General features: G+C 58.5%; 58 protein-coding genes and 2 pseudogenes (1 of these 60 only partly in view). 20 read left to right on the top strand and 40 right to left on the bottom strand.

The genetic code is table 11. From position 1 onward, the window contains the following. The 3 genes in view from NKI10_RS27990 to NKI10_RS27980 are tightly spaced (at most 2 nt apart) and all read left to right on the top strand, a layout consistent with a single transcriptional unit that may run on beyond the window. On the top strand, positions 1 to 678 hold the final stretch of the coding sequence (locus tag NKI10_RS27990; protein ID WP_023817026.1) for a YaiO family outer membrane beta-barrel protein. Its footprint begins 1,065 nt before the window's first position; 678 of the gene's 1,743 nt are visible here — the last part of the coding sequence; its start codon lies beyond the left edge, outside the window; the stop codon is at positions 676 to 678. Between the two features lie 2 nt (positions 679 to 680). Further along, on the top strand, positions 681 to 1,718 hold the full coding sequence (locus NKI10_RS27985) for a HEAT repeat domain-containing protein (protein ID WP_023817027.1): 1,038 nt from the start codon (positions 681 to 683) through the stop codon (positions 1,716 to 1,718). Then, the gene (locus NKI10_RS27980) at positions 1,718 to 3,142 is read left to right on the top strand and encodes a glycosyltransferase family 2 protein (RefSeq protein WP_023817028.1); all 1,425 of its coding nucleotides are present in this window, start codon (positions 1,718 to 1,720) and stop codon (positions 3,140 to 3,142) included. Before NKI10_RS27985 ends, NKI10_RS27980 begins: the two co-directional genes overlap by 1 nt. Positions 3,143 to 3,157: 15 nt before the next feature. Here NKI10_RS27980 and NKI10_RS27975 read toward each other — a convergent pair whose 3' ends face one another. The 9 genes from NKI10_RS27975 to NKI10_RS27935 form a co-directional block, all read right to left on the bottom strand. Then, positions 3,158 to 3,442 (bottom strand): Hpt domain-containing protein, encoded by a 285-nt coding sequence (locus tag NKI10_RS27975; RefSeq protein WP_023806859.1) that lies wholly within the window; start codon positions 3,440 to 3,442, stop codon positions 3,158 to 3,160. 211 nt (positions 3,443 to 3,653) lie between these two features. Continuing rightward, positions 3,654 to 4,262, bottom strand: a complete 609-nt coding sequence (locus NKI10_RS27970; RefSeq protein ID WP_352799922.1) for an ATP-dependent DNA ligase — start codon at positions 4,260 to 4,262, stop codon at positions 3,654 to 3,656. Positions 4,263 to 4,568: 306 nt separating this feature from the next. Then, positions 4,569 to 4,907 (bottom strand): slr1659 superfamily regulator, encoded by a 339-nt coding sequence (locus NKI10_RS27965; RefSeq protein WP_352514377.1) that lies wholly within the window; start codon positions 4,905 to 4,907, stop codon positions 4,569 to 4,571. Positions 4,908 to 4,925: 18 nt separating this feature from the next. Beyond that, a complete protein-coding gene (locus NKI10_RS27960; protein ID WP_352514376.1) occupies positions 4,926 to 5,486 on the bottom strand; it encodes a slr1658 superfamily regulator in 561 nt (186 codons plus the stop codon). A 2-nt stretch (positions 5,487 to 5,488) separates the two neighbouring features. Further along, positions 5,489 to 7,855, bottom strand: coding sequence for a SpoIIE family protein phosphatase (locus NKI10_RS27955; RefSeq protein ID WP_352799918.1), 2,367 nt, complete (start codon positions 7,853 to 7,855; stop codon positions 5,489 to 5,491). Further along, complete coding sequence (locus NKI10_RS27950; RefSeq protein ID WP_352799915.1) at positions 7,852 to 9,030, bottom strand: methyltransferase domain-containing protein; 1,179 nt, start codon at positions 9,028 to 9,030, stop codon at positions 7,852 to 7,854. The genes NKI10_RS27955 and NKI10_RS27950 overlap by 4 nt, the downstream gene beginning before the upstream one ends. Continuing rightward, positions 9,027 to 9,551, bottom strand: a complete 525-nt coding sequence (locus NKI10_RS27945; RefSeq protein ID WP_352799997.1) for a ubiquinone biosynthesis methyltransferase UbiE — start codon at positions 9,549 to 9,551, stop codon at positions 9,027 to 9,029. Before NKI10_RS27945 ends, NKI10_RS27950 begins: the two co-directional genes overlap by 4 nt. Before the next feature lie 169 nt (positions 9,552 to 9,720). Further along, positions 9,721 to 11,322 (bottom strand): putative bifunctional diguanylate cyclase/phosphodiesterase, encoded by a 1,602-nt coding sequence (locus tag NKI10_RS27940; protein ID WP_502897586.1) that lies wholly within the window; start codon positions 11,320 to 11,322, stop codon positions 9,721 to 9,723. 398 nt (positions 11,323 to 11,720) lie between these two features. Next, positions 11,721 to 12,863 carry a helix-turn-helix domain-containing protein gene (locus NKI10_RS27935; protein ID WP_502897584.1) on the bottom strand — a complete coding sequence of 381 codons (1,143 nt, stop codon included), beginning with the start codon at positions 12,861 to 12,863 and terminating at the stop codon, positions 11,721 to 11,723. Between the two features lie 301 nt (positions 12,864 to 13,164). Here NKI10_RS27935 and NKI10_RS27930 point away from each other — a divergent pair, with 301 nt between their 5' ends. Together NKI10_RS27930 and NKI10_RS27925 are read left to right on the top strand one after the other, a co-directional pair. Beyond that, the gene (locus tag NKI10_RS27930; protein ID WP_352799906.1) at positions 13,165 to 13,467 is read left to right on the top strand and encodes a hypothetical protein; all 303 of its coding nucleotides are present in this window, start codon (positions 13,165 to 13,167) and stop codon (positions 13,465 to 13,467) included. Between the two features lie 93 nt (positions 13,468 to 13,560). Next, complete coding sequence (locus NKI10_RS27925; protein WP_352862408.1) at positions 13,561 to 13,773, top strand: hypothetical protein; 213 nt, start codon at positions 13,561 to 13,563, stop codon at positions 13,771 to 13,773. A gap of 923 nt (positions 13,774 to 14,696) precedes the next feature. On the opposite strand, the gene NKI10_RS27920 is transcribed toward NKI10_RS27925, so the two are convergent. Then, a complete protein-coding gene (locus tag NKI10_RS27920; protein ID WP_352799900.1) occupies positions 14,697 to 16,529 on the bottom strand; it encodes an OmpA family protein in 1,833 nt (610 codons plus the stop codon). 947 nt (positions 16,530 to 17,476) lie between these two features. Between NKI10_RS27920 and NKI10_RS27915 the strand changes: the two genes are divergently transcribed. The 3 genes from NKI10_RS27915 to NKI10_RS27905 are packed head-to-tail and all read left to right on the top strand — an operon-like array spanning position 17,477 to position 19,638. After that, entirely contained in the window at positions 17,477 to 18,544 is a 1,068-nt protein-coding gene (locus tag NKI10_RS27915; RefSeq protein ID WP_352656103.1) for a glycosyltransferase family 2 protein, read from the top strand. Continuing rightward, the gene (locus tag NKI10_RS27910; protein WP_352799898.1) at positions 18,519 to 19,211 is read left to right on the top strand and encodes a class I SAM-dependent methyltransferase; all 693 of its coding nucleotides are present in this window, start codon (positions 18,519 to 18,521) and stop codon (positions 19,209 to 19,211) included. The genes NKI10_RS27915 and NKI10_RS27910 overlap by 26 nt, the downstream gene beginning before the upstream one ends. Further along, positions 19,189 to 19,638, top strand: a complete 450-nt coding sequence (locus tag NKI10_RS27905; RefSeq protein ID WP_352799895.1) for a GtrA family protein — start codon at positions 19,189 to 19,191, stop codon at positions 19,636 to 19,638. The genes NKI10_RS27910 and NKI10_RS27905 overlap by 23 nt, the downstream gene beginning before the upstream one ends. Before the next feature lie 562 nt (positions 19,639 to 20,200). Here NKI10_RS27905 and NKI10_RS27900 read toward each other — a convergent pair. From NKI10_RS27900 to NKI10_RS27890, 3 genes are all read right to left on the bottom strand, one after another. Further along, entirely contained in the window at positions 20,201 to 20,824 is a 624-nt protein-coding gene (locus NKI10_RS27900) for a hypothetical protein (protein ID WP_352862407.1), read from the bottom strand. Continuing rightward, positions 20,811 to 22,049 (bottom strand): putative hexosyltransferase, encoded by a 1,239-nt coding sequence (locus tag NKI10_RS27895; protein WP_352799889.1) that lies wholly within the window; start codon positions 22,047 to 22,049, stop codon positions 20,811 to 20,813. The genes NKI10_RS27900 and NKI10_RS27895 overlap by 14 nt, the downstream gene beginning before the upstream one ends. A gap of 1,086 nt (positions 22,050 to 23,135) precedes the next feature. Next, positions 23,136 to 23,357, bottom strand: a complete 222-nt coding sequence (locus tag NKI10_RS27890) for a DUF768 domain-containing protein (RefSeq protein WP_352799887.1) — start codon at positions 23,355 to 23,357, stop codon at positions 23,136 to 23,138. A 215-nt stretch (positions 23,358 to 23,572) separates the two neighbouring features. On the opposite strand from NKI10_RS27890, the gene NKI10_RS27885 reads away from it, so the two are divergent. After that, positions 23,573 to 23,734 (top strand): hypothetical protein, encoded by a 162-nt coding sequence (locus NKI10_RS27885; protein ID WP_352799884.1) that lies wholly within the window; start codon positions 23,573 to 23,575, stop codon positions 23,732 to 23,734. Positions 23,735 to 24,014: 280 nt separating this feature from the next. Here the strand turns inward: NKI10_RS27885 and NKI10_RS27880 are convergent, their stop codons facing one another. Beyond that, positions 24,015 to 24,563 (bottom strand): hypothetical protein, encoded by a 549-nt coding sequence (locus tag NKI10_RS27880; protein WP_023692331.1) that lies wholly within the window; start codon positions 24,561 to 24,563, stop codon positions 24,015 to 24,017. A 621-nt stretch (positions 24,564 to 25,184) separates the two neighbouring features. Here NKI10_RS27880 and NKI10_RS27875 point away from each other — a divergent pair. The 3 genes from NKI10_RS27875 (at position 25,185) to NKI10_RS27865 (ending at position 26,101) form a co-directional block, all read left to right on the top strand. Further along, positions 25,185 to 25,415 (top strand): hypothetical protein, encoded by a 231-nt coding sequence (locus tag NKI10_RS27875; protein ID WP_023832316.1) that lies wholly within the window; start codon positions 25,185 to 25,187, stop codon positions 25,413 to 25,415. After that, positions 25,415 to 25,657, top strand: coding sequence for a DUF982 domain-containing protein (locus NKI10_RS27870; RefSeq protein ID WP_023669677.1), 243 nt, complete (start codon positions 25,415 to 25,417; stop codon positions 25,655 to 25,657). Before NKI10_RS27875 ends, NKI10_RS27870 begins: the two co-directional genes overlap by 1 nt. 159 nt (positions 25,658 to 25,816) lie before the next feature. Then, on the top strand, positions 25,817 to 26,101 hold the full coding sequence (locus tag NKI10_RS27865; RefSeq protein WP_023716427.1) for a PilZ domain-containing protein: 285 nt from the start codon (positions 25,817 to 25,819) through the stop codon (positions 26,099 to 26,101). Between the two features lie 361 nt (positions 26,102 to 26,462). Here NKI10_RS27865 and NKI10_RS27860 read toward each other — a convergent pair whose 3' ends face one another. After that, on the bottom strand, positions 26,463 to 27,263 hold the full coding sequence (locus NKI10_RS27860; RefSeq protein WP_352800996.1) for a Crp/Fnr family transcriptional regulator: 801 nt from the start codon (positions 27,261 to 27,263) through the stop codon (positions 26,463 to 26,465). A gap of 374 nt (positions 27,264 to 27,637) precedes the next feature. Between NKI10_RS27860 and NKI10_RS27855 the strand changes: the two genes are divergently transcribed. After that, positions 27,638 to 28,036 (top strand): response regulator, encoded by a 399-nt coding sequence (locus tag NKI10_RS27855; RefSeq protein ID WP_352800994.1) that lies wholly within the window; start codon positions 27,638 to 27,640, stop codon positions 28,034 to 28,036. 796 nt (positions 28,037 to 28,832) lie between these two features. Here NKI10_RS27855 and istB read toward each other — a convergent pair. The 15 genes and pseudogenes from istB to NKI10_RS27780 all read right to left on the bottom strand — a co-directional run bounded on the left by istB (position 28,833) and on the right by NKI10_RS27780 (position 44,665). Next, positions 28,833 to 29,567: an IS21-like element helper ATPase IstB gene (istB, locus tag NKI10_RS27850; RefSeq protein ID WP_352800992.1), complete on the bottom strand. Its 735-nt coding sequence runs from the start codon at positions 29,565 to 29,567 to the stop codon at positions 28,833 to 28,835. Continuing rightward, a pseudogene (gene istA / locus NKI10_RS27845) lies at positions 29,557 to 31,083 on the bottom strand (IS21 family transposase). The gene istB and the pseudogene istA overlap by 11 nt, the downstream one beginning before the upstream one ends. A 353-nt stretch (positions 31,084 to 31,436) precedes the next feature. After that, complete coding sequence (locus NKI10_RS27840) at positions 31,437 to 31,571, bottom strand: KTSC domain-containing protein (protein WP_352800990.1); 135 nt, start codon at positions 31,569 to 31,571, stop codon at positions 31,437 to 31,439. 193 nt (positions 31,572 to 31,764) lie between these two features. Continuing rightward, positions 31,765 to 34,059 carry a PAS domain-containing hybrid sensor histidine kinase/response regulator gene (locus NKI10_RS27835; protein WP_352800988.1) on the bottom strand — a complete coding sequence of 765 codons (2,295 nt, stop codon included), beginning with the start codon at positions 34,057 to 34,059 and terminating at the stop codon, positions 31,765 to 31,767. Positions 34,060 to 34,063: 4 nt separating this feature from the next. Beyond that, positions 34,064 to 34,705: a chemotaxis protein CheX gene (locus NKI10_RS27830; protein ID WP_352514562.1), complete on the bottom strand. Its 642-nt coding sequence runs from the start codon at positions 34,703 to 34,705 to the stop codon at positions 34,064 to 34,066. Beyond that, positions 34,702 to 35,079, bottom strand: a complete 378-nt coding sequence (locus NKI10_RS27825; RefSeq protein ID WP_352514563.1) for a response regulator transcription factor — start codon at positions 35,077 to 35,079, stop codon at positions 34,702 to 34,704. Before NKI10_RS27825 ends, NKI10_RS27830 begins: the two co-directional genes overlap by 4 nt. A gap of 57 nt (positions 35,080 to 35,136) precedes the next feature. Beyond that, entirely contained in the window at positions 35,137 to 35,391 is a 255-nt protein-coding gene (locus NKI10_RS27820; RefSeq protein ID WP_352800986.1) for a hypothetical protein, read from the bottom strand. Further along, positions 35,388 to 37,613: a chemotaxis protein CheA gene (locus NKI10_RS27815; RefSeq protein ID WP_352800984.1), complete on the bottom strand. Its 2,226-nt coding sequence runs from the start codon at positions 37,611 to 37,613 to the stop codon at positions 35,388 to 35,390. The genes NKI10_RS27820 and NKI10_RS27815 overlap by 4 nt, the downstream gene beginning before the upstream one ends. After that, complete coding sequence (locus tag NKI10_RS27810; RefSeq protein WP_352653368.1) at positions 37,606 to 38,001, bottom strand: response regulator; 396 nt, start codon at positions 37,999 to 38,001, stop codon at positions 37,606 to 37,608. The genes NKI10_RS27815 and NKI10_RS27810 overlap by 8 nt, the downstream gene beginning before the upstream one ends. Further along, on the bottom strand, positions 37,998 to 38,834 hold the full coding sequence (locus NKI10_RS27805; protein ID WP_352500583.1) for a CheR family methyltransferase: 837 nt from the start codon (positions 38,832 to 38,834) through the stop codon (positions 37,998 to 38,000). Before NKI10_RS27805 ends, NKI10_RS27810 begins: the two co-directional genes overlap by 4 nt. Continuing rightward, the gene (locus tag NKI10_RS27800) at positions 38,831 to 39,454 is read right to left on the bottom strand and encodes a HEAT repeat domain-containing protein (RefSeq protein ID WP_352800982.1); all 624 of its coding nucleotides are present in this window, start codon (positions 39,452 to 39,454) and stop codon (positions 38,831 to 38,833) included. Before NKI10_RS27800 ends, NKI10_RS27805 begins: the two co-directional genes overlap by 4 nt. After that, positions 39,445 to 40,530 carry a chemotaxis-specific protein-glutamate methyltransferase CheB gene (cheB, locus tag NKI10_RS27795; RefSeq protein ID WP_352800981.1) on the bottom strand — a complete coding sequence of 362 codons (1,086 nt, stop codon included), beginning with the start codon at positions 40,528 to 40,530 and terminating at the stop codon, positions 39,445 to 39,447. The genes NKI10_RS27800 and cheB overlap by 10 nt, the downstream gene beginning before the upstream one ends. Then, on the bottom strand, positions 40,527 to 42,023 hold the full coding sequence (locus tag NKI10_RS27790; protein ID WP_352800979.1) for a chemotaxis protein CheW: 1,497 nt from the start codon (positions 42,021 to 42,023) through the stop codon (positions 40,527 to 40,529). The genes cheB and NKI10_RS27790 overlap by 4 nt, the downstream gene beginning before the upstream one ends. After that, complete coding sequence (locus NKI10_RS27785; RefSeq protein ID WP_352862406.1) at positions 42,016 to 43,932, bottom strand: methyl-accepting chemotaxis protein; 1,917 nt, start codon at positions 43,930 to 43,932, stop codon at positions 42,016 to 42,018. The genes NKI10_RS27790 and NKI10_RS27785 overlap by 8 nt, the downstream gene beginning before the upstream one ends. 544 nt (positions 43,933 to 44,476) lie before the next feature. Continuing rightward, complete coding sequence (locus NKI10_RS27780) at positions 44,477 to 44,665, bottom strand: DUF3606 domain-containing protein (protein WP_023807131.1); 189 nt, start codon at positions 44,663 to 44,665, stop codon at positions 44,477 to 44,479. Positions 44,666 to 44,969: 304 nt separating this feature from the next. Here NKI10_RS27780 and NKI10_RS27775 point away from each other — a divergent pair, with 304 nt between their 5' ends. The 4 genes from NKI10_RS27775 to NKI10_RS27760 all read left to right on the top strand — a co-directional run bounded on the left by NKI10_RS27775 (position 44,970) and on the right by NKI10_RS27760 (position 46,903). Continuing rightward, a complete protein-coding gene (locus NKI10_RS27775) occupies positions 44,970 to 45,128 on the top strand; it encodes a hypothetical protein (RefSeq protein ID WP_023807132.1) in 159 nt (52 codons plus the stop codon). Positions 45,129 to 45,265: 137 nt separating this feature from the next. Further along, a complete protein-coding gene (locus NKI10_RS27770) occupies positions 45,266 to 46,000 on the top strand; it encodes a Crp/Fnr family transcriptional regulator (RefSeq protein WP_023807133.1) in 735 nt (244 codons plus the stop codon). A 31-nt stretch (positions 46,001 to 46,031) separates the two neighbouring features. After that, positions 46,032 to 46,304: a DUF6894 family protein gene (locus NKI10_RS27765; protein WP_023807134.1), complete on the top strand. Its 273-nt coding sequence runs from the start codon at positions 46,032 to 46,034 to the stop codon at positions 46,302 to 46,304. 407 nt (positions 46,305 to 46,711) lie between these two features. Continuing rightward, positions 46,712 to 46,903: a hypothetical protein gene (locus tag NKI10_RS27760; protein ID WP_023807135.1), complete on the top strand. Its 192-nt coding sequence runs from the start codon at positions 46,712 to 46,714 to the stop codon at positions 46,901 to 46,903. A gap of 696 nt (positions 46,904 to 47,599) precedes the next feature. Here NKI10_RS27760 and NKI10_RS27750 read toward each other — a convergent pair. The 4 genes and pseudogenes from NKI10_RS27750 to NKI10_RS27735 form a co-directional block, all read right to left on the bottom strand. Further along, a pseudogene (locus NKI10_RS27750) lies at positions 47,600 to 47,830 on the bottom strand (integrase core domain-containing protein); the annotation flags it as partial. Then, the gene (locus NKI10_RS27745; protein ID WP_023806370.1) at positions 47,800 to 47,982 is read right to left on the bottom strand and encodes a hypothetical protein; all 183 of its coding nucleotides are present in this window, start codon (positions 47,980 to 47,982) and stop codon (positions 47,800 to 47,802) included. The pseudogene NKI10_RS27750 and the gene NKI10_RS27745, both read right to left, overlap by 31 nt. Positions 47,983 to 48,294: 312 nt before the next feature. Next, positions 48,295 to 48,468 (bottom strand): hypothetical protein, encoded by a 174-nt coding sequence (locus NKI10_RS27740; RefSeq protein ID WP_023816936.1) that lies wholly within the window; start codon positions 48,466 to 48,468, stop codon positions 48,295 to 48,297. Positions 48,469 to 48,835: 367 nt separating this feature from the next. After that, positions 48,836 to 49,876 (bottom strand): IS110 family RNA-guided transposase, encoded by a 1,041-nt coding sequence (locus NKI10_RS27735; protein WP_023806369.1) that lies wholly within the window; start codon positions 49,874 to 49,876, stop codon positions 48,836 to 48,838. A 126-nt stretch (positions 49,877 to 50,002) separates the two neighbouring features. Here NKI10_RS27735 and NKI10_RS27730 point away from each other — a divergent pair, with 126 nt between their 5' ends. Both NKI10_RS27730 and NKI10_RS27725 read left to right on the top strand, forming a co-directional pair. After that, positions 50,003 to 50,344 carry a helix-turn-helix domain-containing protein gene (locus NKI10_RS27730; RefSeq protein WP_081727491.1) on the top strand — a complete coding sequence of 114 codons (342 nt, stop codon included), beginning with the start codon at positions 50,003 to 50,005 and terminating at the stop codon, positions 50,342 to 50,344. Between the two features lie 34 nt (positions 50,345 to 50,378). After that, positions 50,379 to 50,600: a hypothetical protein gene (locus NKI10_RS27725; RefSeq protein WP_023806368.1), complete on the top strand. Its 222-nt coding sequence runs from the start codon at positions 50,379 to 50,381 to the stop codon at positions 50,598 to 50,600. Positions 50,601 to 51,481: 881 nt separating this feature from the next. Here NKI10_RS27725 and NKI10_RS27720 read toward each other — a convergent pair. Beyond that, positions 51,482 to 51,682: a hypothetical protein gene (locus NKI10_RS27720; RefSeq protein ID WP_031198881.1), complete on the bottom strand. Its 201-nt coding sequence runs from the start codon at positions 51,680 to 51,682 to the stop codon at positions 51,482 to 51,484. A 31-nt stretch (positions 51,683 to 51,713) separates the two neighbouring features. Then, complete coding sequence (hxsD, locus tag NKI10_RS27715; protein ID WP_023806365.1) at positions 51,714 to 52,046, bottom strand: His-Xaa-Ser system protein HxsD; 333 nt, start codon at positions 52,044 to 52,046, stop codon at positions 51,714 to 51,716. Between the two features lie 50 nt (positions 52,047 to 52,096). Between hxsD and NKI10_RS27710 the strand changes: the two genes are divergently transcribed. Then, positions 52,097 to 52,429 (top strand): sunset domain-containing protein, encoded by a 333-nt coding sequence (locus NKI10_RS27710; protein WP_031198880.1) that lies wholly within the window; start codon positions 52,097 to 52,099, stop codon positions 52,427 to 52,429. Positions 52,430 to 52,443: 14 nt separating this feature from the next. Here NKI10_RS27710 and NKI10_RS27705 read toward each other — a convergent pair whose 3' ends face one another. The 4 genes from NKI10_RS27705 to NKI10_RS27690 form a co-directional block, all read right to left on the bottom strand. Further along, positions 52,444 to 52,842 (bottom strand): PIN-like domain-containing protein, encoded by a 399-nt coding sequence (locus NKI10_RS27705; protein ID WP_352800973.1) that lies wholly within the window; start codon positions 52,840 to 52,842, stop codon positions 52,444 to 52,446. Beyond that, a complete protein-coding gene (locus tag NKI10_RS27700; protein ID WP_352862405.1) occupies positions 52,839 to 53,438 on the bottom strand; it encodes a hypothetical protein in 600 nt (199 codons plus the stop codon). The genes NKI10_RS27705 and NKI10_RS27700 overlap by 4 nt, the downstream gene beginning before the upstream one ends. Before the next feature lie 172 nt (positions 53,439 to 53,610). Continuing rightward, positions 53,611 to 54,924 carry an HlyD family type I secretion periplasmic adaptor subunit gene (locus NKI10_RS27695; protein ID WP_023806359.1) on the bottom strand — a complete coding sequence of 438 codons (1,314 nt, stop codon included), beginning with the start codon at positions 54,922 to 54,924 and terminating at the stop codon, positions 53,611 to 53,613. Beyond that, positions 54,911 to 55,992 (bottom strand): type I secretion system permease/ATPase (locus NKI10_RS27690; protein ID WP_352862404.1); only part of this gene is annotated, 1,082 nt, incomplete at its 5' end. The genes NKI10_RS27690 and NKI10_RS27695, both read right to left, overlap by 14 nt.

Here is a 55,992-nt window from a genome sequence, read left to right as displayed (position 1 = left end):
CTGGGCAGCGAAGTGAGCGATCTCACCGAGGGGCTTGGTGGCTGGACCGACAGTTCGGCTGGCCTAGCATATCGGCTCAGCGCGCAAACGACAATTTCGGGCCGCACCCGGGTGGCGACCCGCTTCGGCCACACCGACTTCCAGATCGAGGGCCGCATCGACCAGGCTTTCTCGCCCACTGTTTCAGCGCATGCGCTGGTGGCTGCGACGCCGGATGCCGATTTCCTCGCGCGCTACTCGATCGGAGCCGGCGCTTCATGGCAGATCCTCGCGCCCGCCAAAGCGTTTGGCCCGTTCTCGCTTAACGTCGATACCCGTTATGACCATTTTGCCAACACCGAGATCACCACCATCTCGCCCTGGGTGCAGGCCTATGTCCTGGATGGCCGGCTCGGGCTTTCGGCACGTTGGGTCCACGCAGCCGACGACATTGGCACGCGCGCCGATGGTTATGTCCTGCGAGTCGATCTTGCAGTTACCCCTAGCGTCAATGTTTTTGGTGGTTTTGGGGATGCCCCCGAGATCTCCGACGGCACGCTGGTGCCTACGCGTACCGTCTTTGGGGGCATCTCCTGGGACGTTTCCGACCCGCTGACGCTGCGCAGTAGCCTCGCCCATGAGCAGCGCCCGACATTCGACCTAACCACATTCGGGCTCGGCCTGACTGCGCGGTTCTGATCATGTTGTACGTCTGGTACCTGTCCATCCTGCTCAGTGCCCTTTCCCTGGTGATCATGCTTCTGCTGATCGGGCGCCGGGTGCTGCACGAGCGCCGGGGGACGGAGGGCGCCGATCAGCGGCGCCTTCTTCTAACGGCGCTGATCGCCTTCACCGAAAATCGCGATCGCGAGGCATTGAAGACAGCGCTGCTTGCGGTGCCGGCAAGGGTGGCGATCGATGCCGGCTTCGAGTTTATCTCGCTGCTGCGCGGCGAGGAGCACGACGAGCTGCTTTCAGCCTTCAACGAATGTGGCCTGCCGACCCTTGTGGGCACCCAGCTTGAAAAAGGCAACGGCGCCGAACGCATCCACGCGGCCGAGATGCTGGCCGCGCTGCGTTCGGAGGACGCGGTGGCAAACCTGCTTTCGGCGCTCGATCGCGACCGGTCGCGCGAGGTCAGGATCGCCGTCGCGATTGCGCTGTGCGATATCGGCGCCCTGCCGCCGCTGGTCATAACGCTACGCAAGATCGGCGTGGCGGGGCAGCGCTCACGGCGCGTGATCGAGCTTTTCAGGCGCTTTCCGTCAAAGCGGTTCGACGAGCTTGAGGATTACGGCAGCCGTGAGGACGCGGTGCCTTTTATCAGGGCGGCGGCAATCGATGCGCTTGCTCGCAACGGCGGCTTCCGGTTTGGTGAGTTCTTTGCTCGCGCGGCTGGCGATCCGTCACCGGAGGTCGCCGCAGCCGCATTGCGGGCACTCGGCCTGACGGGACATGCCAATGCGCCGGCCATCCTGGCCAAGGCGATGGAAAATGGCGGCTGGGATGTGCGTGCCGACGCTGCCGATGCAGCGGGCCGCCTCGGCCTGTTTGAACTCGCCGCGCCGCTCGCTCAGCTGATGGACGACGAGGCATGGACCGTGCGTTATGCCGCCGCTAACGCATTGCGCTCGCTCGGCCAGCAGGGAGAACAGGTGCTGCGCGAGATCGCCGCCAGCGAGGTCTCGCGCCGCCAGCGCACGGCCTCACTGATCCTTGCCGAGGGGCCGGCCGCGTGATGTTCGACTGGAGCCAAGAGATCATCCTGGGTGCCTCTATCCTGTCTTGGTTCATCATTGGGGCAGGGCTGGCGCAGACGGCGGTATACCTCCTGCAACTCATCATTGCCGCCTACGCGCTGTCCAAGCGCCCGCCAGTCGCGCGATCGGCGCTGCTGTGGCACCGTTATGGCGACGTCGCGCCGCCGATCGCGCTGCTGGTGCCCGCCTACAATGAGGAAGTTAACGTAGTCGAGAGCGTGCACTCGATGCTGGCGCTCGAATATCCGAATTTCGAGGTGCTCGTCATCAATGACGGCTCGAAGGATCAGACTCTGCAGCGCCTTATCGAAGGCTTCAAGCTGGTGAAATTCCACCGGCCTTATGAGGACGCCCTGGCGCACAAGCCGATTCGCGGGCTCTATTCCTCGTTGATTACCGAACGGCTGTTCGTGGTCGACAAGGAAAATGGCGGCAAGGCAGATGCCCAGAATGCCGGTATCAATGTCTGCCGCGCGCCGCTGTTTTGCGTGATCGACGGCGATTCCATCCTCGAGCCCGATGCGCTGATGCGTGCCGCGCAGCCCTTCATCGACGATCCAGAGCGCACCATTGCCGTGGGCGGCACGATTCGGATTGCCAACGGCTCCAGGATCGAAGGTGGCAGGGTGCGCGAGGTCCGGCTGCCGCGCCGGCTATTGCCGCTGCTGCAGGTGGTCGAATATTTGCGGGCCTTTCTCATGGCGCGGCTTGCATGGAGCCGCATCAACTCGCTGATGCTGGTGTCCGGCGCCTTTGGTCTGTTTCGCCGCACGGAAGTTGTGGCAGTTGGCGGCTTCACCAGTGGGTCGATGGGTGAAGATTTGGACCTCGTGATCAAGCTGCATCGCCACATGATGGACACCAAGCGAAGATACAGCATCCAGTTCATTCCTGAGCCGGTGTGCTGGACCGAAGCGCCGGAGTCACTTCGCGTTCTGGCAAGGCAGCGTACGCGCTGGCAGCGCGGTGCGCTCGAATGCTTCTTCCGTTACCGCTCCATGCTCTTCAACCCCCGCTATGGGCGCGTTGGCTTCCTCGGGTTTGGCCACATACTGATTGTCGATGTGCTAGGGCCGATATCGGAGGTGCTGGGCTATGTGCTGATCCCGACCTTCTGGCTGCTCGGCATCCTTTCGACCGAATATCTCTTGGCATTCACGTCGCTGGTTTTCACCTACGGGGTTTGCGTGAGCGTGTGTTCGCTGGTCCTCGAAGAGGCCGAGCTTCAACGTTTTCCGCGCGCGCGGGATCTCGCCTTGCTCACGGCCGTGGCTGTGATCGAGAATTTCGGTTACCGCCAGCTCAACAATCTCTGGCGCGTGAAGGGATGGTGGCAATATCTGCGCGCCGACCAAAGCTGGGGCGAGATGACCAGGACCGGCCTGACTGGCCCCAAGAAGTGAGTCCAGCCAGTTGAATCACCGCAGCGTCCGCTCGATTTCAGTTATAAGCGCATCGATCGCGGCATGCACGGCTCCGTCATCCGCCTGCTCGATCAGCGATGTTTCCAGTGCCGATGCCTGCAGGCTGACCTCCGCAAACCCGAAGGTTCCCGCGGCTCCAGCGAGCGAGTGCGCCGTCCCAATCAGCGGGTCGTTGGAGCCCTTCAAAAGGACTGTGTGACGCGCCGCCTTCAACTCCGCTAGTTGAGCGGCGCACCGGGCCAGGAAACGTTGCCGTAGGGGGGCGAAGGGATCTTCCAAAATGGGAGGCGCTCCACGGCCAGGTTTCAGAGGTATTCAAGCAGAAAATTCGGTGGAGTGAAACGAGCTGCTTGGCACGTCAGAGCGGACTAGAGTGGGCCGTGCCCCAACAAACGGCAGCTTCGCGCCTCATCTCGGTCATTCCGGCCGACTTGACCGCCTACCAAAAGCGGACAATGCTGGTGCCGACGCCAGAAGTGGTCATCGATGCTCAGAAATCGGCTTCCTTGAGATATTTGGCCTCCAGCCATGTGTTCGACGGTCCGCTCCTGTAGCGGCTGCTGGCGCGCTTCGAGATGACGCCCTCGAGTCCCATCTCCCCGATGGCGCGGAAGATCGCTGGCGCACTGCCCTCGAAATGCTCGCTGTACCGGATCTTGCCGGCGCCAGGCTCAACCAGTTGCCACAGCGTGTGCTTGCGCTGCAGCAGGGGCAAGAGGGCAAGATTGCGACCATCGAGATGGAGGATGTCGAACGCCACGAACACCAGCCGGCTCGGCTCATTCCAGATCGCGGCTTCCAGCGCAGGGTAATCGGGAGCGCCCTGCTCACCGGCTACAATGACCTCGCCGTCGAGAATGGCAGCCCTGCATGGCAGCTCGACTGCCAGCGCGATGGGCCAGTATTTTGCGGTCCAGTCATGGCCGTTCTTACTGAAAAGACGCACGCCGCCTTGATCGACAATGAGCTGCGTCCTGTAGCCGTCGAACTTGACCTCGTGAACCCATCCCCCATCTTCGGGCGGTTGCTTGACCAGAGTCGGGATCTGCGGCGGAATGAACTCCAGCCGGCCGCCGCTGACCTTGGCACGCTTACTCAATGACGGACACCTTTGACCGCCTAGCGGGGGGCGTTGTCGGCACAGGCAGCGACACCCCAGCTATCTGGACGCCTGCCGCCTGTGCCGAGCCCCCGCCGGACTATCGCGAACATCTACGGACGAGGCCGGAATGTCGTTAGCTTCGTATCCAGATACTTATCCTGGCGTACATATCTCACCTCTGTGCGGCGCTCTTGCACCGAGTGGCCGATGCTGCCCAGGATTGCCGCTGGCTCACGCATTTCCTTGGCCATTTAGGCGACCAGTTAAGGCCTGTTGGTCTTCAGGCCTGAAGACCAACAGGCCTTAGTCCATCAAAAGCACCAGGGCGGGATGCAGCTTCTTCAGGTTCGGCAATGATTTCGATTGCCAAGGTATGTCGGGCGTTCCACGCACGACGAGTCGAACATCGGGATGCCTGCGTACCTCGATGGTAAATTTCGCCAGCAGGTTGATGCCGGAAGAGTTAAGGAAGTGAAGGTCCTTCAGATCGAGCGTAATAGAGGCGGGATTCGAGGCGAGAACATTCGCCGCCAACGCCGCGATAGGCGCACCAGCGTCGGAATTGGCAAGCCGCATTGCGCCATAAAAGAAAATCTCGCTTTCTTCAGTCCACACGCGGTAGTCGTCTGTCTTGATTTCCATAGCTTGGCATCGTTTCATTTAGTTGTGAATTTGCGAGATCGGAATAGAGGCGTATGTCTCCACGCAAATCCGATCGCTTTCGTCGGCGGCGCTGAATATCCAAGCCAGGCGCGCGCCGTAGTCGCTCATCAACGTCAGCAATCCTAGTCCGGAGCCTCCCACGTCGGGGTTGGCGGCATTGGCTTCAATTCGCTGTATTAGCAGGTCCATAGGGTCGCCAACCGTGATGTCCGCCAGGAGGCTTTGGAACTCAGACGCATCTTCACCATCGACGTCATTCGACACCTTGAGCTTGAAGCACTCCGAATCCATCGACGCCTCGATCACGATCTCACCCGGTGCGCGAAACTTGACGGCATTTTCGATGAGTTCGTTAACCAGATATCCAATGCTGTGCCGCACTTCCATGTAGTCATTGCGGGAGGACCGGAAGCGCAACGCGAAAAGATCGGCGATGAAGTCTGAGGTCGTGGCACAATGACGCCAACTTAAGTCGAGAGGGCCGTCGAACAGCCGCACGCGACTGATGCTCTCCTTCATCCCGATCGCAATATCAGGGGTCCCGAACAGCGTTGTCATTGCTATGTGTGCCTTATGATCACGAGGGTGATGTCGTCATGGATCTTCTGGACTCCGATATGGGCCATCAGATCCTCGATGATCCCGGTCTTGATGTCGTCGGCGCTCCCGCCGTAACGTTTACTTGCGCTCTGGCAGAGGCGCTCGAACCCGAATAGCCTTTTGTCCTGATCCTCCGCCTCGGTCACACCGTCGGTGTGCAGCACGATCACATCGCCACTCTCGAACAGGATGTCACGCGTGTCGATGAACTTCGAGATGTCATTCTCCAGACCAACCGGCATACCCAGATCAAGCGTATCGATGCGTTCGACCTCCCCGTCCGCACGCACGACGAGAACGTCCTCATGCTGGCCGGATAGCGTTACCCGCCCATCCTCGAAGTCAAGAAAGGCCAGCGAAAGATGCTTGCCGGTGTTCGTCCGCTCGATATTCTTGTAGATCGCTCTGTTCAGCCGATCCAGAAACTGGTGCGGATCCGCTTCGTCGGTCTCCTGCAGCGCGCGTGCAACGGATTGGACCATCAGCATCAGCACGCCGCTCTCGAGACCATGACCGGTCACGTCGCCGATGCCGATCTTGATCCGTGATCCGTTCTGCAGGACGTCGTAATAGTCACCGCCGACCTCGTCGGCCGGCCGCATGTAGGCTGCGATCTCCAGCCCCGGAATCGCTTCGAGTTCGAATTGTTTCGGCAGGACCATCAACTGGATCTGCTTGGCAACGGCGAGCTCGGCGCCGAGGCGGACATTCTCGTCCTGCAGCTTTTCGTTGAGAGCGGAAATCTCCTGATTGGCGGCGCCGAGCTCCATGGTTCGTTCGTCGACGAGATGCTCGAGGTTTTCCGTGTGGAAGCTGATCTGCTCGGCCATGCGGTTGAAAGCGATGCCGGCGGCTCCAACCTCGTCGCGCGTCGGAATGCTGACGCGGACTGAATAGTCCTTGGTCTGGAGCCGCTGGGCGGCACTGGCAAGCGCCCTGAGGCCCGCGGTGATCCGCTTCGAAATTCCGAGCACGGCCGCGAAGACAATCATAAGCGAAACGATGATCGCACCGATCTGAAAGAGCAGGATACGATTGGTTGCGCGCGAAATACTCTGCTGCGCGGCAAACAGGGACGCGTAGATCTCCCGTTCGGGAACGACAATCCCGACCGACATCATTTCGGACTTGATCGGTCCCGAACTCCACAGATTGGTCGGCTTCAATCTTTTGAGAACAACGATGTAGGGTACGCGTTCGCCCTTGTCATCGAGCATGATATGCTGAATGACACCGTCATTGTTCTGGTCGAGAGGCAGCGACGCGATAGCTGGCTGCCTGCTTCCCCGCAGGGATCTTTCCAGGCCGGTGACGCCCTGGGTGCCCGCATCGCTCGATGACGTCAGGCCGATGATCGCCTGACCCGACGGATTGATCGCCACCACGTTGCCGGTCGACATCGTGAGGAAGCCGAACCCGGTTTCAGCGATCTTCACACGTTCGACGACTTCCGCGAGTTGATCGAGAGTGATGTCTGCTCCCGCCGTACCGGCGATGCCGGTGCGATCGCGCGTCCACAACGGGTGGAAAAAGCTGACGATCAGCTTTCCCGTGATTGCATCGGTGTAAGGCGCCGTCTGGGTGATATCGTCAGGGACCGGACGCGAGGCTGGATCCTTGGCCCATTGCTGCCATGAACCATAGATTCCCGGAAAGAAGAACTCCCAGAACTCCGCTTTGTTGTGGCCCGGATAGAGCTTGTCGAAGGTCTGTGCCTGGTCCGTATACGGTACGGTCCTGAATATCGGCCGTTCTTTTGGACCAATATAATACATCTGCAGTTTGGACGACCCGCTGGCCATGAGCGTCGGCGCAACGAGGTCCAACACGGTGCTGTCTTCTATTTCCCGTTGAACGCCTGGCAGCGGACTGTGGTCGGCGCCCAGCAGGTAGCCCCAGACGCTGAGCACGGAAGGCGCGCCCGGCAGGTTCTGCGCCCAATCGCCCCGCGCGTCGTAGACTACCTTCACGGAGCCGGGCGCCTCCTGCGAAAGCGTGGCTCCGACCTGTTGCTGCCTGCCTGGATCGTCGATTTGAGCCTGTAGCACGCCGGCCAGGGCCTTGACGTCGCCATGGACTCGATCGAGCAGCAGGTCGACGCTCAGCGCTGTCGATTCGGCATAGGAACGAATGTATTCCTGATTTGCGGTAGTCAGGCCCTCGCCGACTTCCGATGTGGCATCGCGCGAAAGCTTTTGAACATTCCAAAGCGCCAGGCCACCGCTCAAAAGGAGGTCGAACAGTACGGCGCCGCCAACGACCAATACGAATTTCGCTCGAAAGGAGCGCAGGCCGAAGCGTGGTGTACGCTCATTGTCTGCTTTCATTGCGGCCGTCGCCCCGATGCGACCCAGATCGGCCAGCCCGCATAACCCTTGGGGTGGAGCGCGGCGAAAATGTGGTCCTCGAAACCCTGCCGGAACCGTGCGACGAACTCCGGTCCATCGCCCCGCTTGGTCGCCATCTCGCCCGCATAGACATTCGCCCAGGCTGCAATGACATCGGCGAAATCCTGCGGATCGCCGTCCAGGTTAGTGACCATGAAGGTCTCCACAAGGATGTCTTCGAATCCGGCTTCCACCAGGTATCGCCGACTCTTGGGCCCAAGCTCGACGTCCATCTCGAAATGCCCGAACAGCTTCGCCACCTCGTCGTAGGTCCAGCGAATGCTTTCGGCGCGCGGCTCGCCGAGGCAATGCGAATTCTTTTCGTTGGTGATATAGACCCGCCCGCCTGGCTTGCATATGCGGTAGAGCTCCTTGAGGATGAGTTCAGGTCGATTGAAGATTTGCAGGGAATGTCGGCAGGTGACCAAGTCGAACTGCGCTTCGTCGAGCAGCATCTCCGACGCATCGCCATAGGTACATTCGATGCCCCGGATATCGAACTCCCGCATCACCTGTCGGGCATAGTTCAGGCTCGATATGGAGTGGTCGAGGGCAACGATCCGCGATGGCTGGAATTCCTTCTGCACGAGCACGGCGAAATCGCCGATCCCGCAACAGATGTCGGCCATAACGATCCCGGGCCTCATCCCATGTCGTGCCAAGATTGCGCGCTCGTGGCGCCATGTCATCTTTGTCTGAGTGCGCAGGATCGGTACGAACCCGCCTTCCTCAAGGAAGCCCTGCCCTGGATAGAATTCAGTGTCATACTCCTCGACGGTGATGTTCGGTTCAATTCCGCTCAGGCGACCGAATTTTCGCGAGGTCCATCCGACGACGCTTGACGTGATGACGACGAATTTGAGATCGGGTCGAGCGCGACAAGCGTCGATCATGATCCTCGAAAAGGTGTGAAAAGCGGCGTTGTTCATCTGCGTCAAGCGCCTGACATTGACGTAGAGAATGCCGCGCACACGGCCGATCGCATCGCGGAGCAATGCTATGCTGGGCCCAAGCTCATCGATCGCCTGAGGCCGGACCACTCCCGATATGGAGAACTCCTGGTTGTTCGCGTCGTATTGCGCCTTAAAGCGCGGGAGAAGGTCGTAAGGGCTCAATTTTGCAAGCCCTCGAGCGGAAGATCCACGACAAGCTTGATTGCATCGCCGTCGGCTTCCTCGATCCAGAGTGTCGCGTTGTAGTCGACAGTCAATTCCAGAAGTACGACCTCGCGGCTCGGCGCGAGATCCCCAGACACCGAATTGAGGTATCGCTCTCTGGCCTCTATTCCTGCAAGTTGCGACACGGCTTCTTCGTAGAATTGGCGCTCCTCCGGCACGCAAGGAAATGTCAACTCGATCCTATCCGTCGCGCCATGGCGAGACACCCTACATGCCAGTTTGCCATCGGCATGGCGCGTGCGAAAGGCGACTTCCAGCAATTCGTTGAAGGCGGAGGAAAAGAGATTTGAATGCCGGACTGAGTCAGACCTGTTCTGACTGATCATCCGGGCCATGTATGTCGAGACATAATCGCAGTGTCTCCAAGCGGAGACAAAAGCTTTGATTTCCATGTCGATCTGGATCATGGGTTCAAAGGTCGGTCCGCCGCCAGCCAGGTCATGATGAACAGGTCCCATCGGCATCCTCACTTGTTCCATATTAAACCCCCGCGGGATGATGGCCTCCGCGACGAAAAATTTCACCGCCCGTGGTCAGTCAGTCTGGCACCGACCCAAAGAATTGCGCGGTATCCGCCTCGATCGTTCTACAAATCTCCACTTCATCGTTAACAAAGGGTTCAAGGCACTAGAGCGCCCGATTTGATTCCTGCATCGCTCGTACCACCCTCGGCGGGGACCGCTTGATGAAATCGCTGATCCCCTCGGCTCCGAGCGGCCGTCCTAGGTAATTACCTTGCAGGCAATCGCAATTCTCCTTGATCAGCCACCGCGCCTGTGCCGACGTCTCGACCCCCTCGGCGGTGACGCTTATCCCTAGGCCGTGCGCCAGATTCATGATCGATCGCACGATCGTTTGGCTTTTGAGGTCGGTTTCCAGGTCCGCAATAAAGTACTGATCGATCTTCAAAGTATCGAAGGGAAAGTTCTTAAGATAGCCTAACGATGAGTAGTATGTTCCAAAATCGTCCAGCGAAATTCGTATTCCCAGGACGTTCAGGGTATTCAACGTATCGATATTGTCGATAGTCTTCTCAAGTAGGACCGTCTCCGTTATCTCAAGTTCAAGTCGGTCGGCTTCGATTCCAACTGCGTCGATGATCTGGGCGACGGTGTCCGTCAGCGAACCGCTAAGGAACTGAGCTGGTGACAGGTTAACTGCGACTGTCAGCGAGGAAGGCCACGTCAACGCCTGGCGACAGGCTTCCTCGAGCACCCATCGTCCAATCTCGTCCATCAGACCGTCGGCTTCGGCGATCGGTATGAACACGTTAGGTGGTATGACTCCGACCTCAGGGTGCCGCCACCGGAGCAGCGCTTCGAAACCGATCACCGACGAGGGAGGCCGAATGAGCGGCTGATACTCCAGATAAAGCTCGCCCCGCTCAAGCGCGGTTCGAAGGCTGCGTCTCAGATTCTCGCGTTGCTCAAGCAAGAGCAGCATCGAACGGTTGAATGTTCGAGCGCAGCCGCGTCCATCCGTCTTGGCCGCGTAAAGAGCAATGTCAGCGGCTTTCATCAACTGTTCGCCATCGGTCCCGTGCTCCGGCCCGAAAGCAATTCCGATACTCGAGCCGACGAAGACGGGAATGCCGTTGATGACGAACGGGTTCTTGAAAGCGTCGACCAGCGATCCGGCGAGGCGCTCAGCTTCTGCTGGCTGCTCTTTTCCTAATTGGATGACAGCGAACTCATCGCCGGCATACCGGTATGCGGATTCGCCGTCCTGCAGCGCGTCGCGGATACGACCCGCCGCAAGCTGAAGAAGCGTATCGCCTGCTCCATGCCCGAGCGTGTCGTTGACTGCTTTGAAATCGTCAAGGTCGATCTGCAGCAGGGCGGCTTTCGGCTTCAGTTCGCCGAGGGCCGCAAGCGCCTGCTGCAGTTGCTCGCCGAATCGCCGCCGATTGTGCAGTCCGGTCAGCACGTCGTGCGTCGCCTGATGGAGCAGAATTACATGCTCTTGCTCATCCGTCACGCTGCGCCCATCGCGCTCCCTTGATTCAATGATTCCCGCACCATTTGCAGTGGCGAAAACAAAAACGGACCGCAGCACTTCGCCCGATGACCGCGGCAAATCGATGCTTGCCGGTGAGCCGCCGTGGAACACGCGAAGAAATTCGTCGCGATACCTCGCATCGAGGAAGCTCGGGTAGATCTCCCAAAGGGCGGCACCCGGCGTCACCGCGCCTCCGTACATGCCCCTGAGCTTGGTTGCGTAGTGGGTCAGACAGAAGTCGCGGTCGTAGAACGATAAAAGTTCGGTCGTGTTCGCTAAAAGGTCAGCGAGAAGCGCTTCGCCTTGACTTGGAAGGTCACTCTTCGTGCCGACGCCTGATGCCTCTGGAACCAAGAGCCACCTCCATAAGCGGCGCGAATCCACGTTGCCCAGTCCAGAAATAACATAACTGCCAAGCTTGGCAAACTTTTAACTCGCAGTCTTAACAAGTGCCGTGTACGACGTAGGTGCAATGCGTGCTCCGCTGTGGTTTTCGGCGATAACAATCAACAATCACAGTTGGTTAATAAATCGGCAATTGACGTGAATTGGCTATATGATTGATAGCGCGGCGGCCGTGACATGAAATATCCTGATCCGTGAAGCGCCGACCATCGCCGATCCTATGCTCAGCTTCCGAGCGCTTTGAGCCAACCTTCAAAGGAAGAGGCCTTCTGGTGTTCGGCAAGCGAAGCAGAGTGGGCAGGGCGCGGCAACACCACCGTGCCGCGACCTTCGCGGGGGCTATAACCGAATTCCTTACTGAATGCCCGGCTGAACTTAGCGGCTGAACTAAACCCGAAGGCTTCGGCAATTTCAACAATGCGCCGGCTGTCCGCTGGATCGCTAAGCGCAATATGGGCTGCAAGAAGCCGGCGGCTCTGTATGTAATGGAGAACACCACCGCTTGGTTCGAACAACTGATAGAGACGAGAGCGCGATACGCCGAGCGCCCGGCACATTGAATCCGGTGTCAGATGAGGCGTATCCAGATTGTTTTGGGCGTATCGGCGCGCTCGCTCCATCAGCGCGACACCCGCCAATTGTTCGGCGGCGGCAGCATGTTCTGCCGGCGGCGCGAGGCAGGCAATGACCATGCTGCGTGTTGCGTGCACGATGCGGGGCAGATCTTCGGCCGTGAGACTGCGAAGTCTTGCTTCGATGCTGCTGACGTAGTCAACCAAGAGGCTGGCAAAGTTGCCGATTAGAATTGAATTGTTCTTCGCGTCGAGGGTTGCGGCCACGTCAGAGAACAAATCACGCGGCAGATAGAGAAAGAGACTTTCGGAGTACGTTGCCCTCCCGCGAAACGGATAGCCAAGCGACCTGATCTCCAATTTGCCCGGCTGGCCTTCTTCAACGCGGCGATCGACCTCCGTCCACGACCGGCCAGTACGTGGCAAGGCGATATACCAGTGATCGATCGAACTGGACCGAAGCTTGGCGGCAGAGCGGATGTAACTATGTGCCGGAGCGTGCTGTTGGACGATCAGCATGCCACCGAGGTTCCAAGCCGTGTGGTCGGCGGGAAAGCCATCGTCCGGCGACTTGTCATCCGGCAACTTGACCTCGACAAGCGGCGCCATGTGCGCTTGCCAAGTGGCGAATTGATCCTCTGGTGCCAGTTCGAGCGTTGAAAAGGACAGAGGCTGGAGCGCCGGCCCGAGTGGCGAAGCTGACTCGCTATGAGGTTGAGCTTCGCGCGGCCAACGACGTCGATCACGCTCCGGCGGCTGCTTCGCAGGGGTCTTGCCTTGCCTTTTTGCGTCCATCGCGTGGTGCCATATCCGAATCGGGTATGCCCATGCCCCTCTCAATCATGTGGTGTACCTCCGCATCTGGCAAGACTTTGAGGCCGATATCGACAGACCAGCCAGATCAAGCCGTTCGATGATCACAGCCGCAACCCTGCCAACTACAGCGGAACTCGCGTCGACAGACCCGGCGATCACGCTGAGTAACAGCAAGAAATGCATCCCGAGACAAGTTTCTGGATGCGACGCTAACGACACTCTTCAGCTCGCTGCATATAGAGTTGAGCATTATGGAAGCGTAGTTGGGGAGACCGTCGAAATGAACGCAAAGCTCAACAGCGAAGCTCGTCGCAAGATAATTCTTGACGGATACGTTAACAACGAGCCGTTGAAGGATATTGCGGCCAGGATCGGATGCTCACTGGCAAGTTTGAAAGTCACAGCCAGTAAAATCGGCTGCACTCGAACTCCGCAGGAGGCGGCCGATTTTAGGCGTGGCTTTCATATCCCGGAAAACAAGCGACATGATTACTACCAACTGATGACCATTGGTCAGTATAAAGCTCGTGAGTGCGCGGAAATTTTGGGATTGCTGGCCGCTCAATCGTCAGGAAACGAGTAAACTCACCGCAATACACTGTCGACGAAATTATCGCTGGAGCATTCCGTCGCCTCAGCGATTCGTCGGGCAGCGGGCCCTGAAAGGTTCGCGCAAATGCCGCGTGGGCGCTTCAACGGCACCTGCCTCAGCCCCCACGATCTGGTTGTTTGCGAACGCGTGTTCGATCAGATCTGCGCGGAAGAGCATCTCGACCCCTTGGACCCGGACGCCGAAATCCTGGCGGTGATGGTTGTGGCAATTTTTCGAAATGCTCACGCCGGCGAGCGCCAATTCCTGGAAGCGGTCAGGTCTCGTTGCAAAGGCTAGGAACCGCAAATTTGCACATGTCGCCCAAAAGCGCTCAGCGATTTTGGTGCAACGAGATGGATAGCAGCAATAACCTAAGGCGCGTCGCATGAATCTGTTCAGTCGCGACGCGCCTGAGCCAAGGCCCCGGACTTGAAAACCCGACGCGGGCACGAGTTCACGGTGGTTCCAATCCCACTCCCTCCACTGGTTGAGATTTGCTTCGGAAGTTCCTTTCTTGGTGCAAGCGGACCTGTTAGCCGTGATGTCGGCTGTCGTGTTTGGGCCAGTCAGAGACTTCAACCCCAACCTGCTTGAATGTCTGCCATCGCTTTTGGATGCTGGAAGCTGCCATTCCGCTCTCGGCCCCCAATTGAGCCGTCGGCACGCCCGCAACCCCATGTCCAGTTTTTATGCCTCTCCACCAGAAGCTTGGACTGCTATCGTGAAGAGTTTCGGGCGCTAGCAGGCGTACGAAAGTCCCCGCAAGGAACCTCGGGTCACAGGTGATAGCTATTAAACTAGGATTTCGGATTTGGCAGAAGTCGGCGATGGCGTGACCGCCGGTCGGGAGGCTCTTGGGGTGAAAACGGACAGACGGCTTCGTTGCGCCGCGCGCAAGCATGGCCGCGAAAATGCATGGGCCAGGCAGATTTCCTTGGCTGGTCTTGGACCATCAGCAGAAGGCGCGATTTGCCCCGCATCATCGAGCGCAACCGAGTGGCCTCGATGACAAACGATGGTGCTTTCCCCAGCCTTGCCTGAACATGCAGGAATGTAACTTAGCCGCAAGTGGAATGGTAAAACCGCACGGAAGGCTGACAGGCCGCGTCGGGGTTGAAAGACAAGCATCTTCGGCCAGCAGAGGAGGCCGGAGCATTGATCAGCTTGGCTGGCAAGGGTCTCGCGACTCGGCACTCTTTTCCGCGTCGCGAGACCCGTTGTCAGTTGGCGCTGGCGACCGGCGCCACCAGCGGTGTGATGCGGCGAATTGCGACGCGGCGGTTCTGCCGTTCGGACCCTGTCGTGTTTACCTTAAGATAGCGCTCGCCATAGCCTTGGGTCGTCAGGTTCTCTGGCGCGATGCCGAAGGAGGTGGTGAGGGCCTCGGCAACGGCCTCTGCTCGCTGGTCGGACAAGGCCAGGTTTGCATTGTCGCTACCGACGGCGTCGGTATGGCCTTCGATCAAGAATGTTTCGGCCGGGTTCTTCTTCAGCAGCCGCTCCATTGCGTCCGCAACGCCTTGCAGCTTTTGGACTTCGCTGTCCGAGATCGCCGCCGAACCGGACTCGAAATTCAACGTGTCGAGATCAACCCGCCGGGCGATATCGCGCACACGCGCCGAGCGCTTGACCTCGTCGACCGAGTAGAGCCGCTGGACCTTTTCCACCGGCGGTTGCTCCAGGAAGGTATAGTAGTCGTCGGCATTCTCGACCAAATCGGACTCCAGGATATATTGTTTGCGCGGGATGTTCAGCCGCATGGGCGGCAAGTCATCACCAGGATCGCGCCAATCCTGTACGTCCTGGTAATACCTCTCGTCGACATAGCTCAGCACATACTCGCGGCCGTCGGGCGTGATGCGCGATCGCTGGATGACATCGCCATAGCGGTTGCGGATGGTGACGATTTGGATGCCATTGTCCCGAACGATTGTCTCGCGCGTGCGGTCGCCCGGCAGATCCTCATAGTACACATCCTTGGCACCACGGTTCATTCGCGGAGCTTCGTTGCTCTCGACGATCGTCTGGTTGTTGAACTGGATGATGATCCGGCCGGCAATTTCGGTAAGAACATCGGCGCCCTTTGGACGCTCCGGCGCCTGGTTGTCCGGGGCCTTGTCGCGGCGGGTGCCCTTTTCATCCGTCACCGGAACGATCTTCTCCGGCTTGATCTCCTGCTGCGCGGCCTTGTCGTCCACAGGAGGCGGTCCGGAGTCTACGGGGGCAGCCGCAGAAGCGGGGGCCTGACCTCCATCGCTCTGCTGAGCGGGCATTTTGCCGTCCTTGCCCGGACGTTTTGCATCTTTTTCGCTGTCGAGGACTGGTGCGGCGTTCGGATCTGCTGGAGCCTCGCCCTGAACTGGCTTTTCGCTTTGGGCGGGCGCCGCTGGCTCACCATTAGCTGGGGCGGTTGCAGGCTGCTGATCGGTCGAAGGTTGTTCTCCAGTCACAGGCTGCGTTGGTGCAGGCGCCTCGGCGGCAGGCTGCTCGGCGGCAGGTTTCTTTTCTGGCTTGCTCGTAGGTTCCGCCGGCTGTTCGCCCTGGGCAGGCGCAGGCTGATCGGTCGTAGCAGGCGCCTGGGGAGCCGGGGTGGGTATAGGTGCCTCATCTGCAGGTGGCTGGACTTGCTTAACTGGAGCCGATTTGTCTGGGGCCGGCTGCGCTGGCGCAGCCTCGGACGCCGGCGCCGGCGCGGCCGGTTGAGCAGGCTGTTCCTTCGCGGATGGTTCAGCCGGTGGGGTGGATTCTTGAACGGGAGCTGCCTCGGACGCAGGTGCTGCCTCTTTTGGCTGCTCCTGTGGTTTCTGAGCAGGCTGTGGTTCGGTCGCTGGAAGTGGAGCAGCGTTTTCGGTCGGAGCCTGCTGCCTCAGCGCGCAGGCTTCGGCGGACTCGCCCTCCTTGCATTTTAACTTGATAAAGATCGGCGGTGGGGATGCGACGAATCGTGCGGGACCGGAGGCGGCGCTGCTGAGGGGCGCGAAGGGCCCGAACGGCGCGGACGCGATCAGCAAACCGAGCGCAGTGCTGGCCAAAATCTTTGGTCGGCGTGTCATTTGAATTCTCCTTGACGTGTCCCGTCGTTACTGAAAACTGCTACATTCGTTCCGGTTCGATCTGGAATGCCGCGCTTGCTAACAGCCGACGGGCAGATTGCTTCGGAGGCGACGCCGCGAGCCGAGCCGCAGATACAGTCCGCCGGAGGACGCCGCGGCCTGTTCCGGGGTAATCTGCGGTATGAGAACGCCCGCTGGCTAGCGGATGGGCCTTCTGGACCCTTCTGACCGTCTGGACGGACCCAGCGGGCAAATGGCTCAGTGCCGCGAACTGACGCTGCAGGCGCACGACTTCAATCAGTGTCAAAATATCCGGCCCGGCCCAGCGATCTGGGTTGGATTGCTAACCGGAACCTGTTGGTTGTGCCGTTCATCGCCCTGGGTGGAAGGCGCAGGCGCCTCGAAGAGGCTGCCATGGTTCAGATGCGTGCAGTGCTCATAATCATGGCCGCGCGCACCGCATCGAGAACAGCACATAGGGAGTTGGTATAACAGCATCTACTACAATGCAGGACTCGGCTTTTGGTTGCCACGGCCGACCACGGTTGTTGGATTTCCGCAAGGCGCCACCTCAAGCCGCCCCTAGCGAGGATGCCGAGATTGTGAGCTTCAATGTCCACAGCGAACAAGAATGGCCGTTTGCGCCGCTCGGAGGAATTTTATTTACAAGCGGCTCTGCTTGGCCGACCGGCGCCAGCCACCGCGCGGGCGCTGCCCCGCAGCCGCACAGTTTGGGCTAACCGGACGCATATGCGGTCTGCCTCAGCTGTTGCGGGATTTTTAAAGACGCGGAATCCGGCTCAGAACCATGATGCTCCGGCCGTTCACGATATCTCGATAAGGGATAAGGGAACGCGCCTGCCTTTCCAACCGATTCGCCATATCTAAAGTTTCTAAATTAGTTACACCTTATGGAACTTTGGTGCGGGCTCTTCATTTTCATCCGCATGCGAGCCTCTGTGATCCAAAGCGTCGGGACGGGAGTGAACGCGTCGCCGCGCTACTCGCTGGTCCTGCCGATATATAATGAAGAACAAGTGCTGCCGCGACTGATCGAACGGATCAGATCACTGATCAGTCGGCTGGACGGAGAGACCGAAGCGATTTTCGTCGATGACGGTAGTCATGACGGCAGCGTCAAATACCTTCGGCGGGTGGTCACCGCCGAACCTCGCTTCCGGCTTATCGAGCTTTCCCGTAATTTCGGACACCAGATTGCGATCACGGCAGGCATGGATGCTGCTGCGGGGGATGCCGTCATCGTCATGGATGCCGACCTGCAAGATCCACCGGAGGTCGTTCTTGATCTCGTGGCAAAGTGGAAGGAAGGTTTCGAGATCGTGTACGCCCGCCGTGTTAAGCGCGAAGGCGAATCGTGGTTCAAGCGGCTTAGCGCCGATCTTTTCTACCGTTTCCTGGAGAAGATGACGGCGGTCAACATCCCGCGCAACGTCGGGGACTTCCGCCTGGTCGGCCGCCATGCGCTGGACGTCTTCAGACACATGCCTGAACATGATCGCTTCGTCAGAGGCATGTTCGGCTGGATGGGATTCAAGCAAGCGGCGGTGCCATTCGAACGCCCTCCGAGGACCATCGGCCAGACCAAATACCCTTTCTGGAAGATGATGCACCTTGCCGTTCACGCCGTTGTCAGCTTCTCGGAAAAGCCGCTCCACTTTGCGCTTTGGGGCGGATCGGCGATTTCCGCACTTGCCCTGACCTTTGGCGCTTACGCCGTGTTCGCCTGGATTTTTGAAACCGGCGTCATTGCCGGCTGGACGTCCACCGTGGTGATCGTATCGTTTCTGTGTGGCATCAATCTTTTCATGACCGGCGTGGTCGGCCTCTATGTCGGTAGTATCCACGCCGAGGTGAAACGCCGCCCTCTTTACGTGATCAATCGGCTTACCGGCTTCGACGAGCCGGTGCCTGCCATCGCTGGTGGGCGCCGGAGATCATTTCGCAAGCCCAACAACGGAGTCGCTCCCGGTGGCCGAACTCTTCGACAGCTATAGATCCAGTTATGCAGAGACGATCGATGGGTCGATCAGCTTTTCCGGACTCAAGCACGATTTCTTTTTGGCTGCAAAGGCCGACCTGCTGCGGCGCCTAGTCTCCGAGCGAGGACTTCGTCGCCGGGGAGCCATGGTGCGGGCGCTTGATGTGGGCTGCGGTGTCGGTTCGCTCCATCCTTATCTAGACGGCGCTTTCGATCGCCTGGATGGCTGCGACGTCTCGCAAGGGTCGATCCAGCGCGCCAGCGAGGACAATCCGGGCGTGGTCTATAGAACATGCACCACGACGGGCCTGCCTTACGACGACTGCGTGTTCGACTTGGCTTTTGCCAGTTGTGTTGTTCATCATGTTTCGCCCGCATCCTGGCTCGATTTTTTTCGCGAGATGCGACGGGTCGTGCGGCAAGGCGGCGTCGCCTGTATCATCGAGCACAATCCCTATAATCCGCTGACGCGTCTGGCGGTGCTCCGGTGTCCGTTCGACCAAGACGTGGTCCTTCTCAACGCGGTCAGAGCAGCGGCCCTCTTTCGACAAGCAGGCTTTAGGGAGGTTCGATCCGAGCACTTCCTGCTGCTCCCGTCGACCGGCGGGTTCGCCAGACAGGTTGAGCGTGCCCTGGCGCTGCTGCCGCTTGGAGCCCAGTATGCGTGTAGTGGGCGTGTCTGAGCATCGATCTGCCGGCGGCGGCACCCTAAAGCTTCTGGCCCGCTTCGGCCTGGTCGGCATCGCCGCCACAATCCTGTATGCCGCCTTGGCAGCCGCCTTTGTCAAATCGGAACGGTTCGGCTTCAGCCCCGTCCGAGCGTCCCTTGCAGCTTACGCAACCGCGGCGTTGTTTTCCTATCTCGCGCACAGGTCAGTAACCTTCATGTCGCGCGGGTCGCACAGATCAGAGGCTCCGCGTTTTCTCTTGCTGGCGGCGATCGGCTTGGCGATCGCCTATGGCGCGCCGGCGCTTTTGACGGCGAAGCTGGGCCTGCCCCTGATCTTTCCCATCATGATTACCTGCTTGCTTGTACCCGGGATCAATTTCGTCGTGCTCGACCGATGGGTCTTTGCGGAACACATTCCCGATCAGACCGGCGATGGCTGATACGCAATCCGCCAGAAAGATTCGTTCTAAAAACACCGTTTCACGGTAACGTGAACTGCTCCAAAGCCGCTTGCTGAATCACGGCCAACGCAAGGAACGATCTCATGCAGATAATTTTGACCAGGACGACGTGACGATCAGTGATGTGCCCTCTACGCAGGGTGGTGATCACCGAATGGTTTGTCGCCGCAGACAAGCCCTAATTTCATTAATCTTCCGTTCCGAAGGGAGCCCTGCGTCCCGTACCGATCAGCCGTTCGAGGCGACGACGCGCAAAAGAAAACGTGACCCCGGCGGACGCTGCGCAGTGCCGCAATCCCGGCGACCAATGATCTCGAGCCCGCCGCGCTCTACCTTATCGCGATTGGCTGCCAGCCAGCGGCGAGGAGCACACGACGGCTCTCCTCCATCCGGGAGGTGCAGGCACATGAGATGATCACGGAACTGTTGTGCTGGTGAAATAGGGCAACTCCAGAAGTCGTGAAGCGGTGTTTCCGTCCGGAATTGCGTTAAATAAAGAGTTAGAGCACTTCACCGTTTGCACAAAACGGTGAAGTGCTCTCTAGCCGGCGTCGAGCCGAAACGATACCAATTTAATGGCGCGTTTGTAGATCTTGCTGGCGGCTGGGCTTGGCGGAATCCCGTCGCGATAATCGAAAGTCACTTCGAGTACCTTTGCGTTAGCAAACGCTGCGTGCGGGATCGCGAACGAGATCGTCGTCGGGTCTTTGCTCGACAGTGTTACCTCGTGTACGCGAACTCCGTTCACCGAGATGATTACCCTTTGGATGGTCTGTGGTGGACGAATGACGGCGGACATTTGTAGCGTTGCCGTAAGCTCGTCGCGAAGCGAAGGTATTTCCAGTCTCAACCGAGAGGTCTCGCCCAGCGAATGGGTTCCGTCGGCTACCGGGCCCGACCAACCGCAGACCATCATGCCGGCTGCTTGTTTGGCGCCGTCGGATCGAAACGATACCGTGTGGCCAGGAGTGTAGCTGCCAACCGCATCGCGATTGAGGCACGTCGTCGTGCGATCGATGTAATAGGCCCGATAATCGGCGTTGACATCTGGATTGAGAGCGAGTGCGAGGATGATGATCTCGGACACGGCCAGAACCAACGCCAGCGCGTAGCCGCGAGTCGAGCCAGCACGGCCATAGAGTGACAGGCTGTCAGACCAGGGCAAGATAGCCTCCAATCCACGCCAAAGTCATGAAATAAGATGCGCTCAGGAAAAGAGCCAAAATCACCAGATAGGTCAGCTTCGATACCGACAGCAGCTCGGCAATCAACATCAGCAGCGGCGCAAGCCCAATGACGTATCTAACCATGGAAGCCAGGTTGGTGATCAACGGCAGGATGATGCTGCTCGCACAGAAGAGCGCAGCGCCATATCGCCTGCGGGCCGCCAGAACGACCGATAGGGTCAGCCCTACAATCGCTGCGAGCGCGCTCCATTGCGGCGCCGTGGGCAGCCAGCCTTTTGTCGGAACAGCAGCGAGACCGTCCCATAGAAAAAGGAGCGGATCGCCAGCAACCCGCCCAAACGCGCGCTGGACGTGCAAGAAAGCAAACCCGTCCCCGACAGTGAGATACAAAAAGAGCATGTAAGCAAACAGGCCGGCGGGCGAGATGAAGATAGCTACCAGCATATCCGGACGACCAAGTACCCATCGCGGGAAAGACACCGCCGACCCGCCCTGCTGGCGGTGCTGCTCGAACATTTGATTGACCATTGCAAACACAGCAAGGACCCCGACCAGCCTCGTTGCGGACAGCAAAGCGCATGTAACGCCAGCAGCCAGGTAGTTGGAGCGCTTGAGTGCCAAAAAGACGCACGACGTCAGAAGCACGAAAAGAGGTTCGGTAAGGAACGTGGTGAAGTGGAAGGAGAACGGCCCGCTAAGCAGAAAAGCGCAATACAGTATGTAAGCGCGGACGTTCTTCTCCAGAAGTGGCCATGCCACAAGGCAGGCGGCATAGCTGCACGCAGTCGAGGTGATCGTCGCGATCAGAATCGTCGAAAAAGGGAAAGCAAACCGAAGGGTCGTCACGAGCATGGGATACAATGGAAAGAAGCCCCAGCGTCCGACGTTGCTTTGGCCTGGAATGGGAAAACCCTCGTAGCCGTGTTCGGAAATGTCCACATACCACGCGCAGTCCCACCTGCAGAGCGCACGCGCATAAGCTTCGAAGCCTGGCACTGCCGAGACTGAATGGAATGCAGCATACCGAATGACAAGCCCGCTGATCATGAACAGGAGCGGAACCGAAGCGGCGATGACCCAAAGGCGACCGCCAGCGTTTGCGCGGGCCAAGTCTCCAAGCGCCAGTTGTGTCTCCACAGGTGAGGCCGCCATACTCTCCGATGGCGAGCCTGTGTTCGCCTGCTCGATGGCGCTGCCAGCCATAAAATCGGTCCCTCGAAAGCATCAAGATCATCAACCAGACTTGAAGCCCCCTCTGCGACTGAACTTAAGGATCAACGATGCCGCGCCGCTTCGGTTCCTTCTGCAGCAGGAAGTCCTTGGGTCAGGTGGACCGATCACACCAGCCGAGGAAGGGAGCGATATTCGCGCTTCAACGGCACCGTTTCCTCGCAACGGGCGACCTTCTTCATCGACATGCATGGCTGGGCGGCCGACCGCGCTGGGTACCCCTCCGGTGAGGGCCACCTTGAAGGGATCTCGCCATCCGCCAAGCCTTTGAATGTCAGATGTGCTTCCGCCGACGAGATCGAGGAAGTCGTTGTCCCAAACATCGATACCGACGATGCGCCAACGGCCGGCAAAGGCCTTCGGGAACCTTGGCCATCAGCCGGTCTCCGCCAAAAATCGCGCCATTGACACTCAGGCACACCCGTTTCCTTCACTAGGTTTCGGAATGCAGAGCGGAGAACGTCGGCCTGGAACGCGGACACGGCAACAGGAGCCGGTCGGCATCTTCCCAGCCTCGCGCCACGTCGTCGCGATGACGTTGACGAAGGCGCTTCAGCAGCTCGCGTGAAGCCGCATTCTTTGTCGAGTTGTCCATCTCCCTGCGAAGTGCGGTGGTCCCCGCCATGGACCGCTGCCGAGATAGGAAGGTGGCCTGAAGGGCCGCCAGAGCGATATCCGTATGCGTTGCAACCATCGCAGCCACCCTCGAAAGCAATGGTAAACCCCACATTAATAAGCTCGCCGAATACCTTACAGGGGCGCCGGGCCGATGCTATCTTCTCTCTTGTTCTGTCATCGCAATGAAGGACGACATGCTCGAGCACCCGTAGGACACCTATTGCATGGAAAAAGCTGTAGGCCTTTACAGGTGCCCGGGAAATCCGCCGTTTGTCTGCCTTGTGGAGCGGGACAAAGCAAGTTACCTGGCTCAGGCCGCCTACCGTGAAGCGGGGCACAAGCCCGACATCGAAGCATTGCCGTGGGAAGCTGACTACAGGGCTGCCAAACAAAGGAAGACCTGTTCTATCGTTGTCTCTCGCCCTTAGCACCGCGACATGATCAGTTTGCCAAGTGGTCGTTACGGCGGACGACCGCGTTGAGGATCGCTTCGTAGGCGCTGCTGACGTCTTCCTCGATCTCTGTCGTTTTGATGCCGAGCGCTTTAGCATCGGCGAAAAGCTCTTGGGTCAGCTCGGCAACAGAGATGACACCGGCACCGACCGTATCAGGGACCTTGTTCAAAATCCACTTGTGCAGAAAGTCTGCGCCGCGCGTGCTCATGTGCAGATAAAGCGCCCGCGCATATTAGGTTCCGCTCATCTTGACGCCGGCGCCGGCTGCTCCAGGCTCTTGGACATGGCTCGGGGCAATATCAAAGTTGGCGACGAGGTCGCCGTCACGGCGATTGTGCGCGGTCGGGTGATCCCGATCGCATAAGTGTGACGATCCCCACCTATGACTTCCCGCATTGTGTTGTCGCTTCGATCTCTCAGTGATTGGCCAGCATTGAATTAATCGGCCCGGTCACGCGCATCGGCGGCGACAAGGTGACCGTCAGCCTCCGGCCATTGGTGACTGTCGAGGCCGAGCACGTGCGCCTGGTCGAAAGCCATATGGCGCCGCTGCGGCAAAAAAGGCCGCATGTTGACAAAGTTTAACTTCGCTGCGGACCACAAGTGCGGTCCTTTAAATTAGCGGAAGCGAATATTTGCTTACCTCCTTCCTTTCTATGTTGGCGCTCTGGTCGCCCTCCTGGCTGCTGCCGACCGCTTGCCCTTGCCTGCGGTTCGGTGGTCCTTGAGGCGCTCCGGCATCGCATTGGAGACCCAAGACTGGTGCGCATGGATCATGACATTCAATTCCGCTCTCTACAGGAACAAGTGCCTTTCCTCGAGATTGGGATTCGACGCCGCAACGGCGTCGAACCCCAAAGGAGACTCACATGAAACGTAAGATTTTGACAGCTACAGCGATCTCTCTCTGTCTCGCCACCGCGGCCTTGGCGCAGTCGTCGGGAACATCCAGCGGCACGAACGGAACTTCCGGCTCATCGGCCGGGTCGGGTATGAGCTCTACGTCCGGCTCCGGCCAAAGCGGTATCCCGAGCGGCTGGGACAGCAAGCTCTCCGGCTCATTCTTCAGCGACGCCAATTCGGGAAGACTTCTGTCGCAGGATGAGATCCGCAAGAACTGGTCGTCCCTGAGCTCTGAACAGCAGGCACAGGTTCGCTCCGACTGCTCGAGAATGACGGCCAGTAACGGCACTGGCTCTGGCACAATGACCGGCACGTCAGGTAGCTCGGCTTCGACCGGCAGTGATACAACGGCGAGTATCGGCACCGGCTCTGGCACAGCCACCGGCACTTCAGGCAGCTCTGGTTCGACCGGCAGTAACACCACGGCCAGCAACAGCACTGGTTCGGGTACAACCACCGGCACGTCGGGATCCTCGAATACAGCTGGCGATACGACCGCCAGCACCAGCACGGGTTCGGGCGCGAACTCGGCTGCTCAAATGGCTTCGATGCGGCAACTCTGCACTCAGGTTCAAGGGATGTGAGTGAATGCGGCGCTCCGGGCCGGCTTGGCCGGAATAAGAAGAGGCCTTGAAGGCCCGGACATCGCTCGCTTGGTAACAATTTCGGCACCGAAGTCGGTCGGCGATCGGGGTCAGAACTTCGCCTTGTTCCTGCCGTTGATGCTGGCAGTGCATGGAGGCTGGGGCGCTATTCGGGGGCCTGGGCTTTACCTGCGCGATTGCTGCAGGGAACGCTTGCCCTCCGTGCCAGCTCGAAGATTGGCGTTCGGCGTCATCGTCGCACCACCTGAGAGTTCCACCCGTTGGTCGAGAGCATGGCGTTTCGGTCCCAGCCTCCCTCGTCCTGCTCCTCGGATCAGCGTGCGCCTCGGGTCGATGTCGTCGAGTTGAGGTGCACGGCTCCGAGACGCTCCGAGCACCGCCATCCGTCGCCACGATAACGAAGCGCAAATCGGTCGAAGGGAATTGCGCCCCTAAACAACCTGCTTTGTACGTTTCCGGCAGTTGCCTTTCTCGGAAGATGCACCACAGAATAGCTGGTTGACGTTCTATCTCTCTGGGAGGATGGGATGGACATTCAAGCACCTGTTCGGCCTGCACAGCGAACGGCCAAGGAGTTGGTTCGCGAGGTCCTGTTGGGTTCTCAACCGGGCAATATAATTTCCGTGAAGGCGACCATTGCAGCGGTGCGCGAGCGCGGCCATGATCTTCGTGAGACTGACTGCCAGTTGGTCGAAATGATCGTCAAATCAGCCTCCGTTTGGGGACTGTTCATCGCCTTTGACGTTCGAGAGGCTTGATGCCCCACCGTTGGTTCAACCCTCCGGTTTATGTGAAGACTGAGCGCCCGGGGCTTCGCCTTGGTGTCAACCGAGTTGATGCCGCCGCGGAGGAGCTTCTAAAGTGGTCCAATCGTGGCCCCAAGTGGCGACTGGCCGCCGAGGCTTGCCTATCTGCGATGGATGGCAAAATGCCAGGTAATGACTTCCGGCTGCTGTTCGAGGCCGCGGCTGATGAAGAGGAGATGCTGCTGCCGGACTGACACCGCTGGACGGGACCATTCGGGTCTGTTCGCGTCTGGTCGGCGAATTCACCAGCGCAACGGGCATCTATGCCGTCCGGCTACCGAGCGACGCCCCAGATGGACAGTTGTTCGCCGGTGGGCGTACCATAGGGCCGGGGGGTGACCGATGGAGGTCACATGGTTGATGAAGAGCATCGCCGCGAACGGAGGCAGCGGGTGCTGAAAGGCGCCTCAATCATCAGCGGAATTACAAACTCCGAGATCAGTTGCACCATTCGGAACCAAAACAGTGGCGGAGCTGAACTCAAAGTCCCGGTGGAATCGCGTGTCCCTGAGCGGTTCGTGCTTTACGTGCCGACCGACGGCGTTGCCTACCAGGCAGTTCTGCGGTGGCGCAGGAACGACCGAATTGGGGTTCAATTTATAGGAACGTTGCCAAAGCCGCGTCTCCACTATGGCTAAGCAGCGCCGGTGCATTGGCTTTGCGAAATTTGGACACTATCCGGCGCTCCGCACGTGTTTCAGGGCAGTCGTACTTTAGAGGTTACCCCCGGCGAACCTTCGCTTCAGGTCGACACGGTGAGAAGGCTGACGAGATAGCGGGAATATTCCTCGTCCAGATATTCAGTCGGAGCGCCCACACCGTTCAGGTTTCGTCGGCTCCTTCCTGAGGCCGTATCTTTGAGAAGTGATTCCGTTGCTAGGTAATTCTGCGATTCAGTTCTCAAGCAGTGATCGACATCGTGTGGAGTGCATGTTCTAGAGCAGATTCGGTTTCAAGTATCGCGAGGGGGCTCAGCGGCTTGTGAGCGACCCAGCAGGCTCAGAAACCGAGACCCGTTTGCGCAGCCCTTTGGTGCAGATAGGTAGAGTCAAAATCTGCGGCGCGAACGAGCCCTGCCCAGTCGCTCGCCTGAAAACGCGACCCGACGGTGGATATCAGACCATCGCGTCTAAGGTCCTGGAGCACTCGGTTCACGTGCACGGTGGAGAGGCCAACTGCGTCGCCAAGTGCAGCCTGCGTTATGGGGAGATAGGCCACATGATCTTCTATGCGACCTACCGAGCGAAGGCGGACAATGAGTTCGCAAAAAATGTGAGCGATACGAGAGTAGGCGTCGCGCCTTCCGACGTTGGTGACCCACTCTCGATAGATCGCCGCATCGATCACAGTGGAGCGCCAAAACACTCTCGTTATCGAAGGGTGCTGGTCGCATATAGTGCGAAGAGCGTCGTGCCGCATGAAGCCCACCCGAGCGGGCATGAGAGGGGTGAAAGTGCAATCCATGACCGACAAATGCAGACCATGCAGGTCGGGAATGTCGCCCGGAACAAAAAAGGAGGAGATCTGACGCTTGCCCTCCCCGGTTAGTGTGGTCGACCCTATCAAGCCGTCAAGAACGACGAAGGAAAGGCTCGGCTTGTCGCCCTCGCGCAGAATGTCTTCGTTGGCCTGATATTCCTTCTCCTGAATCGAGATGTTCCCCAGAATGCCAATATCTGATTGTGCGAGTTCCGAGATGGTCTGGAGCTTGCGGATCAAGATGTTTGAAGAAGGAGCCTGTGCCATCAAGAACCCGTTCGGGTAGCCCACCAATTTGCTCTGGGCGCTAATGTTCTCCATGGCGGTAGGGCTGGCGACGTTAGATCGTGCTGGATGCCTTTGGACCAATTCGCTCCCAGAAGCGCTATCAACTCCAAGGCTTGCGCCTCCGTTATGTCGGTCTCGTCGATAAGCCTTTGGACAAGGCGACGCTCGGGCTCAGACATCATGCTGCCTAGGATCCTTCCCAACCGCTCAGAGACCTTCCTAACTTTAACATTTGATATAAGTTCCCGTCTAAGTGGCTGTTTTTGCGAGGGGCCATCCCCTTCAAAGCCGTGCCCTCCGGATCACAGCCTTCTGTCCCGCATTAACATATGTTATTGCGCAAGGAACATTCGAGGCCTGCGGCCGTTGAATTGCTGAGGCATTACTCACGGGGGGCAGGGCTTTCAATGCCGTCGGGTTCCGTCCTGATCGTAGAGGATGAGAGCATGATCCTCTTAGACATCGAGAACTCCCTCCGCGAGGCCGGGTTCGAGGTGATCGCCGTCTTAAAGGGCCTTGAAGCCATTGCGACTTTTGATCGTGAGCCGGAGCGAGTTGCGGCTCTGCTGACAGATATCAGACTTGGATACGGCCCTACCGGGTGGGATGTGGCCCGGCACCTCCGAGCCGCCAATCCTACCATGCCAGTGATATACATGAGTGGCGATGGCGCGGACGACTGGCCGTCGCTTGGCGTACCCAACAGCCTGATGATCACCAAGCCGTTTGTTATGCCGCAGATCATTACCGGGCTGGCAACTCTCCTCAATCGACAGGGAGTGGACCAACTCCCAGCCTCAGAATAGCTGCGGCTGGAAGCTAGCTGTTTGATCCCGAGCTCGAAGGAGAGGTGCTCAATGTCAGGCCCCGTGAAGGGACCTTTCGCGACGGCGAGGGCCTGATTTGCGGCGCCCCACGGACTCTAACGCACTATCTCCGGCTGCTCGGCAAATACGAGCTCCGCGCGACGCCCTCATAGGAAGCCAGCCTGCCGACACTGCGATGCATCGCCAAGGCCTCCCGAAATGTGCGGCACATTCGGACGGCAAGCCAAAGATCGCCTTCATCTACGTGGCCTTCTCGAAAGTGACGGATCACCGCCGGAGCGATGTGCTCTGCTTCTTCGCTCGCATGGTCGAAATTTCGCTCGGCACAAAGCCGCTCGAAGACCCGTTTGCAGGTCTGCAAATCAGCGGGGGAAAGGTATGGGTGATCAAGTCGGTTCAACATCGAGCGCCTCCCAAAACGCAGCGTGCAAGAACGTTCCCTCAGAAACGATTTAGAGATCGCAAGCGGCGGGAGTCAATGAATGGTTAAGGACGTACATTTCGGGTCTTCTCTCAGTTGAAATGTAGAAAATCGAGGTGGCTTTGCTGGCGCCTTCAAAGCCCCGGAACACTCGAACGGTCCTAGCTTGATGTATGGGCGCTCGGAGAGGAGGTAACTCTCCTAAGGCGAAAGAAGCACTAGTGCCGGAGGGGGGCGTCTACGTGTCGAGGCGGTGGCGAATGAAGTCGGCTACGAGGATGCGAGTTTTTTCGGGCGTCTGTTGATTTTCACTGAGAACTGACCCGGCATTTCCACCGAGAAGTGACCCGCCTCTCATGTATGTTTCGGTTCGGTGTTGAGGGTCAAGGTTCTGGCTTTCTCCTTCGCTTTTTTGGGCTCGTGGGCAGAGCTGTTCTTGAAGCGGAAGCTGTCGTTTCCGGTTTCGAGGATGTGGCAATGATGGGTCAGCCTGTCGAGAAGCGCGGTCGTCATCTTGGCATCGCCGAAGACACTCGCCCACTCGCTGAAGCTGCGGTTTGTGGTGATGATGACGCTGGTGCGTTCGTAGAGTTTGCTCAGCAGATGAAAGAGCAATGCTCCACCTGATGCACTGAACGGCAGATAGCCAAGTTCGTCCAGGATCACGAGATCGGAATGGACGAGGCGATTGGCGATCTGGCCGGATCTTCCTTGTGCCTTCTCCTGTTCCAGCGCATTGACCAGCTCGACCCTCGAGAAGAAGCGAACCCGTTTGTGATGATGCTCGATGGCCTGAACGCCAAGGGCCGTGGCAATATGGGTTTTGCCGGTTCCGGGGCCGCCGATGAGCACAATGTTGTGGGCCTCATCGACGAACTCGCAACGATGAAGCTGCCGCACGAGTGCCTCTGTCGACCTGACCTCGCGTTCCGCCGTCTCGGCCTTGAGCAGTTGCGACAGGATCGGAATGGCGGCTTCAAACGCTGGCGCTCCCTGTTCGGTAAGTTCGCCTACAGCTTGCGCCATGCCGTGCATCTTCAGGCTCCGGAGCATGATGACGATTGCGCCGCTGGCAGGGTTATGACGCATGGCGCACCTCCAGGGCCTTCCTCAAGGCATCGTAGCGTTCGACATTTGCTTTCGGCTCATTGGTAAGCGTCAAGCCTGGGGGGCGCTGATGGTCGGGGGCATAAGCGATTTGCCGTCGACGAGCCGATGGCGAAGGTTGAGCACATGGGTTTTGGCAGGAACACCGCCCTGCAGCGCCATTTCCACGGCGCAAAGCACGGCCTGCTCGTCGTGCTGAAGGACAAGTGCCAGGATGTCGACCATCTCGCGATCGCCGCCCGGCTTCTTGAGCAAATGCTGCTGCAACGACCTGAATGCATCGGGAAGTTCGGCAAAGGGTGCTCCGTTGCGCAGGGCGCCTGGTTTGCGCTGAACGACAGCCAGATAGTACCGCCAGTCATAGATCGTCTGCCCCGGTCGATCATGCGAACGATCAATGATGCGGCGATGCTCACAGACAATCAGACCCTCCGCAGCGACAACGACACGATCCGGATAGACCCGAAGGCTCACCGGCCGATTGGCAAACGACGCCGGCACGCTGTAGCGGTTGCGCTCCAGATGCACGAGACAGGTTGGGGAGACCCGCTTGGTGTATTCGACAAAGCCGTCGAAGAGACGGGACGCCGGCATGAGAGCCTGGGCTTCCTCAGCCCAGATATCGGCAATGGTGCCGCGCATTTTCCATGCGGGGTCTTGTGCCAGAACTCTTGGCATCGAAGCTCCAGCCAGTCGTTCAGGGCTTCCAATGATGGAAAGCGCGGCATGGGTTGCCACAGTCGGTGACGCGCATCCTGGACGTTCTTCTCGACCTGTCCCTTCCCCCAGCCAGAGGCGGGATTGCAGAACTCAGGCTCGAAGAGATAGTGGCTGGCCATGGCCATGAAGCGGACATTGACGTCGCGCTCCTTGCCGCGGCCGACCTTGTCGATTGCTGTGCGCATATTGTCGTAGATGCAGCGCCGGGGAACGCCGCCAAAGACACGAAGGCATGATTATGGTCGTCGAACAGCATCTCATGCGTCTGCAACAGATGGGCCCAGACGATGAAGGCCCTGGAGTAGCTGAGCTTGCTATGGGCCACTTGCAGCTTGGTGCGTTCATGGCCCATGATCGCCCAGTCCTCGGACCAGTCGAACTGGAACGCTTCACCTGGATCGAACGAAAGCGGCACGAATGTTCCGCGCCCTACCGTCTGTAACTCCCTCTGCGGATCAGCCTTCCACTCCCGAGCGAAAGCCGCGACACGACCGTATGACCCCTCATAGCCAAGGCTCAGCAGATAGGCATGAAGCTGCTTGATCGTGCGTTTCTGCTTGCGGTTCTTTTTGGCTTCCGTCCTCAGCCAGGCTGACAAACGGTCGGCAAATGCGTCAAGCCTGCTCGGCCGCTCTGGAACCTTGAACTTCGGCTCGACCTCGTCCACCCGCAGGTATTTGCGCACCGTATTCCGAGACAGGCCGGTCCTGCGGCTAATCTCTCGGATCGATAAATGCTCTCGATAATTCCAGCGTCTGATCACGCTCAATAATGCCATGTCGATCACTCCGTAATCCCCGCTGAAAAAACGCAGGGTAAGGGTCAAACATGGCTCAATTCTCGGTGGAAATATCCTGGGTTGCCGGGTCAGTACTCAGTGGCAATCAACATCTTGCCCAGATGGCCAACAAGCCCGTTCACCCTGAGGTCACAGATTGGGGCCAATGGCGTACTTGCCGACAAGATCGACCAAGTAGCCGCCAAGTTGGCGCCGGCCACGCCTTAAGGCCTCATGCGACGGCAGCGATCCAGTCGACGATAAAGCCGTGGGGTCGCCCGGCGGCTGCAACATGGTGAGGTTCGCGCTTTCCTTCTTGTGGTCCCACGGGCCTCTTTGGATTTGAAATTGTCTCAATCGCCCGACGAGCCTGCTGCCCTCGCTGGCGCCAGCCGGACTGCATAACGATTGTGGATGTGGCTCTTAAAATAGACGCCCTTTGCAAAGGCAGCTTTGAACGCCGCAACGACCTCAGCAGGTACGTCCAAAAACTCTTAATGCTTCCCGCTCGCTACAAACCAAACCGAGAGAACCCTGGTGTTGGGATCGTAATCGAATTTGCGTATCGAACTCGACGGCATGTAGAAGCACCTCGGTAACCCGTCTCGCTCCTAGTTTAATATGACAGGTCGAGCGCGCTACCCTCTTGCCTGAAAACCGGAACGGCCGGTTGCCGAATGGCTACTTATCCAGAACCAATCTGACTTTCTGGGCGAGAGCTTGGAGGGTAGCGGGTTTCTGCAGGAGTTGAACGTTTGGATCGATTATCCCATTGCGAACTATGGCATCACGTGCGTAACCGGACGTAAAGAGCACCCTCAAGTCAGGCCGCAATTCAACGGCAGCATCCGCAAATTCCCGGCCGTTCATTCCGGGCATGACAACATCCGTCAGCAGCAAGGAAATGTCTCGTCGATGCCGAAGAATTCGCAGGCCTTCAACCCCATTCTCAGCAGAAATCACCGAATAGTCGAGATCCTCGAGCATTTGCATTGTCAGTTGTCTTACACTCGCCTCGTCCTCGACGACGAGGATCAATTCCTCTGGCTTGCCATTGGCAACGTCTTGGCTGTTGCCCCGCCGTGCTCGATCGGCGGGACCATTGTGCCTTGGCAACCAGATGCTGATGGTAGTCCCCACCCCCAGTTTAGAATCGATGTTGACATAGCCACCGGACTGCTTGACGAAGCCAAACACCTGACTCAGCCCAAGGCCGGTTCCCTTGCCGACACCTTTGGTGGTAAAAAACGGCTCGAAGGCTCTTTCCAGAACCTCCGCGCTCATACCCGAGCCCGTGTCCCTCACCGCAATAAGTACGTAGGGGCCGGGGGAAATGCCATGATCTGCAGCAACCGACTGGTCGACCAGGAGTGGAGAGGTTTCGATGGTCAGGGTTCCGCCCTGCGGCATGGCATCGCGAGCGTTGACCGCCAGATTGACCAGGACATTCTCGAATTGGCTGGGATCAGCGAGCACTGCACCGTCATCGGATTGCACGACCGTATTAAGTGTTACGTGCTCGCCCAGCGTCCGGCGCAAAAGCTCAGACATATCCTGCACCATCCGGCCGACGTCGAGGGATTCAGGGGAAAGCGGCTGCTGCCGGGAAAAAGCCAGTAGCCTTTGGGTCAGCATGGCAGCTTTGTGGGCACCCTCGGTCGCGGCTGCGATCAGTTGGTGCACGCCGGGCTCGCCGCGGTCGACACGCCGCTGGATCAGGTTGAGTCCTGAGATGACAACTGCCAGCATGTTGTTGAAGTCGTGCGCGATACCGCCCGTGAGTTGCCCCACCGCCTCCATTTTCTGGCTTTGGCGCAGCTGATCCTCCAAATTCCTGCGGACGTTGATGTCGCGCCCGGCGGCGTAATATTGGTTGTTTCGCGGCATAAATTGCCAACTGTACCAGATGAACCTGCCATCATTGGCACGCATGCGTAAGTCGAGGTCGCGAACCGCAACCTGGCTATCCGATAGTGAGAGCCGCCGTGTTACAGCCGCAACATCTTCAGGATGAACGAAATCCTCGAAAGTCTTACCCTCGACCTCGCTTTCGTCGAAGCCGAGATGCTCGGTCCAGGCCGGATTCACACTTTGGCACTTGAGGCCGAAATCCGTTACGACGAAAAGATCCTGGCTGACGCGCCAGATCATATCGCGCTCACCGGTTGCGTCAGCTACCCGTTGCTCCAATGTCTCATTCAGGGTTTTCAGCTTCAGTTGTGAGGACAGGCGATCTGTTACATCGCGCAAAAAGGCGGTGGTGAATTGCTTGGCGCCACCTGACCAACGGCTAATCGAAGCTTCGAGATGGCGCGTCGACCCGTTGCGCCGCTTCACGGAAACCTCTCGATGAACTATTTGCTGCCCTGAGCGACTGGCGTCGTGCAATTGCGACCACCGGTCGCCTTCCACGAACAGACGGGCGCTCGGCTGACCGGCAAGCGATGCCTTGTCGATTTCGAAGAGCACCTCGGCCGCCGAATTGGCTCCCTGGATTGCCCCGGTGTCATCCAGGGTAAGAATGGCTTCCGCGGCGCTTTCCATAACCGCATCATAACGGGCATTCTGCCGTTGGCGCAGCACCGCTTCCCGCCGCATCGCCCCCGTCACATCCGAAATCTGAATAAGGCATTCATACGCACCTATCGCCCCGATTGGTCGGATGGAAATGCTATGGATCAGCGGCTGGCCCGCTCGCGTTCGCAACGCAAGCAGGGCTGGGTGGAGTGTAGGGGTCAGCAGGCTGGAGGCCCCGGCTTCCAAAGCCTCGTTTAACGCAACGAGGATTGGGCCGAGCGGCCGGCCGGGAAAAAGCTCCTCCATTGATTTTCCAATCGCCTCGGTCATCCGTATATTGCTGGCTGCGGCGATCCAGGCATTCCAGGCGGTCACTTGCCTTTGAGAACCGAGCACGATTATACCGCAATCGAGTGCATCCAATATCGGCGTCGAATTATCGTGAGAAGTGTTCAGCATGGCACTATTTATCGGTCCCACCGATCCGCTCGATAAACTCGCACAAGAGGCCCTTTAAAACCGCTAGGGAAGGCATGTCCATCAGCATGGCAATGTAGCCCGTGATGTCATTGTCCTTGACGGTGAAGTTTATGTAGAGAAACAGTACGACCTCGCCGGGTAGGGGCGGCGGCGCCAGATTGAAGAAGTCGGTTCCAGTGCCTCGAATGACCTCAGGCAAGGAGACGCGAAGACTACGGCGCAACAGGTTGGCGATGGTGGCAAGGCAACTATTGAGAATGATGTTGCCCGTCTCTGCGAGTGCTTCCTGTTCAAGGTCGATGATGTCTTCCAATGAATGGTCCGGACCGGCTACAGCACGCACAAGTTCGAGACTTCGCTCCTCTGGGAAAATAAGCAGCGCGCGACCAGTGATATCACCTTCGAAAACCTGGTGAACGGCAACCAGACGGTCCATCTCGCGTTCGTCCAAGATATCGATTGCTTGCTGCCTGCCGACGAGGTTGATTCTTGGGACCGACAGGAACACCTGTCGTCCAACCATCTCGCGGAGATTCTTGGCGGCTCGGCTGACGGCGATGTTCACCAGTTCAGTAAGGGCATCCTTCTCGAGTTCTTCCAAGACAAGGTCGGCCGGAGTCATCATTGATCGTCCTGACCAATGGGAGTGTCTGGTTTGCCGAGAAACGCAACCAGGTCCGGGCCATTCACTGGCTTGGTCAGGAATGAAGCGCCCAGCGCCTTTGCACCTTCGACTATCTCGTGCTGCTGATTAGCGGAAATCAGTGCCAATCGCATTGAGGGATCCCGGGCACGAAAGTCCGCCGCCAAGGCAAGCCCATCGCGGCCGGGCATATTGTAGTCCATCAACACGATATCAGCCGCGAACTCACTCGCCAGTTGAAGCGCCTCATCAGCGTTGCCGGCCTCTTTGCGCACCCATGTCGGATAGTTCTTGGCGAGAATCTTGACCAACGCCATTCTCGCAAGCTTGCTGTCGTCGACGATCAAAACGTTCATTACGACCTTCATTTCGGCTGGTGTTAGGGATATCGCATAAAATGCAATAATTGTGAACTAGCGGCCATGCACTGCCGTGAAGCCGCGATGAAAATAGCTTTCGAGAAATGGCGAGCCCGCCGGCCCAATGACCCTCACGCGGGCCGCCATCAGGACTTGCAGAACGGCAGCATGGATCTTGGTGCACTTCCGCCAGTCAACCAAGGTGTTTCCTGACTGAACCAGCATTGCCAGCAGGGTTTCGCTGTCTTCTAAAGTGCAGTCACCCTCAAGCCGGATCGATCCGTCGCTGGGGTCGGAAATGACGGTCATTTCAGCAAAGCCTCCACATCGAGAACAAGCATGACTCGGCCATCACCCAAAATTGTGACGCCTGCAACGCCTTCGAGGCCCGCGAGCACCCCCTCGATGGGCCTCATCAGTATATCCATTGTCTCCCCGATATCATCGACCTCTATCCCGCACATGTCGTTCCCGACCAAGACGACTACGACTTGGAAATCGTCGGCCATCGTTTCCGACGGCGTTTCGCCAAGCGTCGCCGCAAGACTAACGAGCGGGATGGTATGGCCGCGATGCCCGAACACGCGCGCGGCGCCAACCATCGAGACATCACCGCGCGAAAGTCGACGGGTTTCGATGACTTTCTCAAGCGGAACGCCAAAAGCTTGTTTGACCACTTCCACGGTGACGAGGGGCGTCATCAGGATGGAGTAGGGCAGGGTGAATTTTGCGATCGTCCCGCTTCCGGGCTTCGTCTCAATGCCAACCGATCCGCCGAGCGCCTCGATCGCCGATCGCACCGCGTCCATCCCAACACCACGGCCGGAGACCGTGTTGACAGTTGCGACTGTCGAGAACCCCGGATTGAACAGCAACTCCAACGCATCGTCATCGGAAAGCGAGGCGAACCCGGTCGTCAGGCCGCGTTCTGCGGCAACCCGTCGAACTCTCGCGAAATCCACACCTCGACCATCGTCTTCCACCTCAACGACAATGCTGTCGCCGACTTTCGCTGCACGCAGGCAGATCTTGGCATGCGGTGGCTTCCCCGTCCTGATGCGCTCGTCCGCCGGTTCCACACCATGGTCGATTGCATTGCGAAGAACATGCATAATCGGCTCTCCAAGAGCCTCGACGATGGTCTTGTCGGCTTCGGTGTTCTCCCCTTCTGTCACGAGAACCACTGACTTACCTGTTTCGGTCGCAAGGTCTCGCACTAAGCGCTGAAACCTCTGGAACACCTGTCGCATGGGCAAGACACGGATGCTCAAGACAGAACGCTGCAACTCATCGACCAACCTCTCCAGTCGGGATTGTTGTTCCTCCAACACGGCCGCCAAATCCGCCGAAGGAGTTCCACTCCGGGCTAGGGTTGCGGCATGCGTTAGGGCATTCTTGGCAACCGACAGTTCGCCGGCCAAATTCACTAAGGCATCAATGCGTTCGACGCTCACCCGCAGTGAACGAGCCGCATTTGAGTTCGGGATGGGGAGGCGGGAATCCCGGTTCACGGAGAATTCGAGGACTTGGGCATCGTCTCCCAAAACCCGGTCGATCAGGAGGACGAGAGCTTGTCGTCCCTCTGGATCGTCCGCCTCCGGCACACTACTATCGTAGCGTTCCAGCGCATCCTTGTGCCGGACGCTGCGAGCCAGGATGTTCATCACCACGCGCCGCGCGGCTCCTACTCGGCCGGCCAGACCTGTGGCCGCGACCTGGGAAAGGAGTTGGGACTGCGCTTCGAGCACCAGCCGCGCCATCCGGCTAAGTCCTGCGCGCTGATCGGGGACGGCAGAAGAAAGCTCGCGGATCTCGAGGAGGCTCGAAGAGTCCGAGCTTATCGCTTGGGTATGGCGCAACAAAGCGTCCTTCGGAGCAGAGGACAACGCTGTGAAGAGCAGGTTGCACTCGAAGGGATCACCTTCCCTCAACGAAGGCCAGACATGAACCTGTTCCACATGAAGAGCTAACAGGCCAGGCAGGCCGGCAACCAACGCAAGGGGATCTTCGCCGCGAAAGAAGCACTGTGGATCGGGCTGAAACAACAACCCGGTTGAGGCTCGGGCTGCGACATCATGGTTGGCCTTCAAAAGAGACGTCAACCACCCCGCCGCCAATAAAGCGGGCGGGCTCTTCCCCGGAGGTTCTTCACATAGTGCCGCTTGCAAGCGGCGGACCATCTCATCCGCGGTCGACCCTGCATCCTCCGGGACAATTCCCTTTACCTCAATGCCATCGAGCCAGCCGGTGACTTGATCCAATGCCCAGAGACAGTTGCCGATATCCGCAGTGCTTAGTGTCCTCGTACCGGACCGGGCGGAAGCGAGCAGTTCCTCAGCCGCGTGCAGACCCCTCGCCATATCTGGAAAATCGACGATACCGGCCCCGCCCTTGAGGGTGTGAAACGACCGAAAAGCACTGTCCAGCCTAGTGTGATCGCCTCCATCACCTTCGAGCGCCAGAAGATCCAGTGTAGCCTGCTGCACAGACTCGCGGCACTCCACCAGGAACTGCTCAAGAAGTTCAGTCATGAGTTGATCCGGCAAGCAAGGCAACGAGCTCCAACAGGTCCTGCCCAGCGACGGGCTTGGCGGCGTAGAAGTTCGCTCCGGCAATTTGGGCAGCTCGCAGGTCATGGAGCCCGGCTTCCGTACTGATGATGAGCACGGGGGTGGACGCAAACGGTTCGCCGCGTTGCCGAAGCACCCGTAAGAAGCTGAGGCCATCCATGACCGGCATGTTGATGTCCACGATCAGAAGGTCGACGATCTCGAACCCAAGCAGCTGCTCCAAGGCTTCCACCCCGTTCAAAGCCTCGAACACCTCATAGCCCGCTGGCTCCAGCACGCTTCGGTAATACAGGCGCACGAGAGCTGCGTCATCGACCACCAGGACGCGATGGAGGGTAGGTTTGCTCACCGCCCGACCTCTGGTTTCTGATAGACAATACCATCTTCGAACCGACGGATTTCGAACAGCGGAGAGATACGGCTCATCGACTCCGTGTGGCCGAGACAAATGTAGCCGCCGGGCAAAAGGCTTTCATAGAGGTTGTCTGCAGCAATGCGACGCGAAGCGTCGTCGAAGTAGATGAGGACGTTTCGGCAAAAAATGACATCGAATTGGCCGTGGTGCCTGGTCTCGTTAGATTCTATTAGATTGACACTGGAAAATTGCACCGACTCTCTCAACTCGTCGACAAGCCGCCACCGATCGTCGGCTTCTTGGTGAAAGTAGCGGTCGATGACTTGGGCCGGCAAGCGCATCAGTGCGCGCTTGCCATAAAAGCCGCGCTTGGCAGCGGCAAGCGCTTCGGTATCGATATCTGAGCCGCAAATCTCGATGCTGTAGGCGTCGACCAGCGGCCACTTGTCCAAAAGCCACATCGCAATCGAATAGGGTTCTTCCCCAGTCGCGCAAGGTACCGACCACAAACGCAACTGGTCCTTCCCATAGCCGGCCGCGATTCTTTCACGCAGCAAATCCTTCGTGAGACACCGAAATTGATGATCTTCCCGGTTGAAATAAGTCTCATTGACGGTAAAGGCGTTGACGAACTTCTCGATCTCACCCTCGGCATCAATACGAAGTTTGGCGAAATACCTTTCGAAAGAAGGAGAGGCGGTTGCGTTTGCACGATCAGCAATCCGGCGCTCTATGTAATAGCGCTTGGATACCGAATAGACCATGCCGGTGCGTCGATAGAGGAAGTCTCCCAGTCGACGGATCTCTTCGTCCGTGATCTCGATCACTGAGGGGCGTTCCGCGCCCCGATCCGGAGGGCCGCGGTATTGGCGGCGAAATCCAAAAAGGGATCCGAGGGAAAACGCGCGGCGCACTGGAGCAACAAGGCAACGTGGTCAGGCGCCGCCACCTCCGCCAAGACGTCGATCGCGGCACCGCAAACGTTGCCATTGCAATCATTAGCCAGGAGGGGAACCAGCAAATCAATGACCGTTGAAGGCTGCTGCGCGCGAACGAGTTCGCAGGCGAGGATGCGAACGTCGGGCTCCGGGTCACTGAGCAGTCCGGTCAACCGAGGCATGAGCTGATCTTGCAATGCGCGCAAGGCGTCTAGTGCCCCGGTGCGCAAGCGGGCATCGTCGGATCGTAGGTATTGCAGAGCAACGTCGACGCTTGCCGTATTGGCTGATCGCATAAGGGCTGTAAACAAAGCCTGCAGCACGCCATCAACCGCTTCACTCTGAATCGCGCTGGAGATCACAGCGGCGTTGTCAGAGGTGACAATAAACTCGCGAGCCGCCGCTCGCCTTTCCTCACTGTTCCGACTCATCAACGAAGAAAATGCATCCGTGGGCGATGCGTCGCGGATCCCGGCTTGGTTGGGAAGCTCTTTGCGGATCAGAGGCAAGGCACAACCTTCATCAATTGCCGGGCTATCTCGGGTAGCGGCAGAATCCAATCTGCACCACCCCCCTTGACCAATTCCCCGGGCATCCCCCAAACCACTGCGGTTTCTTCCGCTTCAGCGATCGTCGTTCCGCCTCGCTCGTGCAGGAGTTTCATAGCACTGGCGCCGTCATTGCCCATTCCGGTCATGAGAATACCGATAAGGTCGCTGGGAGGTATTTGTTCCATGGCACTTCGAACAAGCCGGTCGGCGCTTGGATGCCAGGGATAGTCGACCTGGGACGGGACATTCATGGCAAATACGACGCCTCCTCGGCGCGATAAAATCATGTCCGCCCCACCCCGCGCAATGTAAGCGACACCAGGCACGACTTCCGTAGGGCGGGTAACCTCCACGATCTCGATGGCGCTCAGGCTGTTCAAACGTTTGGCCAGTGCGCCCGTGAAGGATTCTGGCATGTGCTGAGCAATCAAAATTGGCCAGGAGAACGATGCCGGCAGCGCTCCGACAACAGCCTCCAGTGCTGGCGGCCCTCCGGTCGAAACGCCGATGAGCACCAGCCCATTTACCCCAGTTTTTACGATGGGTTCTTTTGACGCTATTGGGGCGGGATGGGGACTTGTCGGCAGCGTCTGCCCTATACGGTGGCGTATACGTTCCTGCAATCGCAGCGTGGGTTTGATGCCGGTGACGGCGGCGGTTCGAATCTTGTCGAGCAGATCGTCTTTCATCTGATCAACGCGTAAGGACAATGTTCCCGAGGGCTTAGCAACGAAATCGAATGCGCCGAGGCGAAGCGCTTGCAGGGTCTCATCGGCGCTCTGTGATGTCACCGACGATACCATGACGACCGGGGTCGGCCTTTCCAGCATGATACGATCAAGGCACATAAAGCCGTTCATCTGCGGCATGTGGACATCGAGCGTGACCACATTGGGGCGGAAGGCGTGCAGGCGCTCCAGTCCTTCGGCGCCATTTCGAGCGGTTTCAACTTGGAATTCGGATGCGTCCGACAGCATTCCGGCAAGCAGCTTTCGAACGAGGGCAGAGTCGTCGATGATCAGAACCTTGATCAAGTCTGCAGCTTGGTTTGAAAAGAGTCCAAAAAGGTGCGCTCGGCACGCGTGAGCAGTTCGGTTGGATCAAGCAGCATGAGGATGCGAACGCCTTCATCCAGGCTGACGATCGACTGGATCAGGCGCGTAGTTTCTCCCGCCAGATCCGGCGCCCGAGCGAGCGCTGATGCATCGACGCCCAGGACTTCCGAGACGCTGTCGACGATGATCCCGGCGCGGTGGGAACCGGATTTGACCACAATCAGACGCGTCCGGCCACGATTCTCAAGCGGCGGCATGTCGAAGCGCTTCCGCTGATCGATGACAGGCAGCACCTCGCCGCGCAGATTGATGACCCCTTCAAGAAATTTGGGCGTCTTTGGAACCCGCGTCACACGCTCCGGCACCAGTGCAACTTCCTCGACGGCCTCAATGCGCAAGGCGAATTCGCCGGCGCCAAGTTGGAAGGCGAGCAGCTTGATCTCGTCGCGCTTTGAACCTTCTGTCGATGCGGAGCCGTCTCGGGCTGGAGCTTGCACATGACCCAGACCACGCATGGTTTCCTCGCTGAGCAACAAATCCGGGTGCAAGACCGAAAGCAGCCGGCTATCCGCCTCGCTCCGATAGATTGCCTTGACCTTGGCCTCGCCGCCAATTCTGGCTGCCATAATTGGCGGCACGGGTTCCAGCCTCAGAGGATCGATGGCGATGCTCTGCTTGACAGCGTCGACAACGACGCCGACCGCGGTGCCGCGGACATACGCGACGATGACCTTCTCATTTCCCTGAAGCTCGTTAGCGAGGCCAAACAGTGCTCTTAGGGACAAAATTGGCAGCAGTCCGTCGCGGAAGGATATCAAACCAGGGACCTGCGCATCCGCGCCCGGCAGAGAAGTCAGGCCTCGGGGGATATTGAAGACCTCCTGCACCACGGCAAATGGAAATGCGTAATCCTGCCCATCCACTACGAACGTTGCGAGCATTTCTCGACCTACAGCGCCTATCGCGCTCATATCAGGAACCAACGTGCGGCTGCGGCCGGTTACACGATCCCGGGCTTGGGGGGTAAACGCCCCTTCGAGCAGGGTATCAACGTTGAGAATCCTCACCGCCTCGCCATCATTTGAGAAGACACTGTCATCGCCGCTGCTCACCGCGGCGCCCTTGAGTGAATGACGCTGCTCGATGCTGCTTGCCTGTACGTTGACGATCCCTTCGACAGTGTTGACAAGCAGCGCATACGGCGCGGGTGCGTCGATGACCACGGCTCGCGCCGAATCCGACAGAGGTTCAGAAGCAAGTCGCAGCAAGCGGCTCAAGTCCGCAATTGGCACAATTGACCCACGCAAGTTCGCTAATCCGCACAAAGCCGCTGGGGCTTGCGGCACCTTTGCCATTACGGGTACCCTGACGATCTCGGCCACCCGATCGACCGGAACCGCGTAAGTATGCTCGGAGCAGCGAACCGCCAAGAACCGTTTGGTTAGCGCCGCTGGCGCGCCTTGCTCAGACATTTTGTGACTTGAGCTCTTCAGCGAGGGAGGCAATCTCCTCAATCGCCGCAGCCAGGTCCTCAGCTCCTCGCGCTTGCTCTTGGGAAGCGGTCGATGCCTCTCTAGACGCTGCACCGGCTTCCTCTGCGGCTGTTGCAATCTGCTTCGCGCCAGCTGAAGCCTGGCTCGCCGCAGCGAGTATGTCGGTAGCGCCAGAATTGATCGCTTTGCTCGCCTCGACGAGCTGCGCCAGCTCTTCTTTGGTCTTCTCAAATACCGCTAAAGTGGCGCGACTATTCTGAATCTCGACTTCCGACAGACCGCAGATCCGCTCGAGATCGCCACGCAGCGAAGATATCTGCTCGATAATTCCGCGGACCGTATCCTTCACTTTGTCCAAGGATTGCGATGCTTCGCGCGCCAGCCCGCGAATGTCTTTGGACACCAAGGAGAAGCCGCTGCCATAGTCGCCCGCCCTGGCTGCTTCGACCGCTCCACTGACGGCAAGCATGCTGGTCTGAACCGCGACTAATGTGATCGCATCGACGATCTTCTCGATCTTGCGGCCAGTTACCTCCAAACTAAGCAACGCAGATACGCTCGCTGTCGTGTCCTGGAGGGAACCCGTCAATCCGTTAATAAGGCTTTCGACCGCCGCGTAAGTTTCCCTCAGCGACTGTTCCATCGCTGCAACACGCTCCTCGGCTGCAACTGCATTTTCTTTTGCAAGGGCAGCACTTTGCTCGATCTGGCTCAGTGAGGCCGAACTTTCGTGGGTGGCCGCCGCCTGCTGCTGGGCGCCACGGTTGATCTGCTCGACCGCAGCCAGAATCTGACCGGCGGCCCCCGAGAGCTCCTGAATATTCGCCGACAGCTGTTCGGCTGCCGAGGACGCCTGCTCGGCGGCTTTTCCCGCGTCTCCGCCGCGCAATAGATTAGCCAAGCGTGCCAGCGCGTGCGCTGCCGTTTGGCCTTCAACAAGCGCCTGCGTCTGCTGTTGGATCGCTGCCTGCGATTCCGCAGCTGCAGCCGACTGCTGCTCCGCGGCACTGGCAACTTGCTCGGCACCTTTTTGCGCCTCGGTGGCAGCTTTTTCGGCTTCAACCGAAGCCAGCGAGATGGCGCGGCTGCCGAGCGCGATCTCGCCCGCGGTTTCCCGCATGGCGCGAAGGTTTCGCAGCACGACGTTTGAGGCCTTTGCTTCGGATGCCGCAGCGCGAGCGGCTGCAGCGACTCCGGCCGCAACCGCGCTGACATCTTTTTGGATGCTGGTGGACAGCGCCTGAACTTCACGTGCGCTGGTGTCGGATATCTGCGCCAGCGACCTTACTTCTTCAGCGACTACGGCAAATCCGCGGCCATGATCGCCGGCGCGAGCGGCTTCGATGGCGGCGTTTAGGGCAAACAGATTCGTCTGGTCCGAGATGCGGCTGACCGTGCGGCCTATAGCGCCGACTTCTTCAGCGCGTTTTTCGATAACAGCAATCAATTGTGCCGAGCTTTCCTGGCGAGCGGCATTTCGTTGAATCGCAGTGACCGCATTCATCACCTGATTCGTCACATCGGCAAGCAAGCCCTGCACCGATTCCGATCGCCTTTGCGAATCCTCGGCTAAGCGTCGTCCCAGGGCGAGCGTTTGCGTGGAGTCGCTGATTGTGCGCAGTTGTTCTTCAGCCGCGCCTGATGCTTCCTCCGCACCCGCGGCGATCTGGTCCATCGATCGCCGTAATTCTTCAGCGGCGGCCGATGCCTCGGTGATGCCGCTGGCCAGTTCCTCAGTGGCGGCGGCAAACCGTTCGGCAATTTGTCCGTGAGGTAGGTCTGATTTGATGCTTTGGCGTGATCTGGCCGGCAAATCTGCTTTTTCGGGATGCAAACCCTTGTCTGGTCCAGTGCGTTTCGCGATCCTTGACGTCTTAACGAGCGACATGTTGGATTGAAATCCTATTTCGCGGTAGCGGCGTTTGCCTGATATCTATCTTATCGCCGGTAAGCGCGCCACCGCAGATAGCCTGGCCACGTGCTCAGACTTCAAGTTGGCGAGGCAATCCTGCTGGATTGCGGTCGGCCACTATCGCAAGGCAGGTGTCACTGGCCGCGTTATAAGCGGTCCGCTATTCGATGAACGATGCCATTGCGGTAGGTTCGCTTTCTCCCAAAATGAGAGATCATCGAGGGAAGGCCCCACCGCGCAACTGAGATAAAACCGCGACCAGTTTGTCTTGGCCGCAGATGCGGCAACTCGGGAATTCAATCGAAACGGAACCCATACCCATACCCGGACGCGACCCATTTTGGAACCGAAGGCCCGGCCTTTCAAGCCTGGAAGCCGCTGAACATGAGGTTCAAGGGCGCCGCTTCTAGGCGATACTGTGACTTCTCAACGTCCGATAGCGGATCATCCGCGTTCGTGGCGTGAGATGAGACACAGTCCTCTTCATTCTTCGATCTGATATCCTGGCACGTTCGTTCTGCTACCTGTTTCCAAGAGCCTTAGCCTCACGCTCCAGCGTATCGCGGTCATTGCCATGCTTCACGATGAGCTGGCGCACGTCGGGGATGCTGAGACCGAATTTGCTGGCGAGATAGCCGACCTCATACTCTTCGTCACCAGACACCCGGCTGCGATCCCGATTATCTGTTTTACTCTTGTCGTCTGGCATGATGATTCAGCTCCGTTCCGATAACCCACAACGCGAAACACGCAGTTTTGTTGCCGCCATGCGGATTCCGGAGCAGTTCTCGCTTTTTAAGCCAGCTTGAGGGGGCATCCTGGCGGCAAGGAAGACCTCCCGGCATGCTTCGCTGCAGGATTTCCGTGAGGATGGAAATAATGCCCTACTTAGTATTTGACTCGCTACTGTCCGTCCGAAAGCGTACAAGGGCCAGGTCGTCAGCTGAACAGTAATGGGCGCTGACGCTTGGGAGCGACCATCGCACTCTTGCCCTGAAGCGAGAGCAAACGCGATGACAGAAGAACGTCGCCCCGGCCTTAAACCCGAGATCGTCAGCGCGCTTGCGCTGGAAGCCGGGGCCACGGAGCAGCAGATCACCGAGATAATTTCGTTGGTCGGCTTCGATCGTTCCTCGATATTGCGGGAAGCTCGCCTGCTTAAGAAGACGTAAGTGAGCACGTAATTGTCGGTTTTGTACCAAGGCGGACAGGCTCTGCTGCCGACGCTATTCCAGCTGAATCGTCTGCAAATTGCCTTGGGCGCCGACGACTGAGGGACGCGTGCTCTCGCCCGAGAGGAGCGAGCGCTATGGACCTGCATCTTGATACAAACAAAAATGCGCTTCTGCGGCGCTTCGATCCTGCCGATCTGGATCACCTCAAGCCGCATCTGCGCAACACCTTCCTCGATCTACGCACGCCGCTCGAAAACGCCGGGCAAAAAATCGAATATGTTTATTTCCCTTGCAGCGGCCTAGCTTCGGTGGTGGCTAGGAAGAACAGGGGAGCCGACGCAGAAGTCGGCATCATCGGGTTCGAAGGCATGACCGGCTCGGCTCTTGTGATGGGCGACGACCAGGCCACGCATGATTGCTTTATTCAGATGACCGGCGAGGTGTTGGTGATCGACGCCTCGCAGTTCAAAGCGGCTTTAAAGGCGAGCAACACACTTCGGCCGTTTCTGATGCGCTACGTCCACGCTTTTCATATACAATCCACCTACACCGCTCTGATCAATGCGCGATGCAAAATCGAGGATCGTTTGGCTCGATGGCTTCTGATGTGTGACGACCGTGTTGTTGGCAATAGACTTTTCATCACCCATGAATACCTGTCCGTGATGCTCGGTGTGAGGCGCCCTGGAGTCACGGTCGCACTGCAGATGATTGAGGGGCGCGGGCTCATACAATCCCGGCGTGGTGAAGTGGTCATTCGCGACCGAAAAGGTCTGATCGATCTCGCAAACGGTAGCTATGGGGAACCGGAAGCGGAATACAGGCGGCTCGTCGGCGAAATCGAGATCCAGCCGCAGATTGTCCCTTGACGGGAACCGACGTTGACCCAGGTTTGGGCAAATGACCCTCTATTATTTCGACCTCGATGACAATGGCTTAGTCTACCATGACGACCAGGGCACCCATTGTTCGGCCTTCGATCAAGTCAAGGAGGAAGCCGTTCGCACTCTCGTTGAAATGATCAAGGAGAGCCTGCCAGATGGCGATCACCACAGGTTGACGATCAAGGTCCGCGATGACGGAGGCGGCGTGGTCTTGCAGGTCTCGCTGAACTTTGAGGTTGAGGCAGAGCGCCGTTACGGCGGTGGCAGTTCTCCCGATTCTCACGTCTGACAGCGTCCACGCAAATCAAGCGCCGCCAGAAACGCGCGCGCCGCGGCATGGCACGCATTATGCGATGGGCCATTGGAAACGAGAGTCCATGCTTGTCGGCAAAGATCGCCACTGCATATGGATCGCCAATCTGAACCCGGATCGAGCACTCTTTGCGCCTTAAGCATTACCGCCCCTCAAACCTGTTCAAAATGGCCCGACGTGAACCCGCGCCGCTGCGGCTATGTGATATCCGCTCAGCCGACAAGCGCCGGTGACAAAGCCGACAACCGCGCGGCTAACCTTGGTAAAAAACGTACATCAAAAGTTCTCCATCGGCCTATGGTTGCAAGGGAGCTAGGTGATTTATGCGCTGCTGGCGTTTGAGAGTTCGCCAGCTCTTGCTCATCCTCGGGAGGTTTACCATCATGGGCAAGGACCGTGAATGCGGTCAGATTTCGGCCTTCGATTTCGCCATGGTGCGCCAGGCCTTTCGGCAGTCGGCAAGCGAACAAGGGATCGCAGAGGGTCGATGGCCCGATCATGCGAAGCGGCTCTTCCAACAGCTAACCGATGAAGACCCCAACGATGACATGATCGGCTACATCATCGCGCCTTAGTACTGCTCGCGCTATCGCCGCACTGGGCCGATCCCTCGATAGTCATAGACCGCAGGTGGACCTTTGTTGCGTCCGTTCGGGACGTCTACGAAGGTCCCTCTGAGCCATTTGGCTTGGCTATTTCGCAAAGTCACCACTCGGTTAACCGCCCTTGCGGCGGCTTCGAACGGCGTCAACGCTCAACTTGGTGGGTCGCCTGCAACACGTCGTCTTCGATCTCTTCCACCCGATATGAGCTCATAGCCACCCCGGCCGAAATTCTACGCAGTGATGGACGATACCCTGCGATGGCGGGACCGCGCACTTGTATGAAAGTGCTATACGAGGAACTTAGCTGGCGGCATTCGCTTATGCATTCATGAGCACACGCGGCGTCAACTTCCTCGATCGCTGGATCGGCAACAATCTCCCCGAAACGGCTAAGGTCGACGCCGTCTCGATAAGTGAGTACACACACAAATTGTATGCCGACGCTAAAGCCTTGGGTATCAAACGCGAAGAGATCGACGAAGAAGTTGACGGCATATATCGGACGCTGGTCGATGCTGGGGTCCACTTTGATGCTGGCTTAACCGAATGAGCGTTCGCGGCCTTAAGTTTCTGGACAGGTGGGTGGCCGAGCAACTGCCCATTGTGGCGCGGGGCGATCCTATCGCCGCCAGCGACTTGGCGGATCCAATTAATAATGTTTAAGGTTTGATGGGTTGGATCGAGCCTGAATCGTTCGGGCTCTTTTGTCCAGATTTTGCAGATGTATTCAAAGGGCGTGAGGCCCTTGAGGGTCTTCAGTCGACGGCCGAAATTATAGGCTAAGACGAAATCGGCGAGATGCTGGCGCAGTTGGTCATGGCTCTCGTAGTAGAAGCGTTTGACGGTCGCATCCTTGATCGTGCGGTTCATGCGTTCGACCTGGCCGTTGGTCCATGGGCTGGGTTCGGCGCCGCGAGGATCGCGGCCAGCAATTCAGCCGACGCGTCCAGACCTGCCACTGCCTTGTGCAGCGCAGTGGTCGCGGCTGCTTGGTGATCTTCTGGCTTGCCGTTGTCGTTTGCGAGATCGGCCTTCACTGGCATCTTCATGGCGCGACTATGCGCCTTGCGGGAGCGGTCTACAACCGCACGACCTTATCGAGATGCCGGCGAATACGCTGGCCTTCCGCGAAGGCTACGGCGTAGGATTCCAGTTCGAATGATCGGTTGCTCTCTTTCCCCTCCTCAACCACGCGGCCTTGGACTAATGACCTGCCTCCTGCCGGTTTCAGCGTTCTCTTCGTGGTCGAACAGTGCTCGCCACAGCATGGCATCGGACGCTGCGGCTCCCAATGTTCTCTAATTGCGGGCCTGGGGTCAACCGTTTTCTAACCGATCCGATGTCCGGTAGCGGGTGGTGTCTCAGTTTGAAATTGTCGGCTTGGCTGGGTTCGGCGCCGCGAGGATCGCGGCCAGCAATTCAGCCGACGCGTCCAGACCTGCCACTGCCTTGTGCAGCGCAGTGGTCGCGGCTGCTTGGTGATCTTCTGGCTTGCCGTTGTCGTTTGCGAGATCGGCCTTCACTGGCATCTTCATGGCGCGACTATGCGCCTTGCGGGAGCGGTCTACAACCGCACGACCTTATCGAGATGCCGGCGAATACGCTGGCCTTCCGCGAAGGCTACGGCGTAGGATTCCAGTTCGAATGATCGGTTGCTCTCTTTCCCCTCCTCAACCACGCGGCCTTGGACTAATGACCTGCCTCCTGCCGGTTTCAGCGTTCTCTTCGTGGTCGAACAGTGCTCGCCACAGCATGGCATCGGACGCTGCGGCTCCCAATGTCAGCAACGCAGTCCGCTTCGGTGGAAGGGCTGCATAGCTCCTGGCGGGTTTGCCGCTGCTCGTCCCGGCAAGGGACAAGATTACCGTCGAGCGACGGATTTCTTCGGGTTCACCTCTATCTTCATGCGACGGCCCCCGCTTCTGCGGCCGACCATCGGAAGGATACGCCATCCACCCACATGCGGTGCATGACTACTGCTAGCTTTCGTGCGACGGCGATCTTTGCCTTCTTCAAGCCGCTGCGCTTGGCGATCCGGAGGCCCCAGGCTTTGAGCCCCGACCACTTCTCGACCCTCGTCAGGAGCGTGCCGGCGGCCTCAAATAAATAGGTACGGACAAGACTGTCTCCGCATTTTGAGATGCCCCTCTTGCGATCGATTTCACCCGACTGATAACATCGCGGTGTCAGGCCGAAGTACGCGCCAACGCTTCTGGATTTCGCAAACTTGGACGGATCATCGACCGCTGTCACGAACGCGAGGGCCGTGAGGACGCCCACGCCAGGAATGGCCATAAGCTGCCGGCACACAGCACTCCCTCGAGCACGGCTCATCAGTTGGCGGTCAAGCTGCCGAATCTGCTCCTTCAGGCAGGAATGGACGCACAGCATCGACCGGACGGTTTGATTGAGCATTGGGTCGCTATTGTCGCACGCCTCATCCACGAGCCGTTCGAACGGCTCGCCCGTTCGTCTTGACAGAATGACGCCAAAAGTTTTGAGAATGCCCCTGATCTGGTTGGTGACCTCTACCCGCATTCCGACGAGTTGAGCTCGTGCTCCAAGCATCGAGCGGACGGCGTGGCTGTCGAGACTCTTTACCCCGACCTCCCTATACCAGCCCGCCTTGACGATCTGAGCCAATCCATAGGCATCATTCTTGTCGGTCTTGTTTACCTGGCCACTCATGGTCGCCTGCGCATGGCGGGAATCAAGGCACAGCACCGGCAGCCCCATAGCCTTCAAGGCGTGCCAGTGCCAGGTCGACAAGGGACCGCTTTCGAGCCCTATGCGTACAACATCTGGTGCTTTGGATCTGATGTTTCCGGCTATGTCTTCTGGCGTCGATAGGCACTTTCCTTGCCAGACAAGCTTACCGTCATTGCCGATAACGCACAGGTGGGTCATCTCCTGCGAGACGTCTAACCCAACAAATTGGTCCATGTTGGCCTCCATGAGAATCACTGACGGCGAAGAATCTAGCATCGCCCGCAATTACCCCATGTCAGCATAGCGCCGGCCGCATGACGGGACGCGGGACCGACTGTCCCCGTCCGCGGGGTCCGCATCATGCATCAGGGATCGAACCCGCCCGCGGGACCGGATGCGGGCTGGGATTATGACAGCCCGGTCGCCGATCCTCTGCGATGCTCACCACCATCAGGTTCACTCAATCGAGTCCATCGTGGGGTCGCTCTGAAGCTCCGTCAACCGAAGGTTTTCCGAGAAGTGTTGTGGGAAGGTTCGACGAGGCGAGCGGCGGCTGCGCTCGGGACAAGCAAGCCAGCCGTCAGTCAACATGTGAAGCAGCTCGAGACCACGCTCGCATCACACTCTTCAAGAGATCAGCCAACCGCATCGTTCCCTTGCAGGAAGCCTTGGAACTCCTGCGAAACGTACAACTTGCTCTGACGTCTTTGATCGACTGGAAGCGTCGATCTTCGCAATGAAGAATGAGGAAAAGCAACGGATTGGGATCGCCGCGCCTTCTGTTTTCGGTTTCGTGACCTTGCCCTCTATCGAGGCGCAAGACCTGGCAGCCGAGACGATCGTCGATACCGATCCGCAGTTCGCCGCCCACGAGATGAACTTCAATGGTTGCGCTTCGCCGGCGTCGCCGGACTACTGGTGGAATTCGATTGCAACGGTCACGAGGCCGGATACGTAGCTTGCGCGCTGGGCGCCAGTCCTTTCATGGCGGCGAAGTTTTCTGTGTCGGGGCTCCCAGGCAACAACTCGGGAGCAACGAGCGAGTTGCAACCGAACCTTCCGCCGCTCGTTGACCTATGCTGGCTCGTTCAAGCATACTCCAGGCCATTGCCGCCGGCTCACGCTGGCGGGCTTTTTTGCGGCAGTCGGGAACATCCTCGCTCTGAGGCTGTTCGGTCGCACCCGGCTCTTTCTTCAGCGGTCCCGTGCCGGTGACCAAGATGGCCCCTCACTCATCGTGGTCGGCCCGCGCTCGGAAGCAAGCGCGGGCCATCCCTGCACAAGCACGGCGTCCCCAGATGTCAGCGGGCTTTTATCGTTATACTCTCATTGCTGTGTTGTCGGTGCGCTACCGCTTCTTTGAATGCACGTGCTGCTGCATCGCAAGCGACACGTGAGGAGCCGTTCACGGACAAGATGATTCCGGCTGCCTTCACTGTCAAACCGTGTTTCTCGACGAACTCTGCGGCTGTGTACGCGCGTTGGGCTTTTTCACTACTCCGCATTTCTGACTCGATATGCCGCTTCCGCCTCGTGTAAGATCTGGCGGGTCCCTTGCAGGGTGTGTGCATGCTCGCCAAAAGGCTAATGGCGTCGGTCGTTGGACTGCCTTCGTGATTCAGCAAACCGACGACTATATCTTGCTTGGAAACGATGCTCTGGTTGTGAGCGAGTTGCCCCGTCAAAAAAATGAGCCGGATCTCTGCCGGTGTCGGCATGGCCTTCTCCCTGGTCGGGCGAAAGCCTGATGATCGCTCCCAAGCGCCTCGTGCCTGTTTGTTTTTGGTTTTTCGAGGCGACCGCAACAGTGTGCGCTCGTTAGCGGGCAATGGCAACCGGCTAGGCAATTGAGCATCGATGGTGGGCGCGGGCCGCTTTGGATTCGTAGGCGGGGTGTGTGCTGGGAAGCTCGTGCCTGATAAATGAAGCCAGCACGGCGCGCGGCAATACCAGATATTCGCCCGCTTGGTTGGTCAGCACATACCGCTCGTCGTCCAACTGGGAAAAACGGAAGTACGCGAGCTGATATGTGTCGTCCAACGGTCGTTGGAACTCAGTTGCCGGAGCAAACTTAGTCATCGGACTGTAGGCCCGATCTGGAAAACGCAAGCGCCAGTATCGCTTTTCTAACAGTGGCGGTTTCGGCGGCGATGCTGCTACGCAGGTCCTGATCCAAGACCTCTAGCCGCAGTCTTTCTACCGCTGCGTCGGCCGAAGTTCGCGCGGCCGCCTTGCTGAAGTTGATCGTGCATACTGCGAAGCCGCCCTCGATCGTGATCTCAACCGCAGCGTTGCCGGTTACCCGATACGCGGCGCGCTTTACACAGTCGAGGCTGAAGACTGACAGATCAAACTTGACTTGGGCAGTCTGGACGAGCTCGCTATCGCGAGAGGTGTCCGACATCAGCAATAACTGTACCCAGAGCAGTGAGACCCATGACTAGCATGGCTTGAATGGCTAGTGTGGTACGCTCGCTTTTCCGCTATCGTCTCGTCGCCGTTCTGGTGATGCTCGGGGCGACTTCCGCGGGCTATCTTGCAGTCGGCGACGATCGGCACGAGCTGCCGCGCGTTCACCATGGCGGCGATTCGTCGGCCAGCAACGCGGCTGTCCGCGAGGCGGGCTGCGGTATCAAGGGCAACATTAACGAGCGCGGCGAGCATATCTACCATATGCCGGGGCAGGAATATTACTCTGCTACGCGCGTCAACCCAGCTCGAGGAGAGCGCTGGTTCTGCTCACAATGGGAAGCGTGGTGGGCGGGCTGGCGGAAAGCGAAAGTGTAGCGAATGCCTTTAGACTACACCTTCAGTTGCTCGATGCGCGTGCTCTTTATTGGAAGTTCGAACATCGCGCCGCCCGCGACAATTTCCGATTGCTTTTCGATCGTGCTCCAAAGGGCGAGTAGCCGCTCCATCTGCTTGACGACCGGAGCCTTGTAGAGGCCCTTCGAAAGAAAAAACCCGACGAGCCGAGAGCTTCGAAATGCAGCATATTCGACCTTGTTCCGGGTAATGCGTCGATCGCCAGAAATGACGATCCAACGCCCCTCCGTGCTCAGCTGGCCGATCCAGGCCACATCTTTCACGCCGGGGCCGAACTTCCCTCTGATATGGACGATCTCATGCTCCCCGGCGAACAGGGCATTTAGCGAACGGGCGAGAGCGGGCGACAGGTTTTCGTCGACCAGGGCTTTCACGCGGCGCTCTGAAGGCTCTCTTCGAATTTCATGGCGTCTCTAACAGAGGTAGCTGAGACATCGAAAAGGCGCGCCACCTTTTCCACGGATCCTTCGGCTTCTACCGCTTGCGCAAGCGCCACGGTCGGGACGCCATATTTGGAGGCGATCGGCTGACCGAACGAACGATGGGGGTCGATCACGATGGACTGCTTGCCATTGAAGGGCCGCCAGCGCGCCACCGCGTCATTCTCGATATCCAGATCTTTGAACGTCCGCTCTATGACCTGGCGGAAAACATACTGCCGCCTCTTCAGGTCGAGTAGCTTGGTTTCACCGGAACGCTCTATTCCTTCGAGGAAGATCGTTCTGCCGTCAGTCTGGAAGCGCCTGGTTGAGAACGGGCGCTCGTCATTGACGCACTCACGTGCGTACTCGATGCAATTTCTAACCGCCAAAAGGCCGACGCCGGCCCCTGTGAATGCTTTGACAAAGCGGAGCTCGATCAGGTCACGGAATCCGATCTCGAGATGATTGTTGATGATCGGCCACTGCGATGACCATAGCGGCGCGATTCGATGCTCAACTTCTTCGCGGCGGAAGGTGTAGCCCTTCATCCACCTCGAAATATTGAGCGCAGACGTCCCTATCAGGCGCGCGGCCTCTTCTGTTGAATTCACTGCAGAAAGAAGTTGTGCCCAGAGGCAAGTGAGAAAATATGTGTGCCTTCAGGTCTCACCACGCTCAAAGAAACCAACAGAAATACAACGATATATTCTGTGGGTTATTTCATTCCTCCCGGAATGTCCGACTGATTTGGTCCGACAGCGGCTTCACGAAATAGGAAAGCGCCGTACGCTCGCCCGTCTCGACCATCGCTTCGGCCGGCATACCGGGCACGAGTGTCAGCCCCTTGAGCTTCGTCAGTTCCGCCTGCGGAACCGACAGGCGCACCAGGTAGTACGAAATGCCGTTTTTTTCATCCGTCGCCAGATCGGCTGCGATCCGGCTGACATATCCGTTCAATATCGGCGTGGTTCTCAGATTGAAGGCTGACATCCGCAGCACGGCCTTGTGACCAAGCTGGATTTGGTCGATGTCCTTCGGGGTGATTCGTACTTCAAGCGCAAGATCGTCGCCTTCCGGCACGATTAGCATGATCGGATCGGCGGGCGTAATCACTCCGCCGACCGTATGAACTGCGAGTTGTTGAATGGCGCCTGACTGCGGCGCGACGATATCGATCCGCCGCAGTTCCTGTTCAACCGCCACCTTGCGCTCAACATACTCCCCGATCTGCGCCTGAACCTCTCTGAGCTCCTGGCCGACTTCCGACTTGAAATCCTGATCGATCTGCGGGATCTGCAGGCGCGTTTCGGCTATGCGGGCTGCCGTCTGTGCCTGATCTGCGATCTTCTCACCGCGTTCGCCGCCGAAAGTGGCAACCTGGATCTTCAGGCTGTTCAACCGTTGGTCCGAGACAATGCCTTGCTTGCGCAGCCCACTTAGAACAGCAATTTCCTTTTGGAGAACCTCGATCATTTTTTCATAGGCAATTTCCTGCGCCTTGAGTCCTTCGATCTCGTGGTGATATTGAGTAATGCGTTCCGCCAATTGCGCCTGCTTCCCGTTGCGGGATTGCCTGCGGAATTCGAACAGCAGCGTCTCGCTATCTATTGCCGAAGCTACGTCCGGAACATCTCTTCGGGCGAGTAGCCAGTCCGGGAAGGCGATTTCCGCGAGATCGTCACGCTCAGCATCGAGTCGTGCCAGGTAGGCGGCCAGCTCATCGAGCCGCTTGGTGACTATGGCGAGATTGGCGCGCGTCTGGGTGGCATCGAGCCGCATGAGGATGTCGCCGGCTTTTACTTTATCCCCTTCGCGCACCAGGATTTCTCCGACCACCCCGCCAGTCGGGTGCTGCACCTTCTTGACATAGGAAACGACGACAAAGTGTCCGGACGCTACAACCGCACCGGAGAGATTCGTGAAGGTCGCCCAGGCTCCGGCTCCTCCCACAAAGATCACGCTCGCCAGAAGGCCCGCCACCAGGTGCCGGCGAATGGAGCTTGAAACGTCATTGTTCTGATCAATGCCGGACACCGGTATCCTCCATGTCAGCGCGCTCTGCCACGTGATCCTGTGTAGACTCGATGGCCTTCAGGACTTTGGAACGCGCACCGAATGCTCGCTGCCGTCCACCTTCCATCACCAACACCAAATCGACGGCGCGGATGACGCTCGGCTGATGGCAGACGACAACCGCAATGCCCTTGCGCTCGCGCACGGAGGCGATCGCCTTAGCGACTGCAGCTTCGCCTTCCGCATCGAGATGGGTATTGGGTTCATCCAGCACAACAAGGAAAGGGTCTCGATAAAGGGCACGGGCAAGACCGATAAGCTGGCGCTGCCCGGCGGAAAGTGCCGATCCGACCTCACCGACCGGAGTTTCGTATCCGTGCTCAAATCGGAGGATCAGTTCGTGCGTGCCCGCTGCTTTCGCCGCGGCGACAATAGCCTCAGGGTCAGGATCATCTTCAAAACGAGCAATGTTTTCGGCAATGGTGCCGTCGAACAGCTCAACACCTTGTGGCAGATAGCCGATATGACGGCCTAGTGCTTCCCGGTCCCATTGATCGAGGCTTGCGCTGTCAATGCGAACCTTCCCGGCGACCGGCGTCCATGCGCCGACGATGGCGCGCGAGAGTGTCGACTTGCCCGAGCCCGATGGACCGATGACCCCGAGTGCGCTTCCCGCCTGAATGACAAACGCAAGGCCGGTCACGGTCAGCTTGCTTTCGCCGGGCGGAACGATTGTCACGCTTTCCAAGCGCAGTTCGCGTTCAGGTGCAGGCATAGGCACAACAGGAGCGGTTTCAGGAACCTTTTCCAAGAGGTCCTCAAGCCGCGCCCAACTCTGGCGCGCAATGAGGAAGGGTTTCCAGCTTGAAATGGCCAGATCGACCGGAGCCAGTGCACGCCCCATCATTATCGAACTGACAATCATGACCCCGGCCGTAGCCTCCTGCCTGACGACAAGGTACGCACCGACGGCAAGAATGGCCGATTGCACCTGCAGGCGCAAGTCGGCATTGCAACGCGCTGCTTGCAGCAGACCATTGCGTGCCATGTTGTGGGCAACGGTATCGCTTATCGGCCCTTGCGAGAGAG

It is taken from the genome of Mesorhizobium sp. M0802 (assembly GCF_040320115.1).
Classification (GTDB): Bacteria; Pseudomonadota; Alphaproteobacteria; order Rhizobiales; family Rhizobiaceae; genus Mesorhizobium.
This window is presented reverse-complemented; position numbering and strand designations above follow the sequence as displayed.

Excerpts from the sequence above, each read along its gene's own strand:
- NKI10_RS27985 (WP_023817027.1), top strand. The coding sequence starts at position 681 with ATGTTGTACGTCTGGTACCTGTCCATCCTGCTCAGTGCCCTTTCCCTG.
- NKI10_RS27980 (WP_023817028.1), top strand. The coding sequence starts at position 1,718 with ATGTTCGACTGGAGCCAAGAGATCATCCTGGGTGCCTCTATCCTGTCT.
- NKI10_RS27965 (WP_352514377.1), bottom strand. The coding sequence starts at position 4,907 with ATGGAAATCAAGACAGACGACTACCGCGTGTGGACTGAAGAAAGCGAG.
- NKI10_RS27960 (WP_352514376.1), bottom strand. The coding sequence starts at position 5,486 with ATGACAACGCTGTTCGGGACCCCTGATATTGCGATCGGGATGAAGGAG.
- NKI10_RS27955 (WP_352799918.1), bottom strand. The coding sequence starts at position 7,855 with ATGAAAGCAGACAATGAGCGTACACCACGCTTCGGCCTGCGCTCCTTT.
- NKI10_RS27945 (WP_352799997.1), bottom strand. The coding sequence starts at position 9,551 with ATGGGACCTGTTCATCATGACCTGGCTGGCGGCGGACCGACCTTTGAA.
- NKI10_RS27935 (WP_502897584.1), bottom strand. The coding sequence starts at position 12,863 with ATGGACGCAAAAAGGCAAGGCAAGACCCCTGCGAAGCAGCCGCCGGAG.
- NKI10_RS27930 (WP_352799906.1), top strand. The coding sequence starts at position 13,165 with ATGAACGCAAAGCTCAACAGCGAAGCTCGTCGCAAGATAATTCTTGAC.
- NKI10_RS27925 (WP_352862408.1), top strand. The coding sequence starts at position 13,561 with ATGCCGCGTGGGCGCTTCAACGGCACCTGCCTCAGCCCCCACGATCTG.
- NKI10_RS27920 (WP_352799900.1), bottom strand. The coding sequence starts at position 16,529 with ATGACACGCCGACCAAAGATTTTGGCCAGCACTGCGCTCGGTTTGCTG.
- NKI10_RS27915 (WP_352656103.1), top strand. The coding sequence starts at position 17,477 with ATGCGAGCCTCTGTGATCCAAAGCGTCGGGACGGGAGTGAACGCGTCG.
- NKI10_RS27905 (WP_352799895.1), top strand. The coding sequence starts at position 19,189 with ATGCGTGTAGTGGGCGTGTCTGAGCATCGATCTGCCGGCGGCGGCACC.
- NKI10_RS27895 (WP_352799889.1), bottom strand. The coding sequence starts at position 22,049 with ATGGCTGGCAGCGCCATCGAGCAGGCGAACACAGGCTCGCCATCGGAG.
- NKI10_RS27890 (WP_352799887.1), bottom strand. The coding sequence starts at position 23,357 with ATGAGCACGCGCGGCGCAGACTTTCTGCACAAGTGGATTTTGAACAAG.
- NKI10_RS27875 (WP_023832316.1), top strand. The coding sequence starts at position 25,185 with ATGGACATTCAAGCACCTGTTCGGCCTGCACAGCGAACGGCCAAGGAG.
- NKI10_RS27870 (WP_023669677.1), top strand. The coding sequence starts at position 25,415 with ATGCCCCACCGTTGGTTCAACCCTCCGGTTTATGTGAAGACTGAGCGC.
- NKI10_RS27865 (WP_023716427.1), top strand. The coding sequence starts at position 25,817 with ATGGTTGATGAAGAGCATCGCCGCGAACGGAGGCAGCGGGTGCTGAAA.
- NKI10_RS27860 (WP_352800996.1), bottom strand. The coding sequence starts at position 27,263 with ATGGAGAACATTAGCGCCCAGAGCAAATTGGTGGGCTACCCGAACGGG.
- NKI10_RS27855 (WP_352800994.1), top strand. The coding sequence starts at position 27,638 with ATGCCGTCGGGTTCCGTCCTGATCGTAGAGGATGAGAGCATGATCCTC.
- istB (WP_352800992.1), bottom strand. The coding sequence starts at position 29,567 with ATGCGTCATAACCCTGCCAGCGGCGCAATCGTCATCATGCTCCGGAGC.
- NKI10_RS27835 (WP_352800988.1), bottom strand. The coding sequence starts at position 34,059 with ATGCTGAACACTTCTCACGATAATTCGACGCCGATATTGGATGCACTC.
- NKI10_RS27830 (WP_352514562.1), bottom strand. The coding sequence starts at position 34,705 with ATGATGACTCCGGCCGACCTTGTCTTGGAAGAACTCGAGAAGGATGCC.
- NKI10_RS27825 (WP_352514563.1), bottom strand. The coding sequence starts at position 35,079 with ATGAACGTTTTGATCGTCGACGACAGCAAGCTTGCGAGAATGGCGTTG.
- NKI10_RS27820 (WP_352800986.1), bottom strand. The coding sequence starts at position 35,391 with ATGACCGTCATTTCCGACCCCAGCGACGGATCGATCCGGCTTGAGGGT.
- NKI10_RS27815 (WP_352800984.1), bottom strand. The coding sequence starts at position 37,613 with ATGACTGAACTTCTTGAGCAGTTCCTGGTGGAGTGCCGCGAGTCTGTG.
- NKI10_RS27790 (WP_352800979.1), bottom strand. The coding sequence starts at position 42,023 with ATGTCTGAGCAAGGCGCGCCAGCGGCGCTAACCAAACGGTTCTTGGCG.
- NKI10_RS27785 (WP_352862406.1), bottom strand. The coding sequence starts at position 43,932 with ATGTCGCTCGTTAAGACGTCAAGGATCGCGAAACGCACTGGACCAGAC.
- NKI10_RS27780 (WP_023807131.1), bottom strand. The coding sequence starts at position 44,665 with ATGCCAGACGACAAGAGTAAAACAGATAATCGGGATCGCAGCCGGGTG.
- NKI10_RS27775 (WP_023807132.1), top strand. The coding sequence starts at position 44,970 with ATGACAGAAGAACGTCGCCCCGGCCTTAAACCCGAGATCGTCAGCGCG.
- NKI10_RS27770 (WP_023807133.1), top strand. The coding sequence starts at position 45,266 with ATGGACCTGCATCTTGATACAAACAAAAATGCGCTTCTGCGGCGCTTC.
- NKI10_RS27765 (WP_023807134.1), top strand. The coding sequence starts at position 46,032 with ATGACCCTCTATTATTTCGACCTCGATGACAATGGCTTAGTCTACCAT.
- NKI10_RS27760 (WP_023807135.1), top strand. The coding sequence starts at position 46,712 with ATGGGCAAGGACCGTGAATGCGGTCAGATTTCGGCCTTCGATTTCGCC.
- NKI10_RS27745 (WP_023806370.1), bottom strand. The coding sequence starts at position 47,982 with ATGAAGATGCCAGTGAAGGCCGATCTCGCAAACGACAACGGCAAGCCA.
- NKI10_RS27740 (WP_023816936.1), bottom strand. The coding sequence starts at position 48,468 with ATGAAGATGCCAGTGAAGGCCGATCTCGCAAACGACAACGGCAAGCCA.
- NKI10_RS27735 (WP_023806369.1), bottom strand. The coding sequence starts at position 49,876 with ATGGACCAATTTGTTGGGTTAGACGTCTCGCAGGAGATGACCCACCTG.
- NKI10_RS27730 (WP_081727491.1), top strand. The coding sequence starts at position 50,003 with ATGCATCAGGGATCGAACCCGCCCGCGGGACCGGATGCGGGCTGGGAT.
- NKI10_RS27725 (WP_023806368.1), top strand. The coding sequence starts at position 50,379 with ATGAAGAATGAGGAAAAGCAACGGATTGGGATCGCCGCGCCTTCTGTT.
- hxsD (WP_023806365.1), bottom strand. The coding sequence starts at position 52,046 with ATGTCGGACACCTCTCGCGATAGCGAGCTCGTCCAGACTGCCCAAGTC.
- NKI10_RS27710 (WP_031198880.1), top strand. The coding sequence starts at position 52,097 with ATGGCTAGTGTGGTACGCTCGCTTTTCCGCTATCGTCTCGTCGCCGTT.
- NKI10_RS27700 (WP_352862405.1), bottom strand. The coding sequence starts at position 53,438 with ATGAAGGGCTACACCTTCCGCCGCGAAGAAGTTGAGCATCGAATCGCG.